This is a genomic window from Kitasatospora sp. NPDC006697, assembly GCF_042869935.1.
Classification (GTDB): domain Bacteria; phylum Actinomycetota; class Actinomycetes; order Streptomycetales; family Streptomycetaceae; genus Kitasatospora.
Genome location: NZ_JBIAGU010000013.1, coordinates 55,745 through 111,812, shown reverse-complemented (window position 1 = coordinate 111,812; position 56,068 = coordinate 55,745). Strand labels below are relative to the sequence as shown.

49 protein-coding genes, 3 tRNA genes and 1 riboswitch (2 of these 53 cut by a window edge) are annotated in these 56,068 nt (G+C 74.0%); of the genes, 19 read left to right on the top strand and 33 right to left on the bottom strand.

Going from position 1 to position 56,068, the window contains the following annotated elements; genetic code table 11:
• Positions 1-704, bottom strand: partial view of a cystathionine beta-synthase gene (locus ACFYNO_RS19935; RefSeq protein WP_388013625.1) — the beginning only. The gene continues 727 nt to the left of window position 1, outside the view; only the first 704 of its 1,431 coding nucleotides appear in the window; the start codon lies at positions 702-704; its stop codon lies beyond the left edge, outside the window.
• Between the two features lie 135 nt (positions 705-839).
• On the opposite strand from ACFYNO_RS19935, the gene ACFYNO_RS19930 reads away from it, so the two are divergent.
• The 3 genes from ACFYNO_RS19930 (at position 840) to ACFYNO_RS19920 (ending at position 4,447) form a co-directional block, all read left to right on the top strand.
• Complete coding sequence (locus ACFYNO_RS19930) at positions 840-1,895, top strand: SGNH/GDSL hydrolase family protein (RefSeq protein ID WP_388013622.1); 1,056 nt, start codon at positions 840-842, stop codon at positions 1,893-1,895.
• Positions 1,896-1,956: 61 nt separating this feature from the next.
• Positions 1,957-3,180, top strand: coding sequence for an acetyl-CoA C-acetyltransferase (locus ACFYNO_RS19925; RefSeq protein WP_388013619.1), 1,224 nt, complete (start codon positions 1,957-1,959; stop codon positions 3,178-3,180).
• A 346-nt stretch (positions 3,181-3,526) separates the two neighbouring features.
• Complete coding sequence (locus ACFYNO_RS19920) at positions 3,527-4,447, top strand: hypothetical protein (protein WP_388013616.1); 921 nt, start codon at positions 3,527-3,529, stop codon at positions 4,445-4,447.
• 7 nt (positions 4,448-4,454) lie between these two features.
• Here the strand turns inward: ACFYNO_RS19920 and ACFYNO_RS19915 are convergent, their stop codons facing one another.
• A complete protein-coding gene (locus ACFYNO_RS19915; protein WP_388013613.1) occupies positions 4,455-4,805 on the bottom strand; it encodes a hypothetical protein in 351 nt (116 codons plus the stop codon).
• 85 nt (positions 4,806-4,890) lie between these two features.
• A tRNA-Leu gene (locus ACFYNO_RS19910) sits at positions 4,891-4,972 on the bottom strand.
• A gap of 329 nt (positions 4,973-5,301) precedes the next feature.
• On the opposite strand from ACFYNO_RS19910, the gene ACFYNO_RS19905 reads away from it, so the two are divergent.
• Together ACFYNO_RS19905 and ACFYNO_RS19900 are read left to right on the top strand one after the other, a co-directional pair.
• Positions 5,302-6,075 carry an ABC transporter ATP-binding protein gene (locus ACFYNO_RS19905; RefSeq protein ID WP_388013610.1) on the top strand — a complete coding sequence of 258 codons (774 nt, stop codon included), beginning with the start codon at positions 5,302-5,304 and terminating at the stop codon, positions 6,073-6,075.
• Positions 6,075-8,633, top strand: coding sequence for an ABC transporter permease (locus ACFYNO_RS19900; RefSeq protein ID WP_388013607.1), 2,559 nt, complete (start codon positions 6,075-6,077; stop codon positions 8,631-8,633). Before ACFYNO_RS19905 ends, ACFYNO_RS19900 begins: the two co-directional genes overlap by 1 nt.
• Positions 8,634-8,870: 237 nt before the next feature.
• Here ACFYNO_RS19900 and ACFYNO_RS19895 read toward each other — a convergent pair whose 3' ends face one another.
• The 7 genes from ACFYNO_RS19895 to ACFYNO_RS19865 form a co-directional block, all read right to left on the bottom strand.
• The gene (locus tag ACFYNO_RS19895) at positions 8,871-10,238 is read right to left on the bottom strand and encodes an NAD(P)/FAD-dependent oxidoreductase (protein ID WP_388013604.1); all 1,368 of its coding nucleotides are present in this window, start codon (positions 10,236-10,238) and stop codon (positions 8,871-8,873) included.
• A gap of 471 nt (positions 10,239-10,709) precedes the next feature.
• The gene (locus ACFYNO_RS19890) at positions 10,710-11,651 is read right to left on the bottom strand and encodes an exopolyphosphatase (protein WP_388013601.1); all 942 of its coding nucleotides are present in this window, start codon (positions 11,649-11,651) and stop codon (positions 10,710-10,712) included.
• On the bottom strand, positions 11,648-12,307 hold the full coding sequence (locus tag ACFYNO_RS19885; protein WP_388013598.1) for a DUF501 domain-containing protein: 660 nt from the start codon (positions 12,305-12,307) through the stop codon (positions 11,648-11,650). The genes ACFYNO_RS19890 and ACFYNO_RS19885 overlap by 4 nt, the downstream gene beginning before the upstream one ends.
• Before the next feature lie 17 nt (positions 12,308-12,324).
• Positions 12,325-12,762, bottom strand: a complete 438-nt coding sequence (locus ACFYNO_RS19880; RefSeq protein WP_388013595.1) for a septum formation initiator family protein — start codon at positions 12,760-12,762, stop codon at positions 12,325-12,327.
• 108 nt (positions 12,763-12,870) lie between these two features.
• Positions 12,871-14,160 carry a phosphopyruvate hydratase gene (gene eno / locus ACFYNO_RS19875; RefSeq protein ID WP_388013592.1) on the bottom strand — a complete coding sequence of 430 codons (1,290 nt, stop codon included), beginning with the start codon at positions 14,158-14,160 and terminating at the stop codon, positions 12,871-12,873.
• A 247-nt stretch (positions 14,161-14,407) separates the two neighbouring features.
• Positions 14,408-15,148, bottom strand: a complete 741-nt coding sequence (locus ACFYNO_RS19870; RefSeq protein ID WP_388013589.1) for a transglycosylase family protein — start codon at positions 15,146-15,148, stop codon at positions 14,408-14,410.
• Positions 15,149-15,153: 5 nt separating this feature from the next.
• Positions 15,154-15,319: riboswitch (cyclic di-AMP (ydaO/yuaA leader) on the bottom strand.
• A gap of 237 nt (positions 15,320-15,556) precedes the next feature.
• Positions 15,557-16,789, bottom strand: coding sequence for a cytochrome P450 (locus ACFYNO_RS19865; RefSeq protein ID WP_388013586.1), 1,233 nt, complete (start codon positions 16,787-16,789; stop codon positions 15,557-15,559).
• A gap of 168 nt (positions 16,790-16,957) precedes the next feature.
• Here ACFYNO_RS19865 and ACFYNO_RS19860 point away from each other — a divergent pair, with 168 nt between their 5' ends.
• Entirely contained in the window at positions 16,958-17,374 is a 417-nt protein-coding gene (locus ACFYNO_RS19860) for a hypothetical protein (RefSeq protein ID WP_388013584.1), read from the top strand.
• A gap of 13 nt (positions 17,375-17,387) precedes the next feature.
• On the opposite strand, the gene ACFYNO_RS19855 is transcribed toward ACFYNO_RS19860, so the two are convergent.
• The 5 genes from ACFYNO_RS19855 to mfd all read right to left on the bottom strand — a co-directional run bounded on the left by ACFYNO_RS19855 (position 17,388) and on the right by mfd (position 24,262).
• The gene (locus ACFYNO_RS19855; protein WP_388013581.1) at positions 17,388-18,386 is read right to left on the bottom strand and encodes a MazG family protein; all 999 of its coding nucleotides are present in this window, start codon (positions 18,384-18,386) and stop codon (positions 17,388-17,390) included.
• Positions 18,387-18,411: 25 nt separating this feature from the next.
• Positions 18,412-19,017: a hypothetical protein gene (locus tag ACFYNO_RS19850; protein WP_388013578.1), complete on the bottom strand. Its 606-nt coding sequence runs from the start codon at positions 19,015-19,017 to the stop codon at positions 18,412-18,414.
• 283 nt (positions 19,018-19,300) lie between these two features.
• Positions 19,301-19,756, bottom strand: coding sequence for a hypothetical protein (locus tag ACFYNO_RS19845; RefSeq protein ID WP_388013575.1), 456 nt, complete (start codon positions 19,754-19,756; stop codon positions 19,301-19,303).
• A gap of 56 nt (positions 19,757-19,812) precedes the next feature.
• Positions 19,813-20,517: a spermidine synthase gene (locus ACFYNO_RS19840; protein WP_388013572.1), complete on the bottom strand. Its 705-nt coding sequence runs from the start codon at positions 20,515-20,517 to the stop codon at positions 19,813-19,815.
• Between the two features lie 133 nt (positions 20,518-20,650).
• On the bottom strand, positions 20,651-24,262 hold the full coding sequence (gene mfd / locus ACFYNO_RS19835; protein WP_388013569.1) for a transcription-repair coupling factor: 3,612 nt from the start codon (positions 24,260-24,262) through the stop codon (positions 20,651-20,653).
• Positions 24,263-24,828: 566 nt separating this feature from the next.
• Between mfd and ACFYNO_RS19830 the strand changes: the two genes are divergently transcribed.
• Entirely contained in the window at positions 24,829-26,103 is a 1,275-nt protein-coding gene (locus ACFYNO_RS19830; protein WP_388013566.1) for a nucleotide sugar dehydrogenase, read from the top strand.
• A gap of 7 nt (positions 26,104-26,110) precedes the next feature.
• Here ACFYNO_RS19830 and ACFYNO_RS19825 read toward each other — a convergent pair whose 3' ends face one another.
• Positions 26,111-26,680 carry a TetR/AcrR family transcriptional regulator gene (locus ACFYNO_RS19825; protein WP_388013563.1) on the bottom strand — a complete coding sequence of 190 codons (570 nt, stop codon included), beginning with the start codon at positions 26,678-26,680 and terminating at the stop codon, positions 26,111-26,113.
• An 86-nt stretch (positions 26,681-26,766) separates the two neighbouring features.
• Here ACFYNO_RS19825 and ACFYNO_RS19820 point away from each other — a divergent pair, with 86 nt between their 5' ends.
• The gene (locus tag ACFYNO_RS19820; protein ID WP_388013560.1) at positions 26,767-27,660 is read left to right on the top strand and encodes an SDR family oxidoreductase; all 894 of its coding nucleotides are present in this window, start codon (positions 26,767-26,769) and stop codon (positions 27,658-27,660) included.
• Positions 27,661-27,720: 60 nt separating this feature from the next.
• Here ACFYNO_RS19820 and ACFYNO_RS19815 read toward each other — a convergent pair whose 3' ends face one another.
• The 3 genes from ACFYNO_RS19815 to ACFYNO_RS19805 form a co-directional block, all read right to left on the bottom strand.
• The gene (locus ACFYNO_RS19815) at positions 27,721-29,019 is read right to left on the bottom strand and encodes a hypothetical protein (protein ID WP_388013557.1); all 1,299 of its coding nucleotides are present in this window, start codon (positions 29,017-29,019) and stop codon (positions 27,721-27,723) included.
• 153 nt (positions 29,020-29,172) lie between these two features.
• Positions 29,173-31,692, bottom strand: coding sequence for an SUKH-4 family immunity protein (locus ACFYNO_RS19810; protein ID WP_388013554.1), 2,520 nt, complete (start codon positions 31,690-31,692; stop codon positions 29,173-29,175).
• A 46-nt stretch (positions 31,693-31,738) separates the two neighbouring features.
• Positions 31,739-32,749, bottom strand: a complete 1,011-nt coding sequence (locus ACFYNO_RS19805) for an SMI1/KNR4 family protein (RefSeq protein ID WP_388013551.1) — start codon at positions 32,747-32,749, stop codon at positions 31,739-31,741.
• A 254-nt stretch (positions 32,750-33,003) separates the two neighbouring features.
• Between ACFYNO_RS19805 and ACFYNO_RS19800 the strand changes: the two genes are divergently transcribed.
• Together ACFYNO_RS19800 and ACFYNO_RS19795 are read left to right on the top strand one after the other, a co-directional pair.
• Positions 33,004-33,462 carry a YwqJ-related putative deaminase gene (locus ACFYNO_RS19800; protein WP_388013548.1) on the top strand — a complete coding sequence of 153 codons (459 nt, stop codon included), beginning with the start codon at positions 33,004-33,006 and terminating at the stop codon, positions 33,460-33,462.
• 139 nt (positions 33,463-33,601) lie between these two features.
• On the top strand, positions 33,602-34,069 hold the full coding sequence (locus ACFYNO_RS19795) for an SUKH-3 domain-containing protein (protein WP_388013545.1): 468 nt from the start codon (positions 33,602-33,604) through the stop codon (positions 34,067-34,069).
• A gap of 27 nt (positions 34,070-34,096) precedes the next feature.
• Here the strand turns inward: ACFYNO_RS19795 and ACFYNO_RS19790 are convergent, their stop codons facing one another.
• The gene (locus ACFYNO_RS19790) at positions 34,097-35,368 is read right to left on the bottom strand and encodes a sensor histidine kinase (protein WP_388013542.1); all 1,272 of its coding nucleotides are present in this window, start codon (positions 35,366-35,368) and stop codon (positions 34,097-34,099) included.
• 258 nt (positions 35,369-35,626) lie between these two features.
• On the opposite strand from ACFYNO_RS19790, the gene ppc reads away from it, so the two are divergent.
• Positions 35,627-38,362, top strand: coding sequence for a phosphoenolpyruvate carboxylase (ppc, locus tag ACFYNO_RS19785; RefSeq protein ID WP_388014039.1), 2,736 nt, complete (start codon positions 35,627-35,629; stop codon positions 38,360-38,362).
• A 92-nt stretch (positions 38,363-38,454) separates the two neighbouring features.
• On the opposite strand, the gene ACFYNO_RS19780 is transcribed toward ppc, so the two are convergent.
• Positions 38,455-38,664 carry a hypothetical protein gene (locus tag ACFYNO_RS19780; RefSeq protein WP_388013539.1) on the bottom strand — a complete coding sequence of 70 codons (210 nt, stop codon included), beginning with the start codon at positions 38,662-38,664 and terminating at the stop codon, positions 38,455-38,457.
• Between ACFYNO_RS19780 and ACFYNO_RS19775 the strand changes: the two genes are divergently transcribed.
• A complete protein-coding gene (locus ACFYNO_RS19775; RefSeq protein ID WP_388013536.1) occupies positions 38,657-38,995 on the top strand; it encodes a hypothetical protein in 339 nt (112 codons plus the stop codon). The two genes, ACFYNO_RS19780 and ACFYNO_RS19775, sit on opposite strands and share 8 nt — an antisense overlap.
• Positions 38,996-39,314: 319 nt before the next feature.
• Here ACFYNO_RS19775 and pth read toward each other — a convergent pair whose 3' ends face one another.
• The 5 genes from pth to ACFYNO_RS19750 form a co-directional block, all read right to left on the bottom strand.
• Complete coding sequence (pth, locus tag ACFYNO_RS19770) at positions 39,315-39,896, bottom strand: aminoacyl-tRNA hydrolase (protein ID WP_388013533.1); 582 nt, start codon at positions 39,894-39,896, stop codon at positions 39,315-39,317.
• A 102-nt stretch (positions 39,897-39,998) separates the two neighbouring features.
• A complete protein-coding gene (locus ACFYNO_RS19765) occupies positions 39,999-40,592 on the bottom strand; it encodes a 50S ribosomal protein L25/general stress protein Ctc (RefSeq protein ID WP_388013530.1) in 594 nt (197 codons plus the stop codon).
• A gap of 226 nt (positions 40,593-40,818) precedes the next feature.
• A complete protein-coding gene (locus tag ACFYNO_RS19760; protein ID WP_388013527.1) occupies positions 40,819-41,796 on the bottom strand; it encodes a ribose-phosphate diphosphokinase in 978 nt (325 codons plus the stop codon).
• Between the two features lie 253 nt (positions 41,797-42,049).
• Positions 42,050-43,510, bottom strand: coding sequence for a bifunctional UDP-N-acetylglucosamine diphosphorylase/glucosamine-1-phosphate N-acetyltransferase GlmU (gene glmU / locus ACFYNO_RS19755; RefSeq protein WP_388013524.1), 1,461 nt, complete (start codon positions 43,508-43,510; stop codon positions 42,050-42,052).
• A gap of 190 nt (positions 43,511-43,700) precedes the next feature.
• A tRNA-Gln gene (locus ACFYNO_RS19750) sits at positions 43,701-43,774 on the bottom strand.
• 271 nt (positions 43,775-44,045) lie between these two features.
• On the opposite strand from ACFYNO_RS19750, the gene ACFYNO_RS19745 reads away from it, so the two are divergent.
• The 3 genes from ACFYNO_RS19745 (at position 44,046) to ACFYNO_RS19735 (ending at position 46,352) form a co-directional block, all read left to right on the top strand.
• Positions 44,046-45,002: an acyl-CoA desaturase gene (locus ACFYNO_RS19745; RefSeq protein ID WP_388013521.1), complete on the top strand. Its 957-nt coding sequence runs from the start codon at positions 44,046-44,048 to the stop codon at positions 45,000-45,002.
• Between the two features lie 146 nt (positions 45,003-45,148).
• Complete coding sequence (locus tag ACFYNO_RS19740; RefSeq protein ID WP_388014036.1) at positions 45,149-45,751, top strand: TetR family transcriptional regulator; 603 nt, start codon at positions 45,149-45,151, stop codon at positions 45,749-45,751.
• Positions 45,752-45,854: 103 nt separating this feature from the next.
• Positions 45,855-46,352, top strand: a complete 498-nt coding sequence (locus ACFYNO_RS19735) for a MarR family winged helix-turn-helix transcriptional regulator (protein ID WP_388013518.1) — start codon at positions 45,855-45,857, stop codon at positions 46,350-46,352.
• Between the two features lie 86 nt (positions 46,353-46,438).
• Here the strand turns inward: ACFYNO_RS19735 and ACFYNO_RS19730 are convergent, their stop codons facing one another.
• From ACFYNO_RS19730 to ACFYNO_RS19700, 7 genes are all read right to left on the bottom strand, one after another.
• Entirely contained in the window at positions 46,439-47,347 is a 909-nt protein-coding gene (locus ACFYNO_RS19730) for a LuxR C-terminal-related transcriptional regulator (protein WP_388013515.1), read from the bottom strand.
• A 143-nt stretch (positions 47,348-47,490) separates the two neighbouring features.
• A complete protein-coding gene (galK, locus tag ACFYNO_RS19725; RefSeq protein WP_388013513.1) occupies positions 47,491-48,624 on the bottom strand; it encodes a galactokinase in 1,134 nt (377 codons plus the stop codon).
• A 38-nt stretch (positions 48,625-48,662) separates the two neighbouring features.
• Positions 48,663-49,643 carry a UDP-glucose 4-epimerase GalE gene (gene galE / locus ACFYNO_RS19720; protein ID WP_388013510.1) on the bottom strand — a complete coding sequence of 327 codons (981 nt, stop codon included), beginning with the start codon at positions 49,641-49,643 and terminating at the stop codon, positions 48,663-48,665.
• The gene (galT, locus tag ACFYNO_RS19715) at positions 49,640-50,773 is read right to left on the bottom strand and encodes a galactose-1-phosphate uridylyltransferase (protein ID WP_388013507.1); all 1,134 of its coding nucleotides are present in this window, start codon (positions 50,771-50,773) and stop codon (positions 49,640-49,642) included. Before galT ends, galE begins: the two co-directional genes overlap by 4 nt.
• A 148-nt stretch (positions 50,774-50,921) precedes the next feature.
• Entirely contained in the window at positions 50,922-51,590 is a 669-nt protein-coding gene (locus tag ACFYNO_RS19710) for a LuxR C-terminal-related transcriptional regulator (RefSeq protein ID WP_388013504.1), read from the bottom strand.
• 180 nt (positions 51,591-51,770) lie between these two features.
• A tRNA-Thr gene (locus tag ACFYNO_RS19705) sits at positions 51,771-51,846 on the bottom strand.
• A gap of 131 nt (positions 51,847-51,977) precedes the next feature.
• Positions 51,978-53,390 (bottom strand): MFS transporter, encoded by a 1,413-nt coding sequence (locus ACFYNO_RS19700; RefSeq protein ID WP_388013501.1) that lies wholly within the window; start codon positions 53,388-53,390, stop codon positions 51,978-51,980.
• Positions 53,391-53,540: 150 nt separating this feature from the next.
• Between ACFYNO_RS19700 and ACFYNO_RS19695 the strand changes: the two genes are divergently transcribed.
• From ACFYNO_RS19695 to ACFYNO_RS19680, 4 genes are all read left to right on the top strand, one after another.
• Positions 53,541-54,005 carry an SRPBCC domain-containing protein gene (locus tag ACFYNO_RS19695; RefSeq protein WP_388013498.1) on the top strand — a complete coding sequence of 155 codons (465 nt, stop codon included), beginning with the start codon at positions 53,541-53,543 and terminating at the stop codon, positions 54,003-54,005.
• Positions 54,002-54,337 carry an ArsR/SmtB family transcription factor gene (locus ACFYNO_RS19690; RefSeq protein ID WP_388013495.1) on the top strand — a complete coding sequence of 112 codons (336 nt, stop codon included), beginning with the start codon at positions 54,002-54,004 and terminating at the stop codon, positions 54,335-54,337. Before ACFYNO_RS19695 ends, ACFYNO_RS19690 begins: the two co-directional genes overlap by 4 nt.
• 113 nt (positions 54,338-54,450) lie before the next feature.
• Positions 54,451-54,750 (top strand): hypothetical protein, encoded by a 300-nt coding sequence (locus ACFYNO_RS19685; RefSeq protein ID WP_388013492.1) that lies wholly within the window; start codon positions 54,451-54,453, stop codon positions 54,748-54,750.
• Positions 54,750-56,068, top strand: the 5' portion of a protein-coding gene (locus tag ACFYNO_RS19680; RefSeq protein WP_388013489.1) for an alpha/beta hydrolase. The gene runs 325 nt beyond the window's last position; only the first 1,319 of its 1,644 coding nucleotides appear in the window; it begins with the start codon at positions 54,750-54,752; its stop codon lies off the right edge, out of view. The genes ACFYNO_RS19685 and ACFYNO_RS19680 overlap by 1 nt, the downstream gene beginning before the upstream one ends.

Below are 56,068 nucleotides of genomic sequence, written 5' to 3'. Positions count from 1 at the left end.
CCCTCGACCAGGTAGGGGCGCCCGGTGCCGCCGGAGTAGACCGAGCCCTCCGGGTCGGCGCCGACCACCTGCACCTTGCCGCCCGAGGCGTCCTTCAGGTACCGGCCGGTGCCGGAGATGGTGCCGCCGGTGCCGACGCCCGCGACGAAGTGGGTGATCCGGCCCTCGGTCTGCTCCCAGAGCTCCGGACCGGTGGAGTGGTAGTGCGAGGCCGGGTTCTCCGCGTTGGAGTACTGGTCCGGCTTCCAGGCGTTCGGGATCTCCCGGACCAGCCGGTCGGAGACGTTGTAGTAGGAGTCCGGGTGCTCGGGGGCGACGGCGGTCGGGCAGACCACCACCTCGGCGCCGTAGGCCCGGAGCGTGTTGATCTTGTCAGTGGAGACCTTGTCGGGGCAGACGAAGACGCACTTGTAGCCCTTCTGCTGGGCCACGATGGCCAGGCCCACGCCGGTGTTGCCGCTGGTCGGCTCGACGATGGTGCCGCCCGGACGGAGTGCGCCGGAGGCCTCGGCCGCCTCGATCATCCGCACCGCGATCCGGTCCTTGACCGAGCCGCCCGGGTTGAAGTACTCGACCTTGGCCAGCACGGTCGCCGAGATGCCCTCGGTGACCTTGGTGAGCTTCACCAACGGAGTGTTGCCGACCAGGTCGATGATCGAATTGTGGTACCGCACGGGGGTCCTCCCGGTCTGTGGCCATGTCATTTCCTTCGGTGTGCCCAGCCTATGGCTCCAGATGGCCCACGCTCACCGGTAGCGCGCAGGTGTCCGGGGGTATGCAGGCAGCGTGGAGACCGGACGCTCGGCGCGCCGGACCGACGACGCGCAGGGGGTCGGCACATGGCAGGGTCGCAGCACTCGCGGGCCAGGGTGGCCCGCCGGATCGCCGCCGCCGCGGCCTACGGCGGCGGCGGCCTCGGGCTGATCGGGGTCGGCCTGGCCGGCGTGCTGATCACCGAGAGCCGGCTGGCGATCCGCGAGATCGGGGTGCTGGAGGGCGACCCGCCCAAGGCCGACGGGCTCTACGGCGACGGCTTCGTCGACCCGGCCCAGGCCGGCGAGGAGCCGCTGGTGCTGGCCTTCCTCGGCGACTCCACGGCGGTCGGGCTCGGGGTCCGGCGGGGCCGGGAGACCCCGGGCTCGCTGCTCGCCGCGGGGCTGGCCTCGGTGGCCGAGCGCCGGGTCCGGCTGGTCAACGTGGCCGTCTCCGGCGCCCGCTCCGACGACCTGGCCCGCCAGGTCGGGCAGGCCACGGCGGCCGCCCCCGACCTCGCGGTGATCATGATCGGGGCCAATGACGTGCGCCGCCGGACCCCTCCCGCACAGGCGGTGCGGCTGCTCGGCGAGGCGGTGCGGGACCTGCGGGCCTTCGGCTGCGAGGTGGTCGTCGGCACCTGCCCGGACCTGGGCACCATCAAGCCGGTCCGGCCGCCGCTGCGCTGGCTGGCCCGGCGGGTGAGCCGGCAGCTGGCCGCCGCGCAGACCATCGCGGTGGTGGAGGCCGGCGGGCGGACGGTCTCGCTGGGCTCGCTGCTCGGCCCGGAGTTCGCGGCCCGCCCGGAGATGTTCGCCTCCGACCGCTTCCACCCCTCCGCCCAGGGCTACGCCACCGCCGCGATGGCCGTGCTGCCCTCGGTCTGCGCGGCACTGGGCCTGTGGCCGCAGGAGACCGCGCCGCCCGCGCCGGGGGCCCGGGAGACGGTGCTGCCGATGGCGGTGGCGGCGGCCACCGCGGCCGGGCGGTCCGGCACCGAGGTGGCCTCGGCCACCGAGGGGGCGGGCGGACGGCGCTGGGCGCTGGTCAAGCAGCGGCTGCGGTTCGGGCTGCCGGCCGGCGGCGAGGGGCCGACGTCGGACAGCTCACACCCCGAGCCGGATGACGCGCGGGCTACTTGAGAGTAACTTTTCGCCCCGTAGCCGTCGCACCCAGTTCTTCCCCAGGCACAGAGGAGCCGTCATGCCCGAAGCCGTCATCGTCAGCGCCGCCCGTTCGCCGATCGGCCGGGCCTTCAAGGGCTCGCTCAAGGACCTGCGCCCGGACGACCTGACCGCGCAGGTGATCGCGGCCGCACTGGCCAAGGTGCCCGAGCTGGACCCGCGGCAGATCGACGACCTGATGCTCGGCTGCGGCCTGCCCGGCGGCGAGCAGGGCCACAACCTGGCCCGGATCGTCGCGGTGCAGATGGGCATGGACTACCTGCCCGGCGCGACCATCACCCGGTACTGCTCCTCCTCGCTGCAGACCACCCGGATGGCACTGCACGCGATCAAGGCGGGCGAGGGCGACGTCTTCATCTCGGCCGGCGTGGAGACCGTCTCCCGTTCGGTGAACGGCACCTCCGACCTCCCGGGCACCCAGAACCCGGTCTTCGGCGAGGCGATGGCCCGCACCGCCCGGCGCGCCGAGGAGGGCACCGGCGAGGCCGGCTGGCACGACCCGCGCGAGGACGGCCTGCTGCCGGACGCCTACATCGCGATGGGCCAGACCGCGGAGAACCTGGCCGCGCTCAAGGGCATCACCCGGGCCGACCAGGACGAGTTCGGCGTGCGCTCGCAGAACCTGGCCGAGGCCGCGATCAAGGCCGGCTTCTGGGCCCGCGAGATCACCCCGGTCACGCTGCCGGACGGCACCGTGGTCTCCACCGACGACGGCCCGCGCGCCGGGGTCACCCTGGAGGGCGTGCAGGGCCTCAAGCCGGTCTTCCGCCCGGACGGCACCGTGACGGCCGGCAACTGCTGCCCGCTGAACGACGGTGCGGCCGCGCTGGTCATCATGTCCGACACCAAGGCCCGGGAGCTTGGCCTGACCCCGCTGGCCCGGGTGGTCTCCACCGGCGTCTCGGCACTCTCCCCGGAGATCATGGGCTACGGCCCGGTGGAGGCCTCCAAGCAGGCGCTGAAGCGGGCCGGGCTGTCGATCGGGGACATCGACCTGGTGGAGATCAACGAGGCCTTCGCGGCCCAGGTGATCCCCTCCTACCGCGACCTGGGCATCGACCTGGACCGGCTGAACGTCAACGGCGGCGCGATCGCGGTCGGCCACCCCTTCGGCATGACCGGCGCCCGGATCACCACCACCCTGATCAACTCGCTGCAGTGGCACGACAAGCAGTTCGGCCTGGAGACCATGTGCGTGGGCGGCGGACAGGGCATGGCGATGGTGATCGAGCGACTGAGCTGAGACGCAGCGGAGGAACAGCTCACCAAGCGGCCCGAACCATCGAGCGGCTGAGCTGAGTGACGCGCCGTATACGGCTGGGTACTTGACACCCGTTTGGCATAACCCAGCGTAATTGAGGGCCGGATCACACCGAGGAGTGCGATCCGGCCCTCAACTCGTTTCCAGAGGCTCCGATTTGCACACCCCGGAGCCGATCAACTCCGCAGCGTACACCAACCTGACCTTTAGATTTTCGGACAATGACCAACGTCACGGACATATCGGACATCTTCCACTGCAGCACCAGCCATCCATACGGCAGGGTGGAGATGTTCCCCCGTTCCACTCCGCGCAAGGAGTACGTTCCGTGAGCGCCGTGTACACCTCTCTGCTGCTGATCCTGATCGTCGTGTCGTCAGCCGTCCTGGTCCATGTACGCGTCCTCTCCCGCCGGTTGGCCGAGCACACGGCCGCCGCTCCGGCCGCCCCCGACGAGGCGGCGATACGCCGCGCCGTCACCGAGGCGCTGGCCGCGGACCGCGAGCGGGAGATCAGCGAAGCCCGGGCGTTCTGGGCCGAGCAGGAGGCCCGCGCGGCCGAGGACGACCCGCTGCTCGACCCGCCGGCCGGGGGGCTGGAGTCCCTGGGGGCGGAGAACTGGCCGGTCTTCTTCCCGCGGCCGACCGGCCCGCAGGAGGCGGCGGACCACTCCGGCAGCATCGACCCGGTGTTCGGCGACGCGCTGCGCTCCGCGCTGGAGGACATGATCAGCGACAGCGGCACGCTGCCCGGCCCGGTCGGCCACCCCAGCATGCCGGGCGCCCCGGCCCAGAACGGCGACAGCGACCAGCGCGCCCGCCGGGAGGCCGACCTGCTGGCCACCGGCCTGGAGGCCGGGCTGCTGGACCCCGACCCGGAGGCCGAGCCGGCCCCGGCGCCGGACCCGCGCCGCCACCCCTCGCACCCGGACTTCGTCCCCAGCCAGACCCCGTCCCGGGAGTGGACCGACACCCGGCTGACCGCGCTGGCCGAGGAGCGGATCGCGCTCACCGACGTGCGGCCCGGCCCGCTGGGCACCCTGGACGTCTACGCCTTCGCCGACGGCACCACGCTCTGCGTGGCCCCCGGCGACCGCGAGGCGGCCTACCGGCTGATCGACGCGGTGCGGGCCGGCGAGGACGTCCGGCTGCTCGGCGGCTCCCGGTTCTCCGGCTCCTACTCGCTGACCTTCTCCACCGACGACGAGACCGTCTACGTGCTGGCCGACCGGGTGGTCGCCAGCATCTGATCCCCGGTCAGCCGACCAGACCGGCCAGTTCGCCGACCGCCGCGGCCGCCTCCGCCAGGAGCGCGGCCGCGGCTTCGTCGTTCCCGGCGTCGTGCAGCGCCACCGCCAGGTCGTGCCCGGCCACCGCGATCTGGTCGCCGACCGCGAAGGCGCCCGCGTCCGGCAGCTCGCGCGGCGCCGCGGCGGCGCCCTCCTCCAGCAGTTGGGCCCCGGCGGCCAGCAGGCGGGCCAGCGCCAGCCCGGCGGCGGCCCGCGACGGGTGCCCGGGGACGGCGCCGAGCAGCCGGCTCTGCGGCATCGCGCGGAACCGGTCGGCGAGGTGGTCGACGGCGGCCGACAGGTCGGCGGGATCGGGCATGGCGGAAAGCCTAACCGCCCGCCCCACGCTCCCGTGGGGCGGGCGGTCCGTCGTTCCCCGGGTCAGGGGGACGGTCCGACCTCGGTGCCCGGAGCCGGACTCGAACCGGCACGGCCTCTCGGCCAAGCAGTTTTAAGCTGCCCGTGTCTGCGTTCCACCATCCGGGCCGGAAACGCACCGCCCGTCTGCCGGGCATCCCAGAGCCTAGTCGTCCCGATCCCTCTCGCGCATGTTCCTGGCCGGGGAAGTTGTCATGTTTCCTTGCCATCTGACGAACAGTCCGGAATCCGGCCATGGATGCGCGCGTTCCGGCCATCAGGGTCACTGTCATACCGCAGGAGGAGAACGGGCACCGCGGATCAGACCGCGGTCGGGGCGGCCAACCGTCCGCCGGAGCGACGAGAACGGGGCGGTCCGGCGGCGAGCATGGAGACATCCGCCAGTGCGCCGCCGGAACCGGCCGCAGCGCTGTCCATCCCCACCCCAGGAGCAGCTGATGACCACGTCGACCGCAGCCGCCGTCCGGACCGGCCGGGCCGCCGCCCGGGCGGTTGGCCTCAACAAGGTCTACGGCGAGGGCGAGACCAGGGTGGTCGCCCTGGACGACGTCAGCGTCGAGTTCCGCCAGGGCGAGTTCACCGCGATCATGGGCCCCTCGGGGTCCGGCAAGTCGACCCTGATGCACTGCATGGCCGGGCTCGACACCGTCTCCTCCGGCTCCACCACCATCGGGGAGACCGAGCTGGTCGGGTTGAAGGACAAGCAGCTCACCCAACTTCGCCGGGACAAGATCGGGTTCATCTTCCAGGCGTTCAACCTGCTGCCCACCCTGACCGCGCTGGAGAACATCACGCTGCCGATGGACATCGCCGGCCGCAAGGTGGACCGGGCCTGGCTGGACGCGGTGGTGGACACCGTCGGCCTCTCCGGCCGGCTCTCGCACCGCCCCAGCCAGCTCTCCGGCGGCCAGCAGCAGCGGGTGGCCTGCGCCCGGGCGCTCGCCTCCAAGCCGGAGATCGTCTTCGCCGACGAGCCCACCGGCAACCTGGACTCCCGCTCCGGCGCCGAGATCCTCGCCTTCCTGCGCAACTCGGTGCGCGAACTCGGCCAGACCGTCGTCATGGTGACCCACGACCCGGTCGCCGCCTCCTACGCGGACCGGGTGGTCTTCCTGGCCGACGGCCGGATCGTGGACGAGCTCACCGCGCCCACCGCGGACGCCGTGCTCGACCGGATGCGCCGCTTCGACGCGAAGGGCCGGACCAGCTGATGTTCCGCACCGCACTGCGCAACGTGCTGGCCCACAAGGGCCGGCTGCTGATGACGGCACTGGCCGTCATGCTCGGCACCGCCTTCGTGGCCGGCACCATGGTCTTCTCCGACACCTTCGGCTCGGCGCTGAAGAACAGCTACTCCAAGGGCTTCGACCACCTCTCGGTCCGGGTCGTGGACGACGCCTCCACGACCACGGGCTTCACCGACGAGGACGGCGACCCGGGCGCCAAGCACCTGACCGCCGCCACCGTCTCCCAACTCGCCGCGCTGCCCGGGGTCGCCGAGGTCCGCGGCGTGGTCAACGGCTTCACCGCGGTGGCCGACAGGAGCGGCAAGAGCCTCGGCCAGGGCCGGGACTCGATGGGCGGCAACTTCGCCCCCGGCCGCGACGGCCAGGACTCCCGCTACCGGTTCGCCCAGGGCCGCGGCCCGCAGCACACCGGTGAGATCGGGCTGGACAAGGCCAGCGCCGACAAGGCGGGTTACCACGTCGGCGACACCGTCCGGGTCGCCGTCAACGGCCCGGCCCAGAACGCCGTGCTGACCGGCATCTTCAGCACCGACGACCCGGGGGTCAACTCCGGCAACCCGCTGGTGCTCTTCGACACCGCCACCGCCCAGCAGCAGCTCGGCGCCCCGGGCCAGTTCGGCTCCGTCGAGGTGGTCGGCGCGGCCGGCACCAGCCAGCAGACGCTGGCGAACGAGGTCGGCAGCGTGCTGCCGGACTCGCACAACCTCACCTACAAGACCGCCACCCAGCTCCAGGACGACCAGCGCAAGGACATCGAGGCCGGCACCAGCGGCATGCGCACCATGCTGCTCGCCTTCGCCGGGATCGCGCTCTTCGTCGGCATCTTCATCATCGCCAACACCTTCACCATGCTGGTCGCCCAGCGCACCCGGGAGCTGGCGCTGCTGCGGGCGATCGGCGCCAGCCGCCGCCAGGTGACCAACTCGGTGCTGATCGAGGCGCTGCTGATCGGCGCCCTGGCCTCGCTGGCCGGCCTGCTGGCCGGCGTCGGGATCGGGGCCGGACTGCAGTCCCTGGTGGGCTCGCTGGGCAACGGCAGCACCCCCACCGGCCCGCTGATCATCGCCCCGACCACCATCCTGGTCTCGCTGGTGGTCGGCACCGTGGTGACCGTGCTGTCGGCCCTGCTGCCGGCCCGCCGGGCCGCCCGGATCGCCCCGGTGGCGGCAATGAGCAGCGTGGACCAGCCGGCCACCCAGAAGGGCCTGCTGGTGCGCAACAGCATCGGCGCGGTGATCGCCGGCGGCGGCGCGGCGCTGGTGCTGCTCGGCTCCACCCAGGGCTCCAGCGGCAAGTGGACGGTGGCCGGCGGCGCGGTGGCCGCGCTGGTCGGGATCTTCATCCTCACCCCGCTGCTCTCCCGCCCGCTGATCGCGCTGGTCGGCCCGGTGCTCGGCAAGCTGTTCGGGATCTCCGGCAAGCTGGCCCGGCAGAACGCGGTGCGCAACCCGCGCCGCACCGCCGCCACCGCCTCGGCGCTGACCATCGGCCTGACCCTGGTCACCGCGCTCACCGTGCTGGGCACCTCGTTCAACGCGATGCTGGACCGCGCGGTCACCAACACCATGCGGGCCGACTACGCGGTCGGGCTCTCCAACGGCCTGAGCGTCTCCCCCGACGTGGCCGACCGGATCCAGCACGCCCCCGGGGTGGCCGCCTCCTCGCCGCTGACCTCCAGCCGCTTCAAGATCGGTGCCGGCAAGCTCAACGTCTCCGGGATCGACGCCGGCGCGGCCGGCCAGGTGCTCAGCCTCTCGATGACCAGCGGCTCGGCCGCCGCGCTCGGCCAGGGGCAGCTGCTGGTCGACGCCGACGCCGCCAAGACCGAGCACCTGTCGGTGGGCAGCACCCTGCCGACCGTCTTCCCGAACGGGAGCACCGGCACGCTGACCGTCGGCGGCATCTACACCGGCAGCCAGCTGCTGAGGTCGACGCTGCTGGACAACGCGGTGCTGACGGCCCACCAGGTGCCGGCGAACACCGAGGTGGTGCTGGTCAAGGGCACCTCCGGGGAGACCTCGGCGCTACGCCAGTCGCTGGTGGACGCGGGCGGCGACAACCCGCTGATCGAGGTGCAGACCAAGCAGGACCTGAAGGACAAGGTCAGCTCGCAGATCTCGTTCGCGCTGAACATGCTCTACGGCCTGCTGGCGATGTCGGTGCTGGTCGCCATCCTGGGCGTGATCAACACCATGGCGATGTCGGTCTTCGAGCGGAAGCGGGAGATCGGGATGCTGCGGGCGATCGGCCTGGACCGGCGCGGCATCCGCCGGATGGTCCGGCTGGAGTCGGTGGTGATCTCGCTCTTCGGCGCGGTGCTGGGCCTGGGCCTGGGCACCTTCCTGGCCTGGGCGGTGACCGGCACGCTGAAGAACGACGTGGCGGGGCTGACCACGGTGCTGCCGGTGGGCCGGCTGCTGCTCTTCCTGGCGCTGGCCGGCCTGGTGGGCCTGGTGGCCGCCGTCTGGCCGTCCCGGCGGGCTGCCAGGCTCGACATCCTGGACAGCATCAAGGCCGCCTGACGGCCCGTCCGGCGGCCCGCGCCGGACATGCGGAAGGGCCTCGGCCCGGTGGACGCCACCACCGGGCCGAGGCCCTTTTCCCGACTACTGCTACTGCGGTCCTGCTGGTCGTACTCCGCCCGGTCGCGAAACCGGCTGAGCACCACGGAGGTCGTGGTCCGGCGACGCTGCCGGGCGGAGGGCCTCCGACTCATACCCCGGCCCTGCGGCCGGGATCAGTCGCTTGCTGTGCCGTTCCTACTTGCTCGCCAGGGCCTTGTCGGCCTCGGCGGGGGCCGCGGGCTTCGGGATCGCCGGGCCGGCCGCCTCCTGGAAGGCGCCGAACGGCTTCTCCATCTCCGCCAGGCCGACCGTCTCGCGCTTGAGGAACATCGCGAGGGTCCAGTCGGTGAAGACCCGGACCTTGCGGTTCATGGTCGGGACCATGGCGCCGTGGTACAGGCGGTGGAACCACCAGGCCGGACGGCCCTTCAGCTTGTACTTGCCGAAGAGGATCGCCACGCCCTTGTGCAGGCCCAGACCGGCGACCGCACCGAGGTTCTTGTGCTTGTACTCCTGCTGCGGGAAGCCCCGCATGCCGGAGATCACGTTGTCGCCGAGCACGGCCGCCTGGCGCACCGCGTGCTGCGCGTTCGGCGGGCACCAGGCGCCCTCGCCCACGGCGAGGTCCGGCACCTGGGCGTTGTCGCCGGCCGACCAGACGTTGTCGAAGCCCTGGACCTGGAGGGTCGCGGCGGTGTCGACGTGGCCGCGCGGACCCAGCGGCAGGCCGAAGTTGGCCAGCACCGGGTTCGGCTTGACGCCGGCGGTCCACACGATGGTGGCCGCGTCGCACTCCACGCCGTTCTTCAGCACCACGTGCTGGTCGACGCAGGAGTCCATCGAGGTCTCGATGAAGATCTCGATGTCGCGCTCTTCGAGCTTCTCCTTGGTCCACAGGCCCAGGTCCGGCCCCATCTCGGGGAGGATCCGGTTGGCCGCCTCGACCACGATGAAGCGCATGTCGGACCGGCTGACGGTCTTGTAGAGCTTCGCCGCGTCGCGGGCCATGTCCTCGATCTCCGCGACGGTCTCGATGCCGGCGAAGCCGCCACCGATGACCACGAAGGTGAGGGCCTTGCGCCGGATCGCCTCGTCCGTGGTGGACTCGGCCTTGTCCAGCTGGGCCATGACGTGGTTGCGGAGGCTGATCGCCTCCTCGACCGTCTTCATGCCGATGCCGTGCTCGGCCAGGCCGGGGATCGGGAAGGTGCGGGAGACCGAGCCGGTGGCCACGACCAGGTAGTCGAAGGGCAGCTCGTAGCTTTCGCCGGCCTGCGGCGCGATGGTGGCGACCTTGCGGGCGTGGTCCACAGCGGTCACGTGACCGGTGAGCACCTCCGCCTTCTTGAGGGCGCTGCGCAGCGGCGCGACGAGGTTGCGAGGGGCGACGTTGCCGCCGGCCGCCTCGGGGAGGAAGGGCAGGTACGTCATGTACGACCGCGGGTCGACGACCGTGACGGTCGCCTCCCCGTAGCGCATCTTCTTGAGGATGCGCATCGCGGCATACAGGCCGACGTAACCACCGCCGACAATGAGGATGCGAGGACGCTCCGTGGTGCTCATATCCGAAAGTATCCAGCACCGCCCGGAGCACTCTTCGTGAGGCCCGTCACAAGGGTCTGGACAGGGCCTGCTACACTGCCCGCCCACACTTCGGCCCGACCAGCCCCACAAGACCCCTCCGGAGCACCCGGCCGGCGCTCGACCGGAGGTTTGGATTCCGGCGTCCCTCGTGAGCAGCAACGATCCGGCCCCACCGGGCGGTTCCCGCCCGTTGTTCCGATTTCGACGGCCAGCCGGAAGCCCCGCCTGGGATCTTGCGACCCCGGCCCACCGGCGGCCTTCGGTCCCGCAATCCGGACGAACCGCCTCCCCGAGTGCGGAAAACGGCTGGAACTCCATGTGAAGAAATTCACGAAGTTTCTCCCGAGGGCGGGCGCGCCACCCCTCCGAAGGCCCCCTGAAGGGGTCCCGGAGGGGGCCCCGGGGTGTCGGCGGGGTGGCGCGTCGGCGGCCGGCGGGGCCGTCGCCGGGTCAGCGGACGAGGCTCCAGGCGATGCCGTCGAGGATGTCGTGCTCGCTCACCAGCAGCTCGGCGGCGCCGGTCCGCTCCATGATCGACCGCAGCACCAGGGCGCCCGCGGCGATCACGTCCACCCGCCCGGGGTGCAGCCCCGGGATCGCCGCCCGCTCGGCGTGGCCGGCGCCCAGCAGCCGCTCCGTCACCTCGCGCACCCGGGTCAGCGAGAGCCGCGAGTGGTGGATCAGCGCCGAGTCGTAGTCGGGCAGCCCGAGCGCGATGGCGGCCACGGTGGTGACCGTGCCCGCCAGGCCCACCAGGGTGGCCGCGGCGTCCAGCGGGACCACCTCGGCGGCCCGGTTCAGCCCGGCGGCGATGTCCGCCTCGGCGGCGGCGATCTGAGCCGCCGTCGGCACCTCGGTGCCCGCGAAGTGGCGCTCGGTCAGCCGCACGCTGCCGATGTCCACCGAGCGGGCCGCCCGGACGGAGTCGGCGCCCAGCACGAACTCGGTGGAGCCGCCGCCCAGGTCGAAGACCAGGTACGGGGCGGCCGCCCCGCTGCCCGCCAGGCCCTGGGTGGCGCCGGTGAAGGCCAGCTGGGCCTCCTCGTCGCCGGAGACCACCTCGGGCGACACCCCGATGATCTCCCGCACGCCCTCGGCGAATTCGGCGCTGTTCTCGGCGTCCCGGGAGGCGCTGGTGGCCACGAACCGGGTGCGCTCCGGCGCCACCCCGTAGTCGGCGATCACCGCGGCGTACTCCCGGCAGGCCTTGAAGGTGCGCTCCAGCGCCTCCGGGGCCAGCCGGCCGGTGCGGTCCACGTCCTGGCCCAGCCGGACGATCTGCATCCGGCGGTCCAGGTCCCGCGCGCGGCCGGCGGCCGGGTCCAGCTCGGTGATCAGCAGGCGGATCGAGTTGGTGCCGCAGTCGACGGCGGCCACCCTGGTGCTGCTCATCCCCGGTCCTCCCCGGCCTCGTCCCCGGCGGCGGCGCGCTTGGCGGCCCGCTCGGCCGTCTTGGCCTCCTTGGCGGCGATCACCTCGGCGGGGTCGTCCGCCTCGGCCCGCTGCCGGTGCAGCGCGGCCACCCCGGCCTCGATCTGCTCCTCCGTCACGCAGCCGCCCTTGCGCCACCACTCGGGCAGCATCGCCAGCGCCTCGTCGCCCAGCGGGTTGACGCCCGGTCCGGCCGCCAGCGAGTGGCCGACCAGCACGTGCAGGCACTTCACCCGGTCCGGCATGCCGCCGGCGCTGGGGAAGCCCTCCAGCACCTCGATGGCGTCCCGGCGGGCGATGTAGTCCTCGTGCGCCTTCTGGTAGGCGGCCGCCAGCTCCGGGTCCTCGGCGAGCCGGGCGGTCTGCTCCTTCATCACGCCGTCCGCCTCCAGGGTGCCGATCAGCGAGGCGGCCCGGGGGCAGGTCAGGTAGTAGAGGGTGGGGAACGGCGTGCCGTCGGGCAGCCGGGGGGCGGTCTCCACCACGTCGGGGTTGCCGCACGGGCAGCGGTGCGCGACCGCCCGGGTGCCGCGGGGCACCCGGCCGAGCTGGGCCGCCACGGCGGCCAGGTCGCGGTCGGCGACCGGCTGGTTCTCCGGCTGGTTCTCAGTGCTCATCAGGTGCTCATCAGGGGTCAGGGGACGGGTGCGGGGGTGGGGGTGGGTGAGCCGGCCGCCGCGTCCACCGAGTTCCAGACGGTGCTGTACCAGGGCTCGGCGGCCTTCGGCCCGGACTGCGCGGTGCCGGCGCCCGAGGGCTTGGTCGCGCCGGGCGAGGGGCTGGGGTCCACGGCGGTGAACGGGGTCTCGCCGGGCATCGCGTAGTGCAGCCGGCTGCGCGCCTGGGCCTTGAGGTACTCCGGGTCCTGCCAGCGGGCCCGCTCGGCGGTCAGCCGCTGCACCTCCTGGCGGGCCTGCTCGGCCTTGGCGCGCTGGGCGGCGATCTCGTCGCGCTGGTTGATGAACTGACGGGTCGGGTAGGCCAGGATCGCCACCAGCGAGCAGAGCACCAGGACCAGCACGGTGGCGCGGCTGGTGAACCGGGGACGCCCCGGGAACTTCCACGCTGCCATCTGCTCCTCGCCCCTCCGTCACGCCGGTGCCCCGGCCCCCACCCTACGGGGTGGGGGCCGGGGCACCGGTCATTGCTGGGCCGGGGTCAGCCCTCGTACTCGCTGGGCCTACTGGTCCGCGTAGCGGAACCGCGGGAACGCGGCACGGCCCGCGTACTCGGCGGCGTCGTCGAGGATCTCCTCGATGCGCAGCAGCTGGTTGTACTTGGCGACGCGCTCGGAGCGGGCCGGGGCGCCGGTCTTGATCTGGCCGCAGTTGGTGGCGACGGCCAGGTCGGCGATGGTGACGTCCTCGGTCTCGCCGGAGCGGTGCGACATCATGCAGCGGTAGCCGTTGCGCTGGGCCAGCTCGACGGCGTCCAGGGTCTCGGTCAGCGAGCCGATCTGGTTCACCTTCACCAGCAGCGCGTTGGCGGTGCCGGTCTCGATGCCGCGGGCCAGCCGGACCGGGTTGGTGACGAACAGGTCGTCACCGACCAGCTGGACCTTGCTGCCGAGCTTGTCGGTCATGGCCTTCCAGCCGTCCCAGTCCTCCTCGTTCAGCGGGTCCTCGATGGAGACCAGCGGGTAGGAGTCGACCAGGTCGGCGAAGTAGTCGATCAGCTCGGCGGCCGACAGCGACTTGCCCTCGAACTGGTAGGCGCCGTCCTTGTAGAACTCGCTGGCGGCGACGTCCAGGGCGAGCGCGACGTCCTTGCCCGGCACGTAGCCGGCCTTCTTGATCGCCTCGGTGATCAGGTCCAGCGCCTCGCGGTTGGAGTCGAGGTTCGGCGCGAAGCCGCCCTCGTCGCCCAGACCGGTGGAGAGGCCGCGCTCCTTCAGCACGCCCTTGAGGGTGTGGTAGACCTCGACGCCCCAGCGGACGGCCTCGGAGAAGGACTCCGCGCCGATCGGGGCGATCATGAACTCCTGGATGTCCACGTTGGAGTCGGCGTGCGAGCCGCCGTTCAGGATGTTCATCATCGGGACCGGCAGCACGTGCGCGTTCGGGCCGCCGAGGTAGCGGAAGAGCGGCAGGTCGGAGGCCTCGGAGGCGGCGTGCGCCACGGCGAGCGAGACGCCGAGGATGGCGTTGGCGCCGAGCGAGGACTTGTCCGGGGTGGCGTCGAGGTCGAGCATCGCCTGGTCGATCAGCCGCTGCTCGGTGGCGTCGTAGCCCACCAGCTCCGGGCCGATCTGCTCGATCACGGCGAGGACGGCCTTCTCGACGCCCTTGCCGCCGTAGCGGTTCTTGTCGCCGTCGCGCAGCTCCAGCGCCTCGAAGGCACCGGTGGAGGCGCCGGACGGGACAGCGGCGCGGCCGGTGCTGCCGTCGTCGAGGCCGACCTCGACCTCGACCGTGGGGTTACCGCGGGAGTCGAGGATCTCGCGGGCGACGACGACATCAATGGACGGCACTATGCATCTCCTTGCGGAAGCGGTCCTGCGGACAGGGATGGCGGGGGCGTTACGACCAGAGCCTAACCGCACCGACCGGCCGGGCCACCCGGACCTCGCTCCCGTCTCACGGTGTGGCTCTGCTACCTGCCGGTAGTTCACCTGAATGCCTGTTCGGTGTGGTCCGGGGACGCCGGGTTGAACGTCCCCGGACCGCTTCCGGCCTGCGGCTTCACGCAGGGCTGGGAATCCGGGCGCGGAAGTCGGCTCAGCCGGCGTCCAGCACCTGGCCCGGGTAGATCAGGTTCGGGTCGCCGCCGATCACCGACTGGTTGTGCTGGTACAGCGCCTGCCAGCCGCCGACGATCTGCTGCGCCGTGGCGATCTTCGACAGGGTGTCACCGGGCTTCACGGTGTAGCCGCCGGTCTGCGGCTTCGCCGGACTGGGGGCGGCCGGCTTCGCGGGAGCGGCGGCCGGCGCCGGGGTGCTCGGCTGGGCGGCCGGCTTCGACTGACCGGGCGTCGACTGGCTGGGCCTGGGGCTGCTGGGCTGGGTCTGCTTCGGCGTGCTCGGCGCGGACCGGGTGGTCGGCGCGGAGTCGCTGCCGGTGTCCACCGCGGCGGCGCCGCCGCCCTTGGACAGCCCGGCCTTCACCGAGCAGACCGGCCAGGCGCCCGGACCCTGCGAGGCCAGCACCCGCTCGGCCACCGCGATCTGCTGGTCCTTGCTGGCGAGGTCGGCACGCGGGGCGTACTGGGTGCCGCCGTACGCGGCCCAGGTCGAGGAGGTGAACTGCAGCCCGCCGTAGAAGCCGTTGCCGGAGTTGATCGACCAGTTGTTGGTGGACTCGCAGTTGGCGACGCCGTCCCAGACCGAGACCGGCGCGGCGTGCGCCCCGGCCGCGGTGAGCAGCGGCAGAGCGAGGCCCGCGCCGGCCACGCCGGCGACGGCGATGGCCTTCTCCGCGGTGGTGCGACGGCGATGGCGGCCAGTGCCACTGAGCAGCATGAAGGTGTCCCTCTCCGCACGCCTGCGAGGTGAGCTGTCGGGTTCGGACCGGTGAGGATGGCCCGGCCGGCCGCCCGGATCGCTCCGGCGGTCGGCTTCACCCCTAGCCGTGGGAGACGGCAGAAAACCTGGGTCCCCCGCCCCTGCCCATGGGGAAGTCGGGTTGCCCGGCTGCGCGGTGGGCAGGGCTCGGCGTTTCCGCGCACGGGGTTCGCTGCCGCGAACTCCACGGAGAGTAGGCAGATCTGCTGAACAATCACAAGCTCATATCGCCGACATCACGTCAGAATTACGGAGCGCGATCGATCGCCCACCTACTGATCAGCTATGTCCGCATTGATCCCCATTCAGATCACTGACTTCCGAGGCTGTCCGACACGCCGTCAGCCGAGCGCCTCCGCCGTCCCATCAGCCCCGCGGGCTCTCAGGTGTGAACGAAACCGGGAGTTGGCGCAGACCGCGCATGATCAGTCCGCCGCGCCACCGCAGCTCCGCCGGGTCGGCTGCCGGGCGCAGATCGGGCAGCCTGGTCAGCAGGGTGGCGAGCGCCAGACGGCCCTCCAGCCGGGCCAGCGGCGCGCCGATGCAGTAGTGGATGCCGTGACCGAAACCCAGGTGCGGGTTGTCCTGCCGGGCCAGCTCCAGGGTGTCCGCTCCGCCGAACCGCGCCGGGTCGCGGTCGGCCGCCGCCAGCACCACCAGCACCGGGTCGCCGACCGGGATGTCCACCCCGCCGATGGTCAGCGGGCTGGTCGCGAACCGCCAGGTGGCCAGCTCCACCGGCCCGTCGTAGCGCAGCAGTTCCTCGACCGCGGTGGCCAGCAGCCCGGTCTCGCCGGCCGCGATCGAGCGTTGCAGCTCCGCCCGTTGCGCGGGGTGGTTCATGAGCGTGTGCAGGCCGTTGCCGATCAGGTTCACGGTGGTCTCGAAGCCCGCGAAGAGCAGGATGAAGGCCATCGCCGCGGCCTCGTTCTCGGTCAGGTGCTCGCCGTGGTCGCTGGCCCGGATCAGACCGGAGATCAGGTCCTCGCCGGGGTCGGCGCGCTTGCGGTGGATCAGCTCCAGCAGGTAGGCCCGCATCTTCTTGACCGCCCGGGCCACCCCGCCGCGCGGGCCGGCGCCGTGCCGGATCATCATCCCGGCCCAGTCGCGGAAGTCGTCCTGGTCCTCGGCCGGCACCCCGAGCAGGTCGCAGATCGCGTAGATCGGCAGCGGGAAGGCGAACTCGTGGATCAGGTCGGCCGTGCCACGGGCCGCGAAGGAGTCGATCAGCCGGTCGGTCAGCAGCTGCACCTGCGGCTCGAACTCGGCCACCCGGCGCGGGGTGAACGCCTTGGAGACCAGCCGCCGCAGCCGGGTGTGGTCCGGCGGGTCGATGTTCAGCAGATGGGTCATCAGGTCCGCCTGCCGCTCCCCCGGGATGCCGACCCGCCCGGTGCGGTGCGCCTGCTCGCTGTGGTGCGCCGGGTTCTTGGAGAGCCGGGCGTCCGCGAGCGCCTGGCGCGCGTCGGCGTACCGGGTCACCAGCCAGGCGTCGACCCCGCTCGGGAGCGTGGTGCGGTGCACCGGCGCGTGCTTCCTGAGCCAGGCGTACGCCGGGTAGGGATCGGCGGCGAACTCCCAGGTGAACAGGGGTGGCATGGACTCAGTCGGCGATGCGGGCATGTCTTGACGGTATCCGTTGGCCGCGGTGAGTGAGTCTGGTCACCTGACGGGTAATCCCTGTTGCGGAGGGTCAGCCGAAGCCTACGATCCTCCGATACGAACGGTGGGCGCCAGTGCGGTGTCGCCCCCAGGGAGGAGCAGGCCATGCGAGTAGCCGGTCAAGTGGTGGTCATCGCGGTGCTCGACGGCGGCGACGGCGACGGCCCGGCCCGGCGGTTCACCGCTGCCGGAGCCGTCGGGCTGCTCCTGGCCGACCCCCGCCCGGGCGTGGCCGAGGACCTGGCCGCCGCGCTGGACCGCACCGGCTGCCCGGTGGTCGGGGTCTGCTCCGACATCCACCAGCCCAGCGACATCGCCGCCCTGGTCTCCACCGCCGAGAAGCACCTCGGCCCGATCGACCTGTTCTGCGTGGCCGGACCGGACGGCGAGCGGATCGTGGCGCTGGACGAGCTGCCCGGCGACCTGGACCGGCTGGCCGAGCTGCTGGACCCGCTGAGCACCGCGATCGGCGAGGTGGTCCCGGCCCAGCGGGCCGCCGACGCCTCGCTGCCGGCGGCCTGACCCGGTCCCGCTCCTAGGCGGGCAGACCCTCGGCCGCCCGCACCGCCGCACGGTACCCGCGGGCCGCGTGGCGCAGCGCCGCGTCCGGATCCACCCCCGCGTCGTGCGCCCGCTGCACCACGGCGAGCAGCAGCTCGCCGACGCTCGCCTCGGTCAGCTCCCCGGGCAGCGCGTACGGGGCGTCCGCGACCCCGGTGAACCCGGCCCGCCGCACCCGGGAGACCAGCTTGGCCGCGAAGGCCAGCGCCGGCAGCCCGCCCGGCACGCCGTCCAGCACCGACTCCCGGTCGCCCTTCTCGGCCGCCTTCAGCTGCTCCCAGTTCGCCTCCACCTGGTCGGTGGTGTCGGCGTCGGAGTCGCCGAAGACGTGCGGGTGGCGGTAGATCAGCTTGTCCACGATGTCGCCGGCCACCTCGTCGATGGAGAACGGGTCCTCGGCGTCCTCCTGGGCGATCCGGGAGTGGAAGAAGACCTGCAGCAGCACGTCGCCCAACTCCTCGCGCAGCGTCGCCCGGTCGCCCTCCTCGATCGCCTCGACCAGCTCGAAGGCCTCCTCCACCAGGTACTTCACCAGCGAGGCGTGGGTCTGTTCGGCGTCCCACGGGCAGCCGCCGGGGGAGCGCAGCCGGTCCATCACCGCGACCAGGTCGAGCAGCCGCGCGCCGGGCAGGTCGTAGGAGCCGGGCAGCACCTCGATCTCCGGCGCCCGCCCCGCCTCCTCCACCGCGATCCGGGCCAGCGCCCCGGTCAGCCCCGGGTCGCCGTCCTGGCTGCCCAGGAAGACCGCGGGCGCCCGCTCCACCAGCTGCCGGGCCAGCGCGGGCGCGCTGCCGCGCTCCAACTGCTCCACGGCCACCCCGGCCTGGGCCAGCGCGGCCAGCTGCGGGTGCGCGGGGTCGGCCGCCAGCACCACGGGCGCGGCGTGCAGCGCCTGCCAGGCCGGCCAGCTGAGCAGGCCGGGGGCGATGCGGTGGGTGGTGGTCAGCAGGGTGAGCTTCGAGGTCGTCTCCACACCTCGAAACCTACCCCCGCGGTCGCTACGCGGCGGCGCCGGACTGCGGCAGCCAGGGCTCGCTCGGGCCGTCCAGCACCGCCTGGGCCGGGTCCCAGCTGCCGTAGCGCGGGTTGACGGTCACCTTCAGCTCGTTGGAGGCCTCGGTCAGCAGCTGGTGGACCGCCTTGTTGCCGTCCGCCGTGCCCAGCTGCTGGCCGTTCATCGCGGCCAGCTTCTGCAGGCCCAGCTGCTCGCGGTAGAAGGAGTCGATCTCCTTGGCCGGCACGGCGTGCTTGAGCAGCAGCATCTGCTCCAGGCCCTGCTCGCCGCCCCAGGCCGCCGTCTGCTCGTCGCGCAGCCGGCCCACCTCGGAGTCGGTGACGGCCAGCCCGTGGTCGTCCAGGGCGTGCGCGACCACCTGGTCGAAGACCATCCCGGACACCGTGGCCCCGACCAGCCCGGCCTGCTCCTGGTACTGACCGGCCGGCAGCTGCGCCGCCTGCGTCCGGAACTCGGCCACCCGCGCCTCGACCGCCGCGATGGTGATCTTGTCCGGACCGATCAGTGCCGCGGCCCCGGGCCGCGGCGGCTGGCTCCCGCAGGCGCTGAGCGCCAGCGCGGCCACCACCGCCCCGAGGACGGGGATCACGCGGCGGACGCGAACGGAGCGGACGGAGCTGCTGCGGATCACGCGAAGCCTCCCGGACGGGGCAGCGGCGGGCAAGTGGCCGTGTCGAGTCACGAGAATAGGGAGCGCCCGTCCCATTGCCCAGACGTCGTACCGAACACATCACCCGTACAGCCGAATTGTCGTCCCATCAGCTGGGTCCGGACCCTCTCGTGCGGCAGGCCGCCGCCACCCCGGGCGGGCGGGCGCACCGTGCCCGATCCTCTCGGCGAGCCGGTGGCCGCCGCCGATCAACCGCTCCGGGTCACCGCCGGTCGCTCCCGGCCTGCCGGCGCGGCAGTTCGGCGAGCTGCTGCAGGTCGTCGGCCGGGGCGGGCGGGGGGAGGTACGGCGTCGGCATCGGTGCCGGCTTCATCGCCGGCGTGTGGGCGTCCCAGGCGGCGCGGCGGTTCATCAGCAGGAAGTGCAGTGGCGCCCCGAGCATCATCAGCAGCATCAGGCCCACGCCCAGGTGGTTCGCCACCCCGCCGTTGCTGCCCGGATCGGTGATCGCGGCCGAGACCACCAGGGCCAGCTCCAGCACCACCGCCGCCACCGCGCCGGCCAGGTCCGCCCGGGTCCGGCGGCGGACGGCCAGCAGGACGGCGGGCAGGAAGCCGAGCAGACCCGCCGTCAGGAACGCCACCAGGCAGAGCACCGTGGCCGGGCCCGCGCCGAGCCGCCCGGGCGGCCGCCGCGGGCACGGCGGTTGATACGTCATCGGCGTGCTCCCCCAGGCGGCGCGTCAGTTCGACGGGGCCACCGTACCGCCCGGCGCTACGCCGGTCGGCGTCCGAGGTGCACCACGTCCGGGACACCGCGGCTCACCGGGACCTCCACACTGTGCACCTGCGCGAACCCGGCGGTGCGCAGCGCCGCCTCGAAGGCGGCGGAGGGCCGGGCGCTCCAGACGGCGAGGACGCCGCCGGGGTGCAGGCAGGCCATCGCGGCGGCGAGGCCGGCCGGGCCGTAGAGGCCGTCGTTGGAGTCGGTGACGGTCCAGTCCGGGCCGTTGTCGATGTCCAGGCAGAGCGCGTCGTAGCGGTCGCCGGTGCCGGCCAGGTAGGCGACCAGGTCCAGCTCGCGGACCGCCACCCGGGGATCGGCCAGCGCCGGGCCGGAGATCGCGGCGAGCGGGCCGGTGCGATGCCAGTCGATGATCGCGGGCTCCCGCTCGGCCACGGTGATCGCACCCCACCGCGGCTCGGCGGCGGCGTGCGCCAGCGAGAAGCCCACCCCGAGCCCGCCGATCAGCACGGACGGGCGCCCGGCCGGCAGCATCGCCAGCGCGGCGTCGATCAGCAGCCGCTCGGACCGGCCGTCGGCGGTGTCCATCAGGAAGCACCCGTTGGCGATGATCTCGTGGTCCGCCCCGCGCCGCCGCAGCACCACCTCCCCGAACGGCCCCTCCCGCCGGTCGAGCACCACGGGCTCCCCGTCCTGGTCCCTGCTCGGCAGCACACTCGGCGACTCGGGGGTCATGCGGCGGGGCACCTTTCGTTCGGGGCGGAAGGATCGGGCGGAAGATCTCACGGTAGCGCCCCAGCACCTTGTGCACGCCGGGACGGGCGCGGGCACCCCCTCCGCGCCCGTCCCGTCCCGGAGCCGGAGCCCGTTACTTCTTCGCCGCCGCCAGCTCCTCGAACATGGTGGAGAGGAAGGTCCCGCACCAGGCCAGCAGTTCCCGCCCGACCACCGGCTTGCCACCGATCCGCGCCGTGGTCGGCCGCGGCACCAGCAGCTGCGAGGTGGCCGCCTTCACCTGGCTGCGCGGGTAGAGCCGGTTGAGCCGCAGCGTCTGCGACTCCCGCAGCTCCACCGGCCCGAACCGCACCACGTTGCCCTGCAGCGTGATGTCCGCGATCCCGCACCGCCGCGCGTACAGCCGCAGCGCGGCCACCAGCAGCAGGTTCTCCACCGGCTCCGGCAGCTTCCCGTAACGGTCCGTCAGCTCGGCCCGCACCTGCTCGATGTCGTCCTCCGAGTTGACCGCCGCGATCGAGCGGTAGGCCTGCAGCCGCAGCCGCTCGCCGGGTGCGTAGTCGTGCGGCACGTGGGCGTCCACGGGCAGCTCGATCTTCACCTCCAGCGGCTCCTCCTCCGGCTGCCCGCCCGCCTCCAGCGACTCGCGGAACTCGGCCACCGCCTCCCCGACCATCCGCATGTAGAGGTCGAAGCCGACGCCCGCGATGTGCCCGGACTGCTCGCCGCCGAGCAGGTTGCCGGCGCCGCGGATCTCCAGGTCCTTCATCGCCACGTACATGCCCGCGCCCATCTCGGTGTGCTGGGCGATGGTGGCCAGCCGCTCGTGGGCGGTCTCGGTCAGCGGCTTCTCCGGCGGGTAGAGCATGTAGGCGTAGCCGCGCTCGCGGCCGCGCCCGACCCGGCCGCGCAGCTGGTGCAGCTGGGAGAGGCCGAAGGTGTCGCCGCGCTCCACGATCAGGGTGTTGGCGTTGGAGATGTCGATGCCCGACTCCACGATCGTGGTGGAGACCAGGACGTCGAACTCCTTCTCCCAGAAGTCCACCACCACCTTCTCCAGCTGGGTCTCCCCCATCTGCCCGTGCGCGGTGGCGACCCGGGCCTCCGGCACCAGGTCCTTCAGCCGGGCGGCCGCCTTGTCGATCGACTCCACCCGGTTGTGGATGTAGAAGACCTGGCCCTCGCGGAGCAGTTCGCGCCGGATCGCCGCCGAGATCTGCTTCTCGTCGTACGGTCCGACGAAGGTCAGCACCGGGTGCCGCTCCTCCGGCGGGGTGGTGATGGTGGACATCTCCCGGATGCCGGTGACGGCCATCTCCAGGGTTCGCGGAATCGGGGTGGCGGACATGGTCAGCACGTCCACGTTGGCCCGCAGCTTCTTCAGCTGCTCCTTGTGCTCGACGCCGAACCGCTGCTCCTCGTCCACGATCACCAGGCCCAGGTCCTTGAACCTGGTCTCGGAGGAGAACAGCCGGTGGGTGCCGATCACCACGTCCACCGAGCCGTCGAAGAGCCCCTCCAGCACGGCCTTGGCCTCGCTGTCGGTCTGGAACCGGGAGAGCGCCTTCACCACCACCGGGAAGTTGGCGTACCGCTCGGCGAAGGTGGAGAAGTGCTGCTGCACCAGCAGCGTGGTCGGCACCAGGACCGCCACCTGCTTGCCGTCCTGCACCGCCTTGAAGGCCGCCCGCACCGCGATCTCGGTCTTGCCGTAGCCCACGTCGCCGCAGATCAGCCGGTCCATCGGGACCGACTTCTCCATGTCGGACTTCACCTCGGCGATGGTGGTCAGCTGGTCCGGCGTCTCCGCGTACGGGAAGGCGTCCTCCAGCTCCCGCTGCCAGGGCGTGTCCGGGCCGAACGAGTGGCCGGGGGCCGCCATCCGGGCGCTGTACAGCTTGATCAGGTCGGCGGCGATCTCCTTGACCGCCTTCTTGGCCCGCTGCTTGGTCTTCGCCCAGTCCGCGCCGCCGAGCCGGTGCAGCGTCGGGGCCTCGCCGCCGACGTACTTGGTCACCTGGTCCAGCTGGTCGGTCGGCACGAAGAGCCGGTCGCCGGGGTGCCCGCGCTTGGCCGGCGCGTACTCCAGCACCAGGTACTCGCGGGTGGCGCCCTGCACGGTGCGCTGCACCATCTCCACGTAGCGGCCGACCCCGTGCGCCTCGTGCACCACGTAGTCGCCGGCCGCCAGGGCCAGCGGGTCGATCGCGTTGCGCCGCCGGGACGGCATCCGGCGCATGTCCTTGGTGGAGGAGCGCTGGCCGGACAGGTCGGTCTCGGTGATCACGGTGAGCTTCAGGGCCTCGTCCACGAAGCCGTGCTCGATCGAGCCGCAGGAGACGTAGACCACGTCCCGGGTGGGCGCCTCGGTCAGCTCGGGCACCAGCCGGGCCGGAATGCCCTCGTTGCCCAGCACCTCGGCCAGCCGGGAGGCCGGGCCCTGGCCCTCCGTCACCATGACGACCCGCCAGTCGGCGGCCAGCCGCTCCTTGGCGTCCGCGATCGCCCGCGCGGTGTCGCCGCGGTAGGCCTCGACGGCGTGCATGCCCAGGGTGGCGGTGTGGGAGTCGAACTCCAGCAGCGAGCCGACCGCCGCCTCCCCCGCCGCGAACGGGCTGACGGACCACCAGGGCAGCCCGATCGCCTGCGCGTGCTCGCGCACCTCGGCCAGCGAGCGCAGCGAGGCGGCGGAGACGTCGATCTGCTCCACGTCGATCGGCCGCTCGCCGCCGGAGGCGGCCGCCACCCAGGAGGCGTGCAGGAACTCCTGGCTGGTGGCCACCAGGTCGGCGGCCCGGGTGCGGACCCGCTCCGGATCGCAGACCACGGCGACCGAGCCGGCCGGCAGCACGTCCAGCAGCAGCTCCATGTCGTCCACCAGCACCGGGGCCAGCGACTCCATGCCCTCGACCGCGATGCCCTCGGCGATCCGGTCCAGGATCTCGGCCAGCTCCGGATGGCGCTGCGCCAGCGCGGCCGCCCGCTCCCGCACCTGCTCGGTGAGCAGCAGCTCCCGGCAGGGCGGGGCCCACAGACCGTGCTCGGCGATCTCCAGCGAGCGCTGGTCGGCGACCTTGAAGTAGCGGATCTCCTCGATCTCGTCGCCCCAGAACTCCACCCGCAGCGGGTGCTCCTCGGTGGGCGGGAAGACGTCCAGGATGCCGCCGCGGACCGCGAACTCGCCGCGCTTCTCGACCAGCTCGACCCGGGCGTAGGCGGCCGCGGCGAGCCGGCGGGCGATCTCCTCCAGATCGTGCGAGCCGCCGCGCTGCAGCGCCACCGGCTCCAGCTCGGCCAGCCCCTTGACCTGCGGCTGGAGCACCGAGCGGACCGGCGCGACGACCACCTGCACCGGCCCGGCCGACGGGTCGTCGGCAAGCGGATGAACGATCCGCCGCAGCACCGCCAGCCGGCGGCCGACGGTGTCCGAGCGCGGCGACAGCCGCTCGTGCGGCAGCGTCTCCCAGGCCGGGAACTCGGCCACCGAGTCCGGCGGCAGCAGGGAGCGCAGGCTGGCGGCCAGGTCCTCGGCCTCCCGCCCGGTGGCGGTCACGGCGAGCACCGGCCGGCCGCGTTCGCCGGCCCCGGCGGCCAGCGAACGGGCCAGCGCGGCGACCACGAACGGGCGGGCGGCGGGCGGGCCGACCAGGTCCAGATGGGGGCGGTGACCGCCGGCCGCCGCCTCGATCGCCTCGGCGAGGGCGGCGTCACGGACCACGACGTCGAGCAAACCGGTCAGGCTCATGCGATCTTCTTCGTCCCGTGGGGTCGCAGCGGACGGCCCGCCTGAAGGCACTCGCTCCTGCGGGCGGGCAGCTTGACAGGCCCGGCACGCGCGAGGCAGGGGCCGGGTCAGGCATCCAGCGTACGCCGAGCGCCCGGCCCTGACGCGGCCAGCCACCGGCAACCGCGGCTCCGGACGGCCCCGGCGGGGTCCGCGGGGGCGGCGGCGGGTGCCAGAGCGGTTCCGTCATGCCCACGACCTGCGGTTCGGACGGAACAGCCGATTGTCAAGAAGTGGACACACTCCTGTCACTGGGAATCCATGGACGTCGCGCAGAATAGATCCCGTGCTCGCCGCTCCAACCGTGGGGGATGGCGTGGTGGGCCCAACGCACTCCGATGGGGGTCGGGGTGCGAGGCCGGGCGACCCTGGGTGGGGGCGCCCGCCCGAGCGTCGGGAGTCGGGGCGCCCTGTCCTGGAGGGCGCCCCGGGTCCTGACCACCACCGGACCGCTCGTTCCGGTGATCTTTGGGACCCCGGCAGCCGGATCCCGCTCCGACGGCGCACCCGCTCCCTAGTCTGGCGCCATGCGCGTCGTCATCGCCGGCCAGGGCTACGTGGGCCTCCCGCTCGCCGTCCGCTCCGCCGAAGCCGGTCACCAGGTGATCGGATACGAGATCGACCGGCGCCGGGTCTCCCGGCTGGCCGACGGCGACTCCTACATCGAGGACATCCCGGACACCCGGCTGCGCCCGCTGCTGGCCGCCGGCCGCTACCGCCCCACCTCCGACCCCGCCGCGCTGGCCGGCTTCGACCTCGCGGTGATCACCGTGCCCACCCCGCTGCGCGACGGGGTGCCCGACCTCTCCTACATCGAGGCGGCCGGCGAGGTGCTGGCCGGGCACCTGCGCCCGGGCGCCACGGTGGTGCTGGAGTCCACCACCTACCCGGGCACCACCGAGGAGCTGCTGGCGCCGCTGCTGGAGAAGGGCTCCGGGCTGCGGGCCGGCCCGGACTTCCACCTCGGCTACAGCCCCGAGCGGATCGACCCGGGCAACCCGGTCTGGCGGCTGGAGAACACCCCGAAGGTGGTCTCCGGGATCGACCCGGACTCGCTGCGCGCGGTGGACGGCTTCTACCGGCAGCTGGTGGAGCGCACCGTGCCGGTCTCCTCCTGCAAGGAGGCCGAGCTGACCAAGCTGCTGGAGAACACCTTCCGGCACGTCAACATCGCGCTGGTCAACGAGCTGGCGATGTTCGCCCACGACCTGGGCATCGACATCTGGGAGGCGATCGACGCGGCGGCCAGCAAGCCCTTCGGCTTCCTGCGGTTCGACCCGGGGCCCGGGGTCGGCGGGCACTGCCTGCCGATCGACCCGTCCTTCCTCTCCTGGCGGGTGGAGCGGGCGCTCGGCCGCTCGTTCCGGTTCGTCGAGCTGGCCAACGACGTGAACAGCCACATGCCCGACTACGTGGTCCGCCGGCTCACCGAGGGGCTGAACCAGCGGCGCCGGCCGGTCAACGGCTCCCGGGTGCTGCTGCTCGGGCTGGCCTACAAGAAGAACACCGGCGACGCCCGGGAGACCCCGGCCGCCCGGATCGCCGAGCTGCTGACCCGGATGGGCGCCGAGGTCCGGGCGGCCGATCCGCACGTGCTGCCGGGCGTCCACCTGCCCGGCCAGCGCGGCCCGTTCAGCGGGGTGCACCGAGTGCCGCCGACGCCCGAGGAGCTGGCCGCCGCCGACGCGGTGGTGCTGCTCGCCGACCACGACGACTTCGACTACCCGGCGATCGGCGCGCACGCCCGCTACCTGTTGGACTGCCGGCGGCGGGTCAGCGGCACCGCCGTGGAGGTGCTCTGAGGCCAGGTCAGGCCAGCTCGGCGGCGGCCTCGGCCAGCTCGGCGAGCGCGGCCAGCGCGATCGGGGCGTACTCCCCGTCCTCGGCCGCCGCCCAGCGCCGGTAGCCGAGCGAGAAGGCGAGCACGCCCAGCTCGGCGGCGACCAGCGCCACCGGCCCGGTCAGCCCCCGCCCGCCCAGCGCCCGCCCCAGCGCCCCGGCCAGCACCGCGCGCTTGTAGGCCATCCGCTCCTGCAGCGCGGCGTCCTGCCCGATCACCTGGTTGCGCAGGCCGGCCAGCTCCCGCTGCTCCGGGGTGAAGACGGCGCCGACAGCGGTCAGTGCGGCGCCGACCAGCTCCAGCGGCCCCGCCCCGTCCGGCGCGGCCGCCACGCCGTCCGCCAGCAGGCCGCCGAGCAGCGCCTCGCCGCCGAACAGCACCTCGCGCTTGTCCGCGTAGTGGCGGAAGAAGGTGGCCTTGGTCAGCCCGGCCCGCTCGGCGATCTCCACCACCGTGACGTTCTGGTAGCCGCGCTCGACGAAGAGCTGCAGCGCGGCGCGCTCCAGCCGGGCGGCGGTATCGGGTTCCCATCTGGCCATGTCGGCAACTTTAGCCAGCGGCGCTATGAGACTCAGTCTCATCGGAGGTAGAGTGACGATACTCGGTCTCATCACTGGAGGACCTCATGCGCGTGTTCATCACCGGTGCGTCCGGCTTCATCGGATCCGCGATCGTGCCGCTGCTGCTCGACTCCGGACGCCAGGTGCTGGCGCTGGCCCGCTCCGACGCCTCCGCCGACGCGCTGGCGGCGGCCGGGGCCCAGGTGCTGCGCGGCGACCTGACCGACCCGGACCTGCTCCGGGAGGGCGCCGCCGGGTCGGACGGCGTCATCCACCTCGCCTTCAATCACGACTTCTCGCGCTTCGCCGACTCCGCCAAGGAGGAGCGGGCCGCCTTCGAGGCCTACGGCGAGGCGCTGGCCGGCACCGGCCGGCCGCTGCTCTTCGCCTCCGGGCTGCTCGGCCTGACCCCGGGCCGGGTCGCCACCGAGGAGGACACCCTCGGCTCGATGGCCAACCCGCGCGCCCAGGCCCTGCAGTACGCGACCGAGCTCGCCGACCGCGGGGTGCGCACCATTCAGCTCCGGCTCGCCCCCTCGGTGCACGACGACTCGCTGCCCGGCTTCCTCGGCTACCTGGTCGAGACCGCCCGCCGCACCGGCACGGCCGGCTACCTCGGCGACGGCTCGGCCCGCTGGCCCGCCGTGCACCGCCTGGACGTCGCCGACCTCGTGCTGCGCGCCCTGGACCGGGCTCCGGCGGGCAGCGTGCTGCACGCCGTCGCCGAGCAGGGCATCAGCCAGCGCGAGATCGCCGAGGGCATCGCGGCCGGCCTCGGGCTGCCGCTGCGCGAGGTCCCGGCCGAGCAGGCCGCCGACCACTTCGGCTGGCTGGCGCCGATGGTCGCCCCCGACACCCGGGCCGACGCCGCCCGGACCCGCGCCCTGCTCGACTGGGCGCCCAGCCACCCCGGCCTGCTGGCCGACCTGCGCGAGGGCCTGCGCCGCAGCGCGGGCTGAGGCAATGCCGGAGGGGGCGGCGGGATCACTCCCGCCGCCCCCTCCGCGGAGCCGGCGCCGTCAGGTGCGGCGGCGGCCCACCGTGTTGGGCAGGCTGTCCAGCGTGCTGCCGTCGTCGATGATCACGATCTTGGGGATGATCGCCGTCTCGTCCTCCGGGGCCAGCGGCGGCAGCGCCGGCGGGGCGGCCGGGCGCGGCGGGACGGGCGGCTGGGCCGGCTCGGCGCCCATCGCCCGGCGCGGGTCCTCGGCGGCCGGCTTGCGGAAGTCCGCGGGCAGCCGCAGCACGGTGGTCGGCGCGTCGGCGGAGACCGGACGGGGCAGCTCGCCGGTCTCGGCCTCGGAGCCGGTGGCGGCGGGCAGCTCGGCGGTGGCGGTCATGTCGGCCGACTGGGCCGGAGCCGGGGCGGCGTCCGCCGGGGCCTGGTCCGCGGGGGTCAGGTCCGCCGGCATCAGCGCGGCCAGCTCGCCGGGCTCGATCATGCCGACGGCCTTGCCGGTGAGCGAGGCCAGGGTGCCCTTGATGTGGTCCAGGTGGGTCTGCACGGTGGCCAGCCGCTCGTCGAAGGCGGCCCGCTCCTCGGCGCTCTCGGTGTGGATCCGCTCGGCCTCCCGGCGGGCCTGCTCGACCAGCTTGTCGGCCCGCGCCTGGGCGTCGGTGTCGATCTGCTTGACCAGGCCGATCACCGACTCGCGGTGCTGCTCGGCCTCCCGCAGCCGGCCCTCGGCGGCCACCGAGGTCTTGGCGTCGGCCGCCTGGGCGGCGCCCTCCTCGGCCGCGAAACGCTCGTCGGCCTCGCGGCGCAGCTCGGCCAGCTTGGCCTCGGCCCGCTCCCCCGCCTCGGCGGCGGCCACCCGGATCTTGGCGGCCTCGGCGGTGGCGGTGTCGCGGATCGTCCGGGCGTCCCGGTCGGCCTCGCCACGCAGCCGCTCGGCCTCTGCCCGGGTCCGCTCGTCGATGCGGCGGGCGGCCTGGTCGGCCTCGGCGCGGGTGGCGGTCGCGTACTGGTCGGCCGCCTGCTGCGCCTCCTGGCCCGCCTGGTAGGTGGCGTCCCGGGTGTCCTCGGAGAACCGCTCGGCCTTGTCGCGGATCTGCCGGGCCTCGTTCTCGGCGATCGCCATCAGGTCGCCGGCCTGGTCACTGAGCGTGGTGTAGTCCGGCTCCGGCGCCTCGGCCGCGGCCTGCCGGGCGGCGGCCAGCGCGTTCTCCAGGTCGCGGATCTGCGAGCCGAGCACGCTGAGCCGCTGCCACGCCTCGTCGCGCTGTCCGGTCAGCGCGGCCAGCGCGCGGTCGACCTGCTCCGGCGCGTAGCCGCGCCGGGCCTGGGTGAAGCCGTACGACGGGAGGGCGTCGCTCATGTCCTGGTCCCCTCAGTGGCGGGCTGGTGCGGCACGTGTTCTTGCCTGTCCTCTTGACCTATTTTGCGCAGATCATTTGGAAAGCCCAAGGAAGCGACACTGCCGGCCGGAGTGCACCCTGGGTGACACTCCGGCCCCGGCCGCTCCTCGCGGCTACAGCAGGCCGTCCCAGAACTGCTCCAGGAGGACCGCCCACCAGGTGTCCGGCGCCTGGAGGGCCGCCGGGTCGATCGCGGCCAGCTCACCCTGGAAGTCGGTGGTCCAGCGCCCGGCCTGATCGGGGGTCAGACCGTAGCGCAGCGGCCACATCCGACCGAGCAGGGCGAGCGACCGGACGAACTCCGGCACGCCGGTGTTGACGAACCGGGGCGGCTCCCCGGTTCCTTCCAGATCGATCGCGACCACGGCGGCTGTGCCGTACTGCACACAGAGTTGCCGACCGTAGTCGTTGCCGAGCACCAGGTAGCCGCCCGCGTCCGGGGCGGAGCTGCGGCCCCGCTCGGCGGCCAGCTCGGCCAGCGTCGGGATCGGCCGGTTCTCCGGGACGTGCGCCCAGAAGAACGGCCCGAAGCTGGTCGGCAGGCCGGCCCAGACCAGGGTCTGCGCCACCGGCTCCGGCACCCCCTGCCGGTTCACCGCGCGCTGCTCGTAGCGGAACACCGCCGGGCCGAAGCACTGCGCCAGCTCGGCCGCCAGCTGCTGCGGCGGCACCGGCGGGCGCACCGGCACGGTGCCGGGGACGGGCAGCGGGGCCCGCACCGGGCGCGGGCGGCGCGGACCGCCGGCCAGCTGGTGCAGCTCGTCCAGGTGGTTCAGCAGGTGCGCCATGCCGGACTGCCGGGAGGCCTGGTCGCGGCCGTAGGCGGCGGTGTTGGTGATCCGCACGTTCGGCCAGGAGGCGGCCACCAGCCGGCGGCAGTAGCCGCCCGGCAGGTCGCAGGACTCCAGCTCGGTGTGCAGCTCCAGCACCTGCTCGGCGGGCACGCCGAGCCGGCGCAGCTCCTGGAGGATCCGCCACTCCGGGTGCGGGGTGCCGGGCTCGCTGCGGAACATCACCTTCTGCTCGGAGCCGTCGGGCGCCCGGTAGCTGAGCACCGCCAGGTAGCCGGGGCCCACCGTGGGCACCCCGGGCGGCACCGGCGCGCCCTGCGGCGGCAGGCCGGGCACCGGCGCGGCGGCACCGGGCAGCCCGCCCTGCGCGGGGCGCGGCGGGGCCACCGCCTTGCTGGTGGCCGCGTCGGCCAGGTCGGCGGCGCCCGGAGCAGACGGCGCGGGGGCCGGGGCGGCCTGGGCCTGCGGCACCGGCGCCGGGGTGGAGGCCTTGGCACCGAGCAGCCCGGACGGCGGGGGCGGCGGCGGGGTGCTCGCCGCACCGCGGCCGCCACCCGAGGCGTGCGGGGTGCTCGGGCCGCCGGAGCCGCGCAGCGCGGGCGGCGGCGGGGGCGGCGGGGCGGCCTCGCCGCGGCCGCGGCCGGCGGCCGGCGGCGTGGCCGGACCGGGCGCGCCGGGCAGGCCCATCAGACCGGGCGGGCCGTCGGTCGCCAGCATGGTGGGCGCGTACTCCACGGCCGGCGGGCCGGGCGGGGTCGGCGCACCGGGCGCCTCGCTCGCCAGCATGGTCGGCGCCTGCTCCACCGAGGGCGGGGTGGGCGGGGTGGCCGGGCCGGGCGCGCCGGGCAGGCCCATCAGACCGGGCGGGCCGTCGGTCGCCAGCACGGTCGGGGCGTAGCCGCCGACCGGAGCCGGCGGGCCGGGCCGGGCCGGCGGCGCCGGCTCGGGAACGGGCGCGGGCGCGGGAACGGGTGCGGGCGCGGGTGCGGGCGCGGGCTGCGCCGGGGGCTGCTGCCGGCTGGGCGGGGGCATCCGGACGGTGCGGGCCTCCGGCGGGGTGGTCGGGGCCTGCTCCTCCTCGCCGTGCTCGTCGCCCTCCCAGCCGGGCGGGGCGAGCAGGGTCGGCGCGTCACCGGCCGGGCGGTCGGAGACCGGCGGGGTGCTCAGCCGGGCCGGCGCGGGCTGCTGCTGCGGCTGCGGAGCCGGCTGCGCCTCGAGGTGGTCCTGGAACTCCTGCGGCGTGCTCGCCCGCACGCCGTCGGGCGCCGGCGGCTGCCCGTGCGGCGGGACCGCCGGGGCCTGGGCCGGGGCATACGGCGCCTGCGCGGCGTAGGGGGGCGGCGGCGGGCCGGCGGGCGCCCACGGCGCGTCGGCCGGCGGCTCCTCGGCCTTCGGCGCGTCAGCTCGCGGAGCGTCAGCCTTCGGGGCGTCAGCCGGGCCGGCCGTGCCCAGCTTCGCGGCCTCGGCCGCGATCGCCGCCTCCCCCGCCTCCTGCATCCACTGCGGCGGGCTGAGCAGGAAGGAGGTGGCCTCCACCGGCCCGGGCAGCGGCTTGTTCAGCCCGTTGGCGCTGCCGCTCACCGGCCGCCCGTAGGCCTCCTGGTAGCAGCGCACCACGTCGTTGACCGGCAGCGCCGGCCAGAGCGAGCTGGCCCCGCTGTCCCGGGCGATCACCAGCTTGGCCGCCCCGCCGTCCGAGGAGGGGCCGCCGGCCCGGTCCTCGGCCCAGCAGACGAAGCCCAGGTCGAACTCCCGGACCCGCACCTCGCGCTGCTGGAACGGCGGCACCCCGCCGTTGATCCACTCCGTCGCCAGGTCCTGCGCCTGCGCGTACGTCACCATGCCAGGACCGCCTTCGCCATCGACACCGTCACTGCTCCCCCGTCACTCAGCCGACCGGCGCGGTCGGCACCGCGCGGGCGAATCCGCCGTCCACCATCAGGCCCGCCACCGACTCCAGCTCGGCCGGGCTGCCGGCCAGCCGGAGCAGGAAGGCGTCGAAGTCCTCGCCGACCGGCAGCAGCAGCCGCTCCACCCGGACGGCCGGGTCCTCGGGGGCGCCGGTGTCGCGGGCGTCGTCGTAGGGGCAGAACCAGACCGAGCCGAGCCGGTCGCCGCGCACCTTGAGCGCCAGGATGCCGCCCTGCGGGTGGGCGATGCCCAGGTAGTCCTTGGTCAGGTGGTCGCGCAGGCACTTGTTGGCGTAGACCAGGTCGGTCAGCCCATACTCCTCGGTGAGGGTGAGGAAGGGCTGGTCGATCAGCAGGCCCAGCTCGGTGTCCAGGGCCACGCCGACCGGGCCGCGCCCGCCGGCCAGCTTCAAGAACTCCCGGTACGGACCGGGCAGCCGGTAGCCCAGCCGCTCCTCGGCGGACTGCACCAGGTCCTCCGAGACGGCCAGCGGGTCGGCGCCCTCCTTGGAGAGCGAGAAGTGCGCCGGGCGGCGCTCCTGCAGCGGCCGGGTGCCGCGCCGGCCGTGGTCGGCCCGCGAGCGGGCCAGCCCGCCGTGGTGCCGCAGCAGCGACTTGACCTCGACCGGGACCAGCTCCATCCGGCGCCAGCCGGGGGCCGCGCCGCCGACCGCGTGGTGCCAGGTCCAGCCGGAGGGGGTGGCGACCGGGGACTCCTGGTCGGCCCAGAGCTCGTGGCCGTGGCTGAACAGCGCGGCGTTGGCCGAGACGTAGTCGGTCAGCCGCAGCTCGTCCACCCCGAAGCCCTCGGGCGGGTCGGCGACCTCGGCGACCGCGCCCGCGTAGCGGCCGAAGTCGGGGTACCCCTGGGCGTCCACCTGGACGCCCTGCGGGTACTTCTCCGCCCGCACCGGGTCGGGGAAGTGGACCACCTGACCCGCATAGGCCGCGTTGGGCGCGGCGGCGGTGCCGGGCCGACCTGTCGTCATCTGGGTGCCCCCACTGGCTGAAGCCGATTGTGCCGGGCACCAGGGTATGTGGTCAGCCCTCCGAGCGGTCCCCCGGCCGCCCCTCGGATTCCCGGCCCTTCTCAGGTCCGGCCCGGCACTGCGCTGACGAACCGTCAGCAGGGCCGCCGGGACCCCCGGGTGATCGTCTGTCCGAGCCGTTTGGCAGGCTGGCCCGCAGACAGGGCCGCCACCGGCGGCCACCGACCGCCGGACCGAGGGAGAGAGGAGCAGCCGTGGACATCCCTCCACCGCCCGGCGCACCGCTGCTGCGCCACGACCGGGACAGCCTGCTGCCCGCCGTGGCGGCCGCCCTCTCGCTGCGCGGCGGGGAGGTGCACACGCTGGCCGGCCGCAAGTCCGACAGCGAGCCGCAGCCGCACCCGCTGGTCGCCGAGTTCCTCTCCCGGCTGCCGGTGGAGCAGCGCGAGCGGTTCACCGGCCGCTGCCCGGAGGTGCTGCTGCTCTCCCAGTACCTCGGCACGGTGGACGCCGGCCGCTCCAAGCGGGCCGCCCGCAAGCCGCTGAGCCTGCACGAGGCCCGCAAGGCGCTCAAGGGCGCCAAGCTGACCACCGTGCGGATCCGCGAGCAGGACGACCCGGCGCACGGCACCCACGCCCCGCCCTGCCGCTCCTGCGAGCCGATGCTCGAGCACTTCACGGTGCTCAGCGTGGCGGTCGGCCCCCGGACCTAGCCGGACCGCCCGACCGCACCGGCCCAGCCGCCGCCACGCGCTGGACCGTTCCTGTCCCCCGACCCCGGAGTGCCCCCTGAACCCGCTCACCGCTCCCGGCTCCACCGCCGTCCGCTCCCAGCCCCGGTTCTCCGCCGACGTGGCCGCCGCGCTCAAGCAGGCCGGCTGGCACCCCGGCCGGTGGGAGATCCGCCGCGCCGAGCAGTGGGCGGACGAGCTGCTCGCCCGCCCCGCGGCCGACGGGGCCCGGCACGCGGTCTTCCCGGCCGCGATCGAGGCCTGGGCGGAGTTCGGCGGGCTCTCCTTCGACCTCTCCGGCGCCGGGCGGGAGGTGGCCCGCACCCCGTTCCTGCTGGATCCGCGGTGCGGGCTGCACCAGCCGCGCACCCTGGCCGACCTGGGCCGGGCGCTGGACAGCCGGGTCGCCCCGCTGGGCGAGGAGCGGTACGGGCAGGCGCTGCTGGCGATCGACGAGGCGGGCCGGGTCTACAGCCTGGACCACACCGGCGAGTGGTTCCTCGGGCAGGACCTGGACCAGGCGGTCTCCACCCTGGTGCTGGGCACCCGCCCGGAGCGGCTGCGCACGGCGGCCGACGCGCTGGCCTGAGCCGGGTCCGGACCCGGACCCGGCCGGTCAGCTCAGCCGGTCGGTGCGGGCGGCCAGCCGGGACGGCAGGGTGGCCTCCACCCGGAAGCCGCCGTCCTGCTCCGGCCCGGCGTTGAAGCTGCCGCCGAGCGCCCGCACCCGCTCCTCCATGCCGACCAGCCCGTTGCCGCCGCTGGGCAGCCGGACCTCCTCGGCCACGCCCACCGGGCAGTCGTTGACCACCGCGACCCGCACCCCGTTGGGCACGTAGGCCAGCAGCACCGAGACCCGGGCGCCGCCGGCGTGCTTGTGAGCGTTGGTCAGGCCCTCCTGGACCACCCGGTAGGCGGTCTGCTCGGCGTCCCCGCGGAACGGCCGGCGGTCGCCGCTGACGGTCAGGGTGACCCGCATCCCGGCCGCCTTGGACTGGTCCACCAGCCGGGACAGCTCGCCCAGCCCCTGGACGTGGTCCACCGGGTCCTCGTTCATCCGCAGCACGCCGAGGATCTCGCGCAGCTCGTTCAGCGCCTGCCGACCGGTTTCGGCCATCAGTTTGGCGCTCTGCGCGGCCTTCTCCGGGTCCCGGGCGGCGACCCGCTCCAGCGCGCCCGCGTGCACCACCATCAGGCTGACCCGGTGCGCCACCACGTCGTGCATCTCCCGGGCGATCCGGGTGCGCTCCTCCAGCCGGGCCCGGCGGGCCCGCTCGGTGGCCCGCTCGGCCAGCAGGTCCAGCTCGGCCTCCAGGCCCTGGGCCCGGTCCTTGAGCGACTCCAGCAGCCGGCGCCGGGCCCCGATGTAGAGGCCGGTGACCACCGGCACCACGGTCAGTCCGACCGAGACCAGCACCGCGACCAGCGCGGTCACCCAGGTCGGCGGCACCTGCTCGCCCGGCTGCGGGTCGGCGGTGAGGAAGAGGAAGAGCACCATCGCGGTGGTCTCCAGGAAGATCACCGCGGACATCCCGACCAGCCGCAGCCGGCGGGAGGGCCAGGTCCAGGTGGAGGCCAGGGTGTAGAGCGCGACCTCCAGCAGCACCAGCCCGAACAGGGCCGGCACCAGCACCATCGAGACCACCACCGGCAGCGCCGGCCAGCGCCGCCGGACCAGCAGGCTGGCCCCGGCCAGCCCGCCCACCACCGCGGACAGCAGGGCCGGACCGGTCCCCAGCTGGAACCGTCCGGAGGCCAGCGAGTAGCCGCCGGCCGCGCACTCCAGGGCTGCCAGCGCGGCCAGCCCCACGTCCAGGGCGGCGGACCGCCGCCGGTCCCACCACCAGACCGGCCGGTTCCGCGCGCCCTCCCCAGGCGACATGCTCATGGGTGCCAGCCTAAGTGAGGCCGGGTCGGCGTCCCCACCGAGTTCAGTCGCCCGGGCCCCGCGTCCGAGCGGGTGTCCGCAATCCGGCCACACCCGCGATTCCGCACGCGCCGCGACCTATGCTGGTGCCGTCGGACAGCGCGGTCCGCCGTTGCCGAACCCCACCTCTCCAGGGAGCCAGCCGTGACCGCTTCGGTCCCCACCTCGGCCGACCACCCGAGCTCAGACCCGGCCGCCGTAGAAGCCGACAACGCCGCCTTGCGCGCCGACATCCGCCGTCTCGGCGACCTGCTGGGCGAGACGCTGGTCCGGCAGGAGGGCGCGGAGGTGCTCGGCCTGGTCGAGCAGGTGCGGTTGCTGAGCCGCACCGACGGCGAGGCCACCGCCGAACTCCTGGCCAACATCGACCTGGAGACCGCCGCCAAGCTGGTGCGCGCCTTCTCCACCTACTTCCACCTCGCCAACGTCACCGAACAGGTGCACCGCGGCCGCGAGTTCGCCTCCCGCCGGGCCCGCGAGGGCTCGCTGCTGGCGCAGACCGCCGACCAGCTGGCCGAGGGCGACCCGAAGCACGTCGCCGACACGCTGGCCCACCTGGCGGTCCGTCCGGTCTTCACCGCCCACCCGACCGAGGCGGCCCGCCGCAGCGTGCTGAACAAGCTGCGCCGGATCGGCGAGCTGCTGGAGCGCATCCACCGCGAGAACACCGCCGCCGGCCTGAACGGCACCGACGCCGCCCGGCTCACCTCGGCCCGCCGCTCGGCCGACCGCCGGCTGGCCGAGGTGATCGACCTGCTCTGGCAGACCGACGAGCTGCGGATCGCCCGCCCCGAGCCCACCGACGAGGCCCGCAACGCCGTCTACTACCTGGACGAGCTGTACCGCGACGCCGTCCCGGAGGTGCTGGAGGAGCTGCACGAGGAGCTGGCCCGGGTCGGCCTGGCGCTGCCCGGCGGGGTCCGCCCGCTGACCTTCGGCACCTGGATCGGCGGCGACCGGGACGGCAACCCGAACGTCACCCCGCAGGTCACCTGGGACGTGCTCAACCTGCAGCACGAGTACGGCATCAAGGACGCCCTGGCGGCCGTGGACGACCTGCGCAACTCGCTCTCCACCTCGGTCCGGCTGGCCGGCGCCTCGGAGGAGCTGCTGGCCTCGCTGGAGGCCGACCTCAAGGTGCTGCCGGAGCTCAGCCCGCGCTACAAGCGGATGAACGCCGAGGAGCCCTACCGGCTGAAGGCCACCTGCGTGCGGCTCAAGCTGGAGAACACCCGGGACCGGCTCGCGGCCGGCACCCCGCACGTGCACGGGCGGGACTACCTGGGCACCCGTCAGCTGATCGCCGACCTGCGGCTGATCCAGGACTCGCTGCGGGCGCACCGCGGCGGCCTGATCGCGGACGGCCGGCTGGCCCGGGCGATCAACACCATCGAGGCCTTCGGCCTGCAGCTGGCCACCATGGACGTGCGCGAGCACGCCGAGGCCCACCACCACGCGCTCGGCCAGCTCTTCGACCGGCTCGGCGAGGAGGCCTGGCGGTACAACGACATGCCGCGCGAGTACCGCCAGCGGCTGCTCGCCAAGGAGCTGCGCTCGCGCCGCCCGCTGGCCCCCACCCCGGCCCCGCTGGACGCGGCCGGCACCAAGACCCTGGGCGTCTTCACCACCATCCGCGAGGGCTTCGAGCGGTTCGGCGACGAGATCGTGGAGAGCTACATCATCTCCATGTGCCAGGGCGCCGACGACGTCTTCGCGGCCGCCGTGCTGGCCCGCGAGGCGGGCCTGATCGACCTGCACGCCGGGGTCGCCCGGATCGGCATCGTGCCGCTGCTGGAGACCACCGACGAGCTGCAGCAGGCCGACCGGATCCTCGAGGAGATGCTGGCCGACCCGTCCTACCGCCTGCTGGTCTCGCTGCGCGGGGACATCCAGGAGGTCATGCTCGGCTACTCGGACTCCTCCAAGTTCGGCGGCATCACCACCTCGCAGTGGGAGATCCACCGGGCCCAGCGCCGGCTGCGCGACGTGGCCCACCGCTACGGCATCCGGCTGCGGCTCTTCCACGGCCGCGGCGGCACCGTGGGCCGCGGCGGCGGCCCCTCGCACGAGGCGATCCTGGCCCAGCCCTGGGGCACCCTGGAGGGCGAGATCAAGGTCACCGAGCAGGGCGAGGTGATCTCCGACAAGTACCTGCTGCCCTCGCTGGCCCGGGAGAACCTGGAGCTGACCCTCTCCGCCACGCTGGCCGCCTCCGCGCTGCACACCTCGCCCCGCCAGGCGCCCGAGGAGCTGGCCCGCTGGGACGCGGCGATGGACCAGGTCTCGGAGGCGGCGCACACCGCCTACCGCGCCCTGGTGGAGCAGGACGACCTGCCGAAGTACTTCTTCGCGGCCACCCCGGTGGACCAGCTGGCCTCGCTGCACCTGGGCTCCCGCCCCTCCCGCCGCCCGGACTCCGGGGCCGGCCTGGACGGCCTGCGGGCCATCCCGTGGGTGTTCGGCTGGACCCAGTCCCGGCAGATCGTGCCCGGCTGGTACGGCGTCGGCTCCGGCCTGGCCGCGGCCCGCGCGGCCGGCCTGGGCGACGTGCTGCCGGAGATGTACGAGAAGTGGCACTTCTTCCGCAACTTCCTCTCCAACGTCGCGATGACGCTGGCCAAGACGGACCTGCGGATCGCCCGCCACTACGTGGAGCAGCTGGTCCCGGCCGACCTGCAGCACGTCTTCGACCAGATCACCGCCGAGCACGAGCTGACCCTGCGCGAGGTGCTGCGGCTGACCGGCGAGAGCGAGCTGCTGGAGCACAACCCGGTGCTGAAGCAGACCTTCGCGGTCCGCGACGCCTACCTGGACCCGATCTCCTACCTCCAGGTGGCGCTGCTGCGCCGACAGCGCGAGGAGGCCGCCGCCGGCCGTCCCGAGGACCCGCTGCGGGCCCGGGCGCTGCTGCTGACCGTCAACGGCGTCGCGGCCGGCCTGCGCAACACCGGCTGACTCCGCCGCACACCGAACGGCGCGCCACCCGGAACGGCCGAGCGGGCCGGGGGTTCCTCCCCCGGCCCGCTCGGCCGTTCCATGACCCCGGGTCAGGTCGCCGAGGCGGCACCCTTGCGGGCCGAGTAGCGGCGCTTGAGCCAGAGCGCACCGCCGCCGGAGGCCACCAGCAGCCCGCCGCCGACCGCGCCCAGCCCGGCGTTGCCGCCGATCGAGGCGACGAAGGTGCTGGTCAGTTCGGCCCCGGCGGCCGCCGGGGCCGGCGTCGGGGCCGGCTGGACCGAGGGCGACGGGGTGTCCACCCACTGGGCGTCCTGCGCGGTGGGGTCGGCCGCCGGCGCGGCCTGGCGCACCCGGCCCGGGCCGCGCCCGGTGCCGCCGACCGCGACCACGCCGCTGTGGCTGGCCGAGGGCGAGGGGGTGGGCGACGGGGTCGGCGTGGGCGTCGGGGTGGGGCAGCCGGCCGGGCGCTCGGTGGCCGTGGGCACCGGCGCCGCCGAGGGCGTCCCGGGGGCCGCGGTCGGCGCGGCGGTGGCCGTGGCGCCGGGCGTGGGCAGCGGCGGGCAGCTGGGGGTGGCGGTCGGCGAGGGGGCGGCCGAGGCGGGCGGGGTGCTCGCGGACGCGCTGGGCTGACCGCCCGTCAGGGAGGGTGCGGGCTGCGGGTCCGCGGCCGGCGCCGGGGAGCCGGCCGCCGCCGGGGAGGGCGAGCCGGTGGGCTCCGCCGCCGCTGCCGTCACGGCCGCCCCGCCGAGCAGGGCGGCCGCCGCAAGTACCCATGTGCAGGCCAGTCGTGCCGGCCCCAACCCCGCGCCCACCAGCGCCCCACCTTCCCGAGTCCGGTCCGACCGTACCGGATGGCGGTGACCGCTTGATCACCGGATCGGGGCTGGTGGACAAGAGTTGTACGACTGTTGCCCTGGCGGACACGGGAGCGTCCGGAGCGGACGGACGGTCAGGAGTTGTAGGTGCTCTGGGCCCGCTCCAGACCCTCCGTCAGCAGCGCCTCGACGGCGTCGGCGGCCCGGTCGACGAACCAGTCCAGCTCCTTGCGCTCGGTGGACGAGAAGTCCTTGAGCACGAAGTCGGCGACCTCCATCCGGCCGGGCGGCCGGCCGATCCCGCAGCGCACCCGGTGGTACTCCGGGCCGAGCGACTTGGTGATCGACTTCAGGCCGTTGTGCCCGTTGTCGCCGCCGCCGAGCTTGAGCCGCAGCGCCGCGTAGTCCAGGTCCAGCTCGTCGTGGACCGCGACGATCGCCCCCGTCGGCACCTTGTAGAAGTCGCGCAGCGCCGTGGTCGGGCCGCCGGACAGGTTCATGAAGGTCATCGGCTTGGCCAGCACCACCCGCCGGGATCCGATCCGCCCCTCGGCGGTCTGCGCCCGGCTCTTGTGCGCCTTGAACCTGGCGCCCATCCGCTGGGCCAGCAGGTCGGCCACCATGAAGCCGATGTTGTGCCGGTTGCGGGCGTAGCCCTCCCCGGGGTTGCCCAGTCCGACCACCAGCCACGGGCCGGTGTACTCCGCGTCGCTCATCCCGCCATCCTCCTTCGCCGAACCCGTACCGATCATCCCGGACACGCCACTGCCCCCGGCGCCGCGGGGCGGGCCGGGGGCAGTGCGCGGTGAGCGTCAGGCTCAGGCCTCGGTGGTCTCCTCGGCGGCCTCCTCGGCCTCCTCCTCGACCTGGGCGGCCTGGGCGCCGATGATCTGCAGCACGACGGCGTCGGCCTCGACGGCCAGCGTGACACCGGACGGCAGGGTGATGTCGCCGGCGGTGATGGAGGCGCCGGCCTCCAGGCCCTCGATGGAGACGGTGACGGCCTCGGGCAGGTGGGTGGCCTCGGCCTCGATCGGCAGCGCGTTCAGCACCTGCTCGAGCAGGTTGCCGCCGGGGGCCAGCTCGCCCTCGGTGTGCACCGGGATCTCGACGGTGACCTTCTCGCCGCGCTTGACCAGCAGCAGGTCGACGTGCTCGATGGAGCGCTTGATGGCCTCGCGCTGCACGGCCTTCGGCAGCACGAACTCGTCCTTGCCGTCGATCGGGACGACCAGCAGGGCGTTGGGGGTCTTGAGGGCCATCATCAGGTCGTGGCCCGGCAGGTTCAGGTGGACCGGGGCGTGGCCGTGGCCGTAGACGACACCGGGGACGAAGCCGGCGCGGCGGGCGCGGCGGGCGGCACCCTTGCCGAACTCGTTGCGGGGCTCGGCGGCAAGGCGGATCTCGGACATGCTGCACTCCTGGGAGAAAAACGGGTGCAGACAGCGAAAAGCCGCCGGGACCACACCCTCGCATCAACGGGTTGGCTCGGCGGACTCATCCAGCGCGTCGATCACGGAGCGCACACAGGCTTCCCTCGCCGAGCAGTGTTCACGAGTCTAACCGGAGCATTGCGCGCGGATGAAATCGGCCCCCGGCGCCAGGGGCGCCGGGGGCCGACCGGGGTACCGGGGACGGTCAGTGCACGCCCTCGAAGAGCGAGGTGACCGAGCCCTCCTCGAAGACCTCGCGGATCGCGGCGGCGATCGACGGGGCGATGGAGAGGGTGGTGACCTTCTCCATGCCCAGCTCGGCGGGGCAGGGCAGGGTGTTGGTGAAGACGAACTCGCTCACCCGGGAGTTCTTCAGGCGGTCCGCGGCCGGGCCGGAGAGCACGCCGTGCGTGGCGGCGACGATCACGTCGGCGGCGCCGTTGTCGAAGAGCGCGTCGGCGGCGGCGCAGATCGTGCCGGCGGTGTCGATCATGTCGTCGACCAGCACGCAGACCCGGTCCTTGACGTCACCGACCACCTCGGCGGACAGGATGGTGTTGGCCTGGGTGATGTCGCGGCGCTTGTGGATGATCGCCAGCGGGGCGTCCAGCCGGTCGCACCACTGGTCGGCCACCTTCACCCGGCCGGCGTCCGGCGAGACGATGGTGAGCTTGTCCCGGGGCACCCGCTCGCCGACGTAGTCGGCCAGCATCGGCAGCGCGAACAGGTGGTCCACGGGGCCGGAGAAGAAGCCCTGGATCTGGGCGGTGTGCAGGTCCACCGCCATCAGCCGGTCGGCGCCGGCCTGGCTCAGCAGGTCGGCGACCAGGCGGGCCGAGATCGGCTCCCGGCCGAGGTGCTTCTTGTCCTGCCGGGCGTAGCCGTAGAACGGGAGGATCGCCGTGATGCTGCGCGCCGAGGCCCGCTTCAGCGCGTCGATCATGATCAGCTGTTCCATGATCCACTGGTTGATCGGAGCCGTGTGGCTCTGCATCACGAAGCAGTCCGCGCCGCGGGCGGACTCCAGGAAGCGGACGTAGATCTCGCCGTTGGCGAAGTCCAGGGCCTTGGTCGGAACGAGTTCGGTGCCGAGCGCCTCGGCGACCTCCTTCGCCAGTTCGGGGTGGGCACGGCCGGAGAAGAGCTTCAGCTTCTTCTCACCCGACGTCGTGATCCCGCTCACTGCACCGTCTCCTCGCATTGCGCCGCCTGATCCCGCCGCGCCGCACCCGGACGGCCGGTGCCGCTCGGGTCAGTGATCGACGGGGGGATGGGGTGTGCGTCGCGCGGGCTGCAATCCCGCGGCGCACATATGTCCACCAGGTTACGCGCCCGGGCCCGAACCGTCCGCACCACGCTGTCCGGACCTCGGGAATGCGGGCTGTGAGATCGGCCTCGTCGCCGCCCCGTCACAGGGCGGCGACCGTGCGTGCCGGTCAGGCCTGCTGGGGCTGGGCGGCCGCGGCGGCGGCCTCGGCGGACGGGGTGCCGGAGCGGCTGCGCGCCACCCAGCCGGCGACGTTGCGCTGCTGCGCGCGGCTCACGCCGAGCGCACCCGGGGGCACGTCCTTGTTCAGCGCCGAGCCGCCCGCCGTGTAGGCGCCGTCGCCGATCGTGACCGGGGCGATCAGCGTGGTGTTGGAGCCGATCCGGGCGTGCGCGCCGACCACGGTGCGCGACTTGTTGACGCCGTCCCAGTTGGCGGTGATGGTGCCCGCGCCCAGGTTGGCGCCCTCGCCGATGGCCGCGTCGCCGACGTAGGAGAGGTGCGGCACCTTGGCGCCGTCCCCGATCGTCGACTTCTTCACCTCGACGAAGGTGCCGACCTTGCCCTTGGCGCCCAGCGCCACCCCGCCGCGCAGGTAGGCGTACGGGCCGACGGTGGCGTCCGGGCCGATCACCGCCCGCTCCACGGTGCTGCTGGCCACGGTAGCGCCGGCGCCGACCTCGGTGTCGGTCAGCGTGGTGTCCGGGCCAACCTCGCAGCCCTCGCCCAGGTGGGTGGCGCCGTGCAGCCGGGTCCCGGGGTGCACCAGCGCGTCCGGCTCGTAGCCGACCTGGACGTCGATCCAGGTGGTGGCCGGGTCGACCACGGTCACCCCGGCCCGCATGGCGCGCTCCAGCAGCCGGTCGTTGAGCAGCCGGCGGGCCTCGGCCAGCTGCACCCGGTCGTTGATGCCGAGGATCTCCCGGTGGTCGGCGGCGACCACCGCGCCGACCCGGTGGCCGGCCGCGCGCAGGATCTCCAGGGTGTCGGTCAGGTACTCCTCGCCCTGGGCGTTGTCGGTGCCGATCCGCGCCAGCGCGTCGCCCAGCAGCTTGCCCTCGAAGGCGTAGACGCCGGAGTTGATCTCGCGGATCGCGCGCTGCTCGGCGGAGGCGTCGCGCTGCTCGACGATGCCGGTGACCGAGCCGTCGGCGGCGCGCAGGATCCGGCCGTAGCCGGTCGGGTCGGGCACCTCGGCGGTCAGCACGGTGACGCCGTTGCCCTGCTCGGCGTGCTGGTCGGCGAGCAGCCGCAGGGTGTCGGCGGTGAGCAGCGGGGTGTCCCCGTAGGTGACGATGACGGTGCCGTCGAAGTCGTGGCCCTCGGCGGCCAGCGCCTCCACGGCGACCCGGGCGGCGTTGCCGGTGCCGTTCTGCCGCTCCTGGACCACGGGTCGCGCGTCCGGGTGATTCGCGCTCAGGTGATCGGCCACCAGCTCCCGGCGGTGCCCGACGACGACCGCGAGGTGACGCGGCGCCAGCTCCTCGGCGGCGGCCAGCACGTGGCCGAGCAGGCTGCGGCCGCAGATCTCGTGCAGCACCTTCGGCAGGGCCCGGGACTTCATCCGGGTGCCCTCCCCCGCGGCGAGCACCAGAACGGCGGCAAGGGGGCGGTCACTCACAGCGCTCACGCGGGAGGCTCCTCGATCGGTTCGGCGGGCGTTCGGAGCGGGCTTCGACTCCAGGAGGCCGACGAACCCGCAGGCCAGCGACCTGCGGCGGAGCGCCGGGCTGCACCGAGGATACCCACCGGGCGTGAAACCGACGGCCGCACGCGCATGAACGGCCGGCCGGGTCGTTGCCAACGTTTGACTCAGCGACTGGCTCCGCCGCTAGGACTCGAACCTAGACAAAGGCCTTCAAAGGGCCCCGTGCTGCCATTACACCACGGCGGACCGACCGTCAATCCGACACCGGGAGCACGCCAACACCACCGCACGCCCCGGAGCCAACCACAGCCTAAGGGTTACCGAGGCTCTTCCTCCACCACCCGTGCGCAACTGCCGGAGCGGCACGCCCGGGAACGCGGTGGCACGCCCGGGAACCGGAGGCGCCTGCTTCCCTTGGCCTCCGACAGAACCTACGATGCCGTAAGTTACGCCGACGTAGGCTCCGCCCACCCGGGCCCGGGGCTCGCGGCACGCATCCGTTGAGGGACGGACCCCCATGACGCTCCAGGCCGACGAGGCACTTCCCATCACCAAGCCCAACACCCGGATCTCCGCCACCCTGGGCGGCGAGAAGCAGGGAGTGCCCGAGCGCCTGGCGCTCGGCCTCTTCATCACGGTCCCGTTCGTCGCCCTGCTGGCCGCCGCACCGGTGGCCTGGGGCTGGGGCCTCGGCTGGCGCGACCTGGCGATCGCCACGGTCATGTACTTCCTCACCTGCCACGGCGTGACGGTCGGCTACCACCGGCACTTCACCCACCGCTCCTTCAAGACCGGCCGGGTGCTGAAGATCGCCATGGCGGTGGCCGGCAGCCTGGCCATCGAGGGCCCGGTGGTCCGCTGGGTGGCCGACCACCGCAAGCACCACAAGTTCTCCGACCGGGACGGCGACCCGCACTCGCCCTGGCGCTACGGCGAGACGGTGCCGGCCCTGATCAAGGGCCTCTGGTGGGCGCACATGGGCTGGCTCTTCGACGAGGAGCAGACCCCGCAGGAGGTCTACGCCCCGGACCTGGTGAAGGACCGCGACATCCGGACCATCTCCCGGCTGTTCTGGCTCTGGACCACCCTGTCGATGGTGCTGCCGGCGGTGGCCGGCGGGCTGCTCAGCTGGTCCTGGCAGGGCGCGCTGACCGCCTTCTTCTGGGGCTCGCTGGTCCGGGTCGCGCTGCTGCACCACGTCACCTGGTCGATCAACTCGATCTGCCACGCGCTCGGCAGCCGCCCGTTCCGCTCCCGCGACCGCTCCGGCAACGTCTGGTGGCTGGCGGTGCTCTCCTGCGGCGAGTCCTGGCACAACCTGCACCACGCCGACCCGACCTCGGCCCGGCACGGCGTGCTGCGCGGCCAGGTCGACTCCTCGGCCCGGCTGATCCGCTGGTTCGAGCAGGCCGGCTGGGCCCGCGACGTCCGCTGGCCCGACGCGGCGCGGATCGCCGCCCGGCGCACGGCATGACCCCTCGCCTACAGCATGATGGGGGGGTGAACCGGAGCAACGAGACCAGCCCAGAGACCAGCGCGGACGGCCATCGCCCGGCCACCGGCGCGGGCACCCCCGGCCGGCGGCTGGGGGACGGCCGCGGGCGCGGCGGCCGGGTCCGGATGACGGGCAAGCAGCGGCGCGAGCAGCTGCTGGAGATCGGGCGCTCGGTCTTCGCCGAGCGCGGCTACGACGGCACCTCGGTGGAGGAGATCGCCGAGCGCGCCGGGGTCTCCAAGCCGGTGGTCTACGAGCACTTCGGCGGCAAGGAGGGCCTCTACGCGGTGGTGGTCGACCGCGAGATGCAGCTGCTGCTGGACATGGTCACCGGCGCGCTGACCGGCGGGCACTCCCGGGAGCTGCTGGAGCAGGCCGCCTTCGCGCTGATGGACTACATCGACACCTCCACCGACGGCTTCAAGATCCTGGTGCGGGACTCGCCGGTGGCCCAGTCCACCGGCTCCTTCGCCTCACTGATCAGCGACATCGCGACCCAGGTGGAGGACATCCTCGGCCTGGAGTTCAAGGCCCGCGGCTTCGACCCGCGGCTGGCCCCGATGTACTCGCAGATGCTGGTCGGCATGGTCGCGCTGACCGGGCAGTGGTGGCTGGAGGTGCGCAAGCCGCAGAAGGCCGAGGTGGCGGCGCACCTGGTGAACCTGGCCTGGCACGGCCTGGAGGGCATGGAGCGGCACCCGAACCTGGTCGGCGAGCGGCGGAGCTGACCGGCCGCCGGGGCGGGGTCCGGGCGTCGCGGCGAATTCACGGTCTGGTTTTCTCGATGTCAAGAGGCTTTATATCGACAGAACCCCCGATACACTGATCCACATGGAGGACGAGGTCGACCGCCTGGTCGCAGCATGGCGCCGAGAGCGCCCCGACCTCGACGTGCAACCGCTGCAGGTGCTCAGCCGGGTCAGCCGGCTCGCCCGGCACCTGGACCGGGCCCGCCGCACCGCCTTCGCCGAGCACGGCCTGGAGCCCTGGGAGTTCGACGTGCTCACCGCGCTGCGCCGGGCCGGGCACCCCTACCAGCTCTCCCCCGGCCAGCTGCTCACCCAGACCCTGGTCACCTCCGGCACCATGACCAACCGGATCGACCGGCTGGCCGGCAAGGACCTGGTCCAGCGCCTTCCCGACCCGGACGACCGGCGCGGCGTGCTGGTCCGGCTGACCGCCTCCGGGCAGCTGAAGGCCGACGAGGCGCTGGCCGGACTGCTGGCCCACGAGCGGGAGCTGCTGGCCGAACTGACCGGCGGCCAGCAGGCCGAGCTGGCGGCGCTGCTGCGGCAGCTGGTCGCACCGTTCGACAACATCCCGGGCTGACGGCCCGTCGGCGGGCCGCTGACGGGTTCTCCGGCCGCCGCCGGGGCCCCGGCGCTCCGTGTGGCCCGCAGGCCGCCCACGCGCCGTCAGGGGCGCTCCGAGGCCGCCGCCTCGGCCGGGCCGACCCCCGCCCGGCGGGCCAGTGCCACCGCCGCCAGCGTGGAGTGCACGCCCAGCTTGCCGAGCACGTTCTGCATGTGGGTGCGGACGGTGTGCGGGGAGAGGTAGAGCCGCTCGGCCACCGCCTGCCGGCCCAGGCCCGCCACCATGCAGCGCAGCACCTGCTTCTCCCGCGGTGTCAGCGACTCGACCAGCCGCTCGCTCTCGGTGCGGTCCCGGCGGGCCGTGGTCAGCTCCCGGACCACGCCGGTGAGCAGCGCCGGCGGCAGGTGGGTCTCGCCGCGCAGCACCCCGCGCACCACGGTCAGCAGCCGGGTCAGCGAGCTCTCCTTGGCCACCCAGCCGCTGGCCCCGGCGTAGAGCGCCCGGACCGCCCGGCGCGGATCCTCCTCGGCGGCCAGCACCACGGCGTGCAGGCCGGGGTAGGTGTGGCAGGCGCGGCCGAGCAGGGTGATCCCGTCGGCCGGCCGGCGGGACTGGCCGGCCTGCTCCGCCGGGCGGGCGGGGGCGGCGGCCGGTCCGGGCGGGCCCGCGGGAGCCGGGGCCCGCGGCGGGGCCAGCGCGCTGCCGGCCCGGCGCGGGGCCGGGACCAGCCCGGCCTGGGCCCGGCGCGGCGCCGGCTGGCCGGGCTCCGGCCCGTCCGGGCGGGGGCGGCGCGGCGGGCCGAGCGCGACCGCGGTGCGGCCCAGGTCGGCGTCGACCAGCAGGACGTCGAACGGGCGGCCGTCGGCGGCGGCCCGCTCCAGGGCGTGTTCGGCGGCCGCGGCGGTGCCGGCCGCGCCGACCTCGATCTCCGGCTCGGCCGAGAGCGCCGTGGCCAGTGCCTCGGCGAAGATCCGGTGGTCGTCCACCACCAGGACTCGGATCCGCCCCATCCCGGTGTCCCCCCTGCTCCAGCCGCGGCGCGCACCGATCTCCCGGCTCAGCGTACGGGTTGAGCGGCCGACAGGTGGCGCAACGGTGAAGTTCCGTCCGAACTCGTCGGACGGAAGGGGAGCCGCCCGCAGGCGGCGGGGGCTCAGGAGAGGCGGCCGGCCCCCTGGGACGCGGCGACGGTGAAGAGCACGGGGGTGCGGAACCCGGCCCGTTCGAAGGCCGCGGTGACGGCGTCGCCGACCGCGGCGGTCACTCCGGCCGGCACCAGGGCGATCACCGAGCCGCCGAAGCCGCCGCCGGTCATCCGGGCGCCCAACGCGCCCGCCGCCACCGCCGCCTCGACCGCCAGGTCGGTCTCCGCGCAGGAGACCTTGAAGTCGTCCCGCAGCGAGGCGTGACCGGCCGTCAGGATCGGCCCGAGGGCGCCGAACTCGCCCTTGTCCAGCAGCTCGACCGCGCGCAGCACCCGGTCGTCCTCGGTCACCACGTGCCGCACCACCGGCGCCAGCTCGGGCGGCAGCTCGGCCAGCGCGGCCGGCAGCCCCTCGGCCGGCAGGTCGCGCAGGGCGCGCAGCCCGAGCAGCGCGGCGGCCCGCTCGCAGCCGCTGCGCACCGAGGCGTAGGCGCCGTCGCCCAGGTCGTGCTTGACCTTGGTGTCGATCACCAGCAGCTCCAGCCCACGCTCGGCGGGGCGGAACGGCACTTGGCGCTGGCTCAGGTCCCGGGTGTCCATGAAGAGCGCGTTGCCGTCGGTGCAGCAGGCGCTGGCCATCTGGTCCATCACCCCGCAGGGCACGCCGACGAAGACGTTCTCGGCCCGCTGGCAGAGCAGGCCCAGCTCGGACTGGGTCAGCGGGAGGTCGTAGAGGTCGCGGTAGGCGGCGGCGACCACCACCTCCAGGGCGGCCGAGGAGGAGAGGCCGGCGCCGGTCGGCACGTCGCTCTCGAAGTACAGGTCGGCGCCGCCGACCCGGTGGCCGGCCTCGCGCAGGGTCCAGACCACGCCGGCCGGGTAGGCCGCCCAGCCGGCCACCGCGCCCGGGGCGAGCTCGGCCACCGCCACGTCGGTGGTGGTGTCGTCGCCCTGGGCGCTGTAGAGCCGCAGCCGGCCGTCGCTGCGCGGCGCGGCGGTCAGCCGGACCGCGTGCGGGAGAGCGATCGGGAGCACGAACCCTTCGTTGTAGTCGGTGTGCTCGCCGATCAGGTTGACCCGGCCCGGGGCCGCCCACACACCCGTGGGGGCGGTCCCGAAGATCCGCTGGAAGTCGTCAGACACTGTTGCTCTCCCGCCGCTGGGGCTCGGTACGTCGGGACTCAGCTGGCGCTGGCCCGGCTCTTTTCGAACTTGTCGAGGGTGAAGGTCCAGGCATCGGCCACGATGGCGTCCAGCTCCGGGCGCTTGGGCACCCAGCCCAGCGCCTGGCGGGCGCGGTCGGCCGAGGCCACCAGCACCGCCGGGTCGCCCGGGCGGCGCTCGGCCATGACCACCGGGATCTCCCGGCCGGTGACCCGCTTGACCGACTCGATCACCTCGCGGACCGAGAAGCCGCTGCCGTTGCCCAGGTTGCAGATCAGGTGCTCGCCCGGCTTGGCCGCGTCCAGCGCCAGCAGGTGGGCCTCGGCCAGGTCCGCCACGTGGATGTAGTCGCGGATGCAGGTGCCGTCCGGGGTCGGGTAGTCCTCGCCGAAGACCGAGATGTGCGGGCGCTGGCCCAGCGCGGCCTGGAAGACCAGCGGGATCAGGTGCGACTCCGGGTCGTGCCGCTCGCCGTAGGCGCCGTAGGCGCCGGCCACGTTGAAGTAGCGCAGGCTGACCGCGGCCAGGCCGTGGGCGATCGCCTCACTGGTGATCAGGTGGTCGACGGCCAGCTTGGTGGCGCCGTAGGCGTTGGTCGGGGAGGTGCGGGCGGTCTCCGCGATCGGGGTCACCTCGGGCTCGCCGTAGGTGGCCGCGGTGGAGGAGAAGACCAGCTTGCGCACGCCGGCCTTGCGCATCGCGCTGACCAACTCCAGCGAGCCGGCCACGTTGTTGCGCCAGTACTTCTCCGGGTCCGCGACCGACTCGCCGACCTGCGAGGAGGCGGCGAAGTGCAGCACCGCGTCGAAGGAGGAGTCCAGCACCCGGTCGGCCTCCTGGATCCGGCCGCGGACGAACTCGGCACCGGCCGGCACGCCCTCGACGAACCCGGTGGAGAGGTCGTCCAGCACGACCACCTGGTGCCCCGCCTCCAGCAGATGCGCTCCGACCACGCTGCCGACGTAGCCGGCACCGCCGGTGACCAGGTACTTGCTCATGTTGCGACCTCCCGCAGGCGCTGTGCCGCCGCCTCGGGCGACACATCGTTGACGAACGCGTCCATGCCGGATTCGACTCCGGCCAGGAATTTCAGCTTGCCTACGGTACGACGGATCGTGAAGAGCTCCAGATGCAGTGCCAGCTCCGCGCCGCCGCGGCGCGGAGCCTGGTGCCAGGCGGCGATGTACGGGGTGGGCGGCAGGCCCTCGCCGAACAGCCGGTCGAAGCGGCGCAGCAGCTCCAGGTAGAGGCCGGGGAACTCGGCCCGCTCCTCCTCGGCCAGCTCGGTCAGCGAGCCGACCCGGCGGTTCGGGAAGAGGTGGACCTCGTAGGGCCAGCGGGCGGCGAAGGGCACCAGGGCCGTCCAGTGCTCGCCGGCCAGCACCACCCGGACCGGGTCGGCCCGCTCGGCGGCCAGCAGGTCCTCGAACAGGTTGCGGCCGGTTCGGGCGCGGTGGTCGTTGGCGCTGGCGATCATCTTGCCGGTGCGCGGGGTGGTGAACGGGAAGGCGTAGATCTGGCCGTGCGGGTGGGCCAGGGTGACGCCGATCTCGGCGCCGCGGTTCTCGAAGCAGAAGACCTGCTCGACCCCGGGCAGCCGGCTCAGCGCGGCGGTGCGGTCGGTCCAGGCGTCCAGCACCAGGCGGGCCTTGGACTCGTCCAGGTCGGCGAAGGAGGCGGAGTGGTCGGCGGTGAAGCACACCACCTCGCAGCGGCCGACGCCCGGACGGGCCAGCCGCAGGTCGGAGGGGTCGAGGGCGGCGAGGTCGTCCGGGGTGCCCGGGCCGTTCTGCGGGCCGTCGCCGAGCTCCGGGGCGGCGTCGCCGGCGAGCGAGGGGAAGCGGTTCTCGAAGACGGCCACGTCGTACTCGGGCGCCGGGATCTCGCTGAGGTGCTCGGCCGTGCTCGGGCAGAGCGGGCACTGGTCGGTCGGCGGGTGGTAGATCCGGCCCTGGCGGTGCGCCGCCACGGTGACCCAGTCGCCGGTCACCGGGTCGTGCCGGACCTCGGAGAGGTTGGCGACCGGCTCCAGGGGTCTGCGGTCCGGCTCGTCCCGGAACGCCGTCTCGTCCCGGTCGAAGTAGATCAGCTCGCGGCCGTCCGCCAGCTTGGTCGTGGTCTTCCGCACAGTCTTCCGCCCTCGATGCCTGTCACCCGCCTGAGTCATCACACATAATCAAACAATACTCATCACCAGTCAACAGACGCCCCGCATCTGGGCACGGCGAGTTCACCCGTCCGCTTCTGCGGACCGGCCGGACGGGCGTTCGCGCTGATCAGTCCCGGTCGAGGCGAGCGAGCAGGCCGGTGCGGTCGGCGACCGCGGCGGCCTCCAGCCGGGTACGGGCTCCGAGCTTCATCAGCACCCGCTGCACATGGGTGCGGGCGGTGCTCGGGGCGATGCCCATGCCGACCGCGATCTCCTGGGTGTCCTGGCCCTCGGCGATCCGGGCCAGCACCTGGATCTCCCGCCGGGTGAGCGCGCCGAGCAGCCGCAGCGCCTCGTCGTCCGGCTCGTGCACCGGGTGCAGCAGCCGCTCGAAGGCCGCCTGCAGCACCTCCACCGCCACCGCCGCCTCGCCGGCCCGGGCCCGGCCGATCGAGCGGTCCACCACCTCGATCCGCTCGTCGCTGCGCACGTAGCCGGCCGCGCCGGCCGCGAAGGCGCTGGCCACCCCGCGCAGGTCGTCCACCGGGCCGAGCACCACCACGGCCACCTCGGGGCGCTCCTGGCGGATCCGGCGCACCGGGGCGAAGGCGCCGGCGGCCCCCGGGCGGGCCACCCCGACCAGGCAGACGTCCGGGCGGCGCTGGGCGGTCAGCTCCGGACCGGCCGAGGCCGGGCTGCCGACGGCGAGCACCCGGTGGCCGCGCACCTGCAGCGCGGCGGCCAGTGCCTCGGCCAGCAGTCGGTGATCGTCGACCACGACGAGCCGTACGCCCAAGGGGCCCTCCCCGTACCTGCGTGGAAGCCCCACGCGATGCGTACCGGCCGTACGCCACAGCACTGTTGACGCACCATCACAGCGCATGACGGACCCGGGCCGCCAGGGGCCGGCCGGTTCGGACGGTGCCAGGAGGATAACGAAAAAGGCCCCCGCCGTAATGGCGAGGACCTTTTCCGATGGAGCCCCCATGCGGAATCGAACCGCAGACCTTCTCCTTACCATGGAGACGCTCTACCGACTGAGCTATAGGGGCGAACCGGTCGAACGAGGAAGACATTACATGGTCCGCGGCGGGATTGGGAAATCGGTGACCGGCCCGGGACGCACGCCCCCGGGCGGGTCGCACGCCCGCGCGGCTGGCCCGTCACCCGGCCGCGCGCCCGGTCAGCCCGCGGCCAGCATGCCGTCGAGCGGCTGGTCCACCGTCAGGTCGCAGCCGCCGCGCTCCGGGAGCAGCAGCAGGCAGCAGACCGCGACCACGCCGAGGCCCGCCAGGTACCAGCCGACCGGGGCGGCCGTCCCGTAGGACGCCGTCAGCCGGGTCGCCAGCAGCGGGGCGGTGCCACCGCCGACCACCCCGCCGAGGTTGTAGGTGAGCGCGGCCCCCGTGTAGCGGACCCGGGTCGGGAAGAGCTCCGGCAGGTAGGCCGCCACCGGGCCGAGCAGCACGCCCTGCAGCAGCCCCGTGCCGGCCAGCGCGAGCAGGACCAGCCCCGGCCGCAGCGTCTCCAGCACCGGGAAGAGCAGCAGCGACCAGCAGCTCGCCAGCGCCGTGCCGAGCAGCACGGTGCGGCGCCGGCCCCAGCGGTCCGACAGCCCCGCGCTGTACCAGACCGCCAGCGCCCCGGCCGGCGCGGCGGTCAGCTGCAGCGCCAGCAGCACGGTGCGGTCCATGCCCAGCTGGCCGGTCAGGTAGCCGAGGGCGTAGGTGTTGCTCAGGTAGAAGAGCGCGTAGCCGAAGGAGAGCGCGCCGGTGCCGAGCAGCACCAGGCGCCAGTGCTGCCGCAGCACGGCGAGCACCGGCGGCCGCTGCTCGTGCTCCTCGTCCGCGGCCTGCGCCCGGGCGAAGACCGGCGTCTCGGCGATCCGCAGCCGGACGAAGAGCCCGACCAGCACCAGCAGCAGCGAGCCGAGGAACGGCAGCCGCCAGCCCCAGGCGTCGAACTGACGCGCCGGCAGGCCGAGCGAGACCGCCAGGAAGACCCCGGTGGCCAGCACCGCGCCCGCCGAGGGCCCGAGCTGCAGGTACCCGGCGTAGCGGCCGCGGCGGTCGCGCGGCGCGTACTCCGCCACCAGCAGGGCCGCCCCGCCCCACTCCCCGCCCAGCCCCAGCCCCTGGCAGAACCGCAGCAGCACCAGGGCCAGCGGCGCCCAGACGCCCCACCGCCCGTAGCCCGGCAGCACCCCGACGGCCGCCGTCGCCAGCCCCATCATCAGCAGCGAGGCCACCAGCACGGCCTTGCGGCCCACCCGGTCGCCGAAGTGGCCGAACACCACCGCCCCCACCGGCCGGGCGACGAACGCCACCGCGTAGACCGAGAGCGAGGCGAGCAGCGCGGTGGCCGCGCCGAGCTGCGGGAAGTACTCCCGGCCGAAGACCAGGGCGGCCGCCATGCCGTAGAGGAAGAAGTCGTAGAACTCGATCGCCGTCCCGACGAAGGCGGCGGCCACCACCCGGTTCAGACCGCCGGCTTCGGACTGCGGTTCGGGGTGCGGTTCGGGGCGCGGGTCGGGCTGCGCTCCGGGGTGCGGTTCGGGCTGCGGTTCGGGCTGCCCTGAGGCTGCGTCAGTCGCCATGCCACCGACCCTGCCCGTCCGGTCCCGGCCGCCGCAGCCGCCACTCGGGTGACGGGGGCGCATTCGGTTCGTGCACGCTCCGGGGTGGTGCGCGGCGAGACGATACGCAACCATGGGGTTGCATGTCCTCGCCTACCGTCTGGAGCGCCCGTGTCCGTCGACCTCGACCGCATCTGCCGGGAGATCGCCATCGCCGCCCCCGTCGAGCGGGTCTGGGCCGTGCTCACCACGCCGGAGCACATCGGCCGGTGGTTCGGCACCGGCACGCCCGCCGCCGTGGACCTGCGCCCGGGCGGCAGCATCGTCTTCGACCACCCCCCGCACGGCGCGCTGCCCGCCCGGATCGAGGTGCTGGAGCCGCCGCACCGCCTCGCCTACCGCTGGGCCGTCACCGGCCCGCAGGACGCCGAGCCGACGGCGCGGAACTCCACCCTGGTCGAGTACCGGCTGACCGCGACCCCCGACGGCGGCACCCTGCTGCGGATGGTCGAGAGCGGCCTGGCCGCCGTCCTGATGGGCGATCAGGAGCGCGCCGACCGCCACGCCGCCAACAGCGCCGGCTGGACCCGCATCCTGGCCGGCCTGCGCACCTACGCCGAACCGCTCGCCGCGTGAGCGGTGCCGCCGACCCCGACCAGGTGTTCGCGGCGCTCGCCGACCCGACCCGCCGTCAACTGCTGGAGCTGATCGCCGGCTCACCCGGCGGCACCGCCACCGCCACCGAACTGGCCGCCCGCCTGCCCGTCACCCGGCAGGCGGTGGCCAAGCACCTGGCCGTGCTCACCGCCGCCGGCCTGGTCGCCCCCACCCGCACCGGCCGCGAAGTCCGGCACGCGGTGCGCGCCGCCCCGCTCGCCGAGGCGGCCGCCTGGCTGGCCGACCGCGCGGCACAGTGGGACCGCCGGTTGGCCGCGATCCGCGACCTGGCGGAGCAGGGGCCGCGATAGCGGTCCGTTTGCATGCGCGCGGCCCACTGTGGCTATCCTTGACTACCGAGCGTGTCCGACCGGCCACGCGGGGGTCGCCGCTCCCGCACGGCCGCCGCCTCCCCGGGGGTCCGATGGCCGAGCCCAGCAGCGACGGGTTCCAGGTGCACCCCGACGACCTCTCCGCCGCCGCGGCCGAAGCCCGCACCGCCGCCACCCGCCTCACCGCCCCCGCCACCTGCGAGGCCGCCGGCCTCTCCGGCTGGCGCACCGCCGCCGCACTGCGCGACTGCGGCGAGGCCTGGCGCGACCTGCTCGCCGCCCTCCGCACCGAACTGGCCGACCAGGCGGGCAAGCTCGACGACACCGCCCGGCACTACCGGGCCGGCGACCGCACCGCCACCGAAGCCTTCCTCGCCCCGGCCGGCCGCTGATGGAGCTCACCGCCCTGCGCGACGCCGACCCCGGCGCCCTCCCCGACGCCGCCGACACCCACGACCGCCTCGGCGCCGACCTGCGCGCCACCGCCGAGGACTGGCAGAACGCCGTCCTCGACCGCACCACCCGCGCCGGCTGGCACGGCACCGCCGCCGACACCTGCCGCGCCAGCCTGCGCCGCACCGCGACCCGGCTCACCGCCGCCCACACCGAACTGCTCCGGATCGGCGCCACCCTGCGCTCCGGCGCCGACGCACTCCGCCTCGCCCAGGACCGCCTCGCCGATGCCCTGGCCGAGGCCCGCGCCGCCGGACTCACCGTCAGCCCCGAAGGCCACGTCAGCATCCCGTCCCAGCCCGGCGCGGACCGCCACGACCCCGACGGCCCGGGCGAGGAGCCCGGCCTCGGCCTCGGGCAGCGGATCGCCTCCGCCCTGCACGACGCCGACACCGCCGACCGCGCCCTGGCCGACCGCCTCCACACCTTCGCCCGCGCCGCCCGCGACGGCACGGCCCTCACCCCGCACGGCTACGACGCGGACCCGCTCGACCCCGTCATCACCGCCCCCGACCTGCTCGCCGCCGCCCTGCCCCCGGCTGCGGCCACCCCCGCCGAAACCGCCGCCTGGTGGCGCACCCTCTCCCCGACCGCCCAGCAGCACCTCACCACCACCCGCCCCGACCTGGTCGGCAACCGCGACGGACTCCCGGCCGCCACCCGCGACCAGGCCAACCGACTGCTGCTCGCCGCCTACCTCGCCGACTACGGCGCCCGCACCAGCCCGAGCGATGCGGACCGGAAGAAGCTCGCCGGCTTCCGCGCCATCGCCGCCCGCCTGGGCCGGACCGCCAGCACGCCGCCGGTGCTGCTGCTGGGGCTGTCGGCGGAGGGGCAGGGGCGGGGGGTGCTGTCGTTCGGGGATCCGGACCGGGCGGTGAACGTGAGTGCGTATGTGCCGGGGCTGGGGACGGAGTTGCGGGATGTGGGGGGTAAGGATGCGGATCGGGCGTTCAATGTCTGGGCTGCGGCCCACACCGCTGATCCCACCCGGAGCACGGCTTCGATGGTCTGGCTCGGATACGACCCCCCGCCCGGCATCGACAAGCTCACTCCCGAGACACTCGCCGTCATGGGGCAGGACAGGGCCCAGGCGGGGGCGAAAAGCTATGACAACTTCCTCGCCGGATTGCGCGCGAGCCATGAGGGTCCAGCCGCTCACCTTGTCGCTCTCGGCCACAGCTACGGCTCCCTGACCGTCGGGCTGGCCGGCCGGAGCGGAGCAGGAACGGGCGCCGATGACATGATCCTCATCGG

Bases quoted from the DNA above. Each gene is read 5' to 3' on its own strand.
- ACFYNO_RS19930 (WP_388013622.1), top strand. From the start codon at position 840: ATGGCAGGGTCGCAGCACTCGCGGGCCAGGGTGGCCCGCCGGATCGCC.
- ACFYNO_RS19925 (WP_388013619.1), top strand. From the start codon at position 1,957: ATGCCCGAAGCCGTCATCGTCAGCGCCGCCCGTTCGCCGATCGGCCGG.
- ACFYNO_RS19915 (WP_388013613.1), bottom strand. From the start codon at position 4,805: ATGCCCGATCCCGCCGACCTGTCGGCCGCCGTCGACCACCTCGCCGAC.
- ACFYNO_RS19905 (WP_388013610.1), top strand. From the start codon at position 5,302: ATGACCACGTCGACCGCAGCCGCCGTCCGGACCGGCCGGGCCGCCGCC.
- ACFYNO_RS19900 (WP_388013607.1), top strand. From the start codon at position 6,075: ATGTTCCGCACCGCACTGCGCAACGTGCTGGCCCACAAGGGCCGGCTG.
- ACFYNO_RS19895 (WP_388013604.1), bottom strand. From the start codon at position 10,238: ATGAGCACCACGGAGCGTCCTCGCATCCTCATTGTCGGCGGTGGTTAC.
- ACFYNO_RS19890 (WP_388013601.1), bottom strand. From the start codon at position 11,651: ATGAGCAGCACCAGGGTGGCCGCCGTCGACTGCGGCACCAACTCGATC.
- ACFYNO_RS19885 (WP_388013598.1), bottom strand. From the start codon at position 12,307: ATGAGCACTGAGAACCAGCCGGAGAACCAGCCGGTCGCCGACCGCGAC.
- ACFYNO_RS19880 (WP_388013595.1), bottom strand. From the start codon at position 12,762: ATGGCAGCGTGGAAGTTCCCGGGGCGTCCCCGGTTCACCAGCCGCGCC.
- ACFYNO_RS19870 (WP_388013589.1), bottom strand. From the start codon at position 15,148: ATGCTGCTCAGTGGCACTGGCCGCCATCGCCGTCGCACCACCGCGGAG.
- ACFYNO_RS19865 (WP_388013586.1), bottom strand. From the start codon at position 16,789: ATGCCACCCCTGTTCACCTGGGAGTTCGCCGCCGATCCCTACCCGGCG.
- ACFYNO_RS19860 (WP_388013584.1), top strand. From the start codon at position 16,958: ATGCGAGTAGCCGGTCAAGTGGTGGTCATCGCGGTGCTCGACGGCGGC.
- ACFYNO_RS19845 (WP_388013575.1), bottom strand. From the start codon at position 19,756: ATGACGTATCAACCGCCGTGCCCGCGGCGGCCGCCCGGGCGGCTCGGC.
- ACFYNO_RS19840 (WP_388013572.1), bottom strand. From the start codon at position 20,517: ATGACCCCCGAGTCGCCGAGTGTGCTGCCGAGCAGGGACCAGGACGGG.
- mfd (WP_388013569.1), bottom strand. From the start codon at position 24,262: ATGAGCCTGACCGGTTTGCTCGACGTCGTGGTCCGTGACGCCGCCCTC.
- ACFYNO_RS19830 (WP_388013566.1), top strand. From the start codon at position 24,829: ATGCGCGTCGTCATCGCCGGCCAGGGCTACGTGGGCCTCCCGCTCGCC.
- ACFYNO_RS19825 (WP_388013563.1), bottom strand. From the start codon at position 26,680: ATGGCCAGATGGGAACCCGATACCGCCGCCCGGCTGGAGCGCGCCGCG.
- ACFYNO_RS19820 (WP_388013560.1), top strand. From the start codon at position 26,767: ATGCGCGTGTTCATCACCGGTGCGTCCGGCTTCATCGGATCCGCGATC.
- ACFYNO_RS19815 (WP_388013557.1), bottom strand. From the start codon at position 29,019: ATGAGCGACGCCCTCCCGTCGTACGGCTTCACCCAGGCCCGGCGCGGC.
- ACFYNO_RS19810 (WP_388013554.1), bottom strand. From the start codon at position 31,692: ATGGTGACGTACGCGCAGGCGCAGGACCTGGCGACGGAGTGGATCAAC.
- ACFYNO_RS19805 (WP_388013551.1), bottom strand. From the start codon at position 32,749: ATGACGACAGGTCGGCCCGGCACCGCCGCCGCGCCCAACGCGGCCTAT.
- ACFYNO_RS19790 (WP_388013542.1), bottom strand. From the start codon at position 35,368: ATGAGCATGTCGCCTGGGGAGGGCGCGCGGAACCGGCCGGTCTGGTGG.
- pth (WP_388013533.1), bottom strand. From the start codon at position 39,896: ATGAGCGACGCGGAGTACACCGGCCCGTGGCTGGTGGTCGGACTGGGC.
- ACFYNO_RS19765 (WP_388013530.1), bottom strand. From the start codon at position 40,592: ATGTCCGAGATCCGCCTTGCCGCCGAGCCCCGCAACGAGTTCGGCAAG.
- ACFYNO_RS19745 (WP_388013521.1), top strand. From the start codon at position 44,046: ATGACGCTCCAGGCCGACGAGGCACTTCCCATCACCAAGCCCAACACC.
- ACFYNO_RS19740 (WP_388014036.1), top strand. From the start codon at position 45,149: ATGACGGGCAAGCAGCGGCGCGAGCAGCTGCTGGAGATCGGGCGCTCG.
- ACFYNO_RS19735 (WP_388013518.1), top strand. From the start codon at position 45,855: ATGGAGGACGAGGTCGACCGCCTGGTCGCAGCATGGCGCCGAGAGCGC.
- ACFYNO_RS19730 (WP_388013515.1), bottom strand. From the start codon at position 47,347: ATGGGGCGGATCCGAGTCCTGGTGGTGGACGACCACCGGATCTTCGCC.
- galE (WP_388013510.1), bottom strand. From the start codon at position 49,643: ATGAGCAAGTACCTGGTCACCGGCGGTGCCGGCTACGTCGGCAGCGTG.
- ACFYNO_RS19700 (WP_388013501.1), bottom strand. From the start codon at position 53,390: ATGGCGACTGACGCAGCCTCAGGGCAGCCCGAACCGCAGCCCGAACCG.
- ACFYNO_RS19685 (WP_388013492.1), top strand. From the start codon at position 54,451: ATGGCCGAGCCCAGCAGCGACGGGTTCCAGGTGCACCCCGACGACCTC.